Source organism: Rathayibacter sp. AY1A5, assembly GCF_002930875.1.
In the GTDB taxonomy this organism is placed as follows: domain Bacteria; phylum Actinomycetota; class Actinomycetes; order Actinomycetales; family Microbacteriaceae; genus Rathayibacter.
The window spans coordinates 1-46,655 of sequence record NZ_PSTM01000024.1 but is presented as its reverse complement, the minus strand read 5'-3'; the positions used below and the strand labels follow the sequence as shown (position 1 = coordinate 46,655).

Below are 46,655 nucleotides of genomic sequence, written 5' to 3'. Positions count from 1 at the left end.
TTGTCGATCTCGGTGCCGCGGAGCTTCTCGGCCTGGCCGGCGAAGTTCTCCAGCGCGTGCTGGTGGCGGCCGAAGGCCTTCAGGACGCGGATGCCGTGTCCGCTCCCGCCCTCCCGTCTCCCGGCGCCCCCGCGCAGAAGCGCCCGAGCACGCTGCAGACCCTGCTGCGCCTCGTCCCCTTCGTCGGCGACTCCCTGCCCCGGCTGGTCGGCGGCATCGCGGTCGCGCTCGTGGCGAGCCTGGTGTCGCTGGTCATCCCGATCGTCCTGCAGCAGCTCGTCGACGGGCCGCTGGGGGACGGAGCGGCCTCCGCCGGCTCCGGCGACCTCGGGCCGCTGATCGGCCCGGTCGCCGTCATCCTCGTGCTCGGCGTCGTCGAGGCCGGTGCCATCGCGCTGCGCCGCCGGATGGTCCTCACCCCCAGCACGCGGATCGAGGCGCGCATGCGCTCGGCGCTCTACAGCCGCCTGCAGGACCTCCCCGTCTCGTTCCACGACCGCTGGCAGAGCGGGCAGCTCCTGTCGCGGGCGATGAGCGACCTCAGCCTCATCCGCCGCTGGATCGCCTTCGGCTTCGTCCTGCTCGTGGTCAACGCGCTGACGATCGTCGTCGGCTTCGGCGTCCTCGTCTACTGGAACCCGATCCTCGGCGTGCTCTTCGTCGTGTGCTCGATCCCGGTCTGGATCTACGGGTTCGCGTTCGAGAAGCGCTACTCGAGCATCGCGCGCCGCAGCCAGGACCAGGCGGGCGACCTCGCCACGACCGTCGAGCAGTCGGTGCACGGCATCCGCGTCCTGAAGGCCTTCGGCCGCCACCAGCACGCGCTGGAGAACTTCGCCGGCCAGGCCGAGAAGCTCCGCGGCACCGAGATCGACAAAGCCCGTGCCATCGCCGGGATCTGGCTCGTCCTCCTGCTGGTGCCGGACATCGCGTTCGCGCTCTGCCTGCTCGGCGGGGTCTGGCTCGCCGCGGCCGGTCAGCTGAGCGTCGGCGAGCTGTTCGCCTTCTTCGCCACCGCGACCGTGCTGCGCTGGCCGGTCGAGTCGATCGGCTTCCTCCTCTCGATGACCTTCGACACCCGCACGGCGGTCGACCGCTACTTCGAGGTGATGGACAGCCGGAACACCATCACCGACCCGGAGGACCCCGAGACGATCCTCGAGCCGCGCGGCCGGGTGCGCTTCCGCGACGTCCACTTCCGGTACCAGGACGCCCCCGAGCGCTACCGCGACCTCCTCGACGGCGTCGACCTCGAGGTCGAGCCGGGCGAGACGATGGCGCTGGTCGGCATCACCGGCTCCGGGAAGACGACGCTCACCGCGCTGCTCCCGCGCCTCTACGACGTGACCGGCGGAGCCATCGAGCTCGACGGCGTCGACATCCGCCGGCTCCGCCGCGACGAGCTGCGCATGCACATCGGCATGGCGTTCGAGGACGCGACGCTCTTCTCCACCAGCGTGCGCGAGAACGTCCTCCTCGGCCGACCCGACGCGACCGAGGAGGAGCTGCTCGAGGCCCTCGAGATCGCGCAGGCCGACTTCGTCCACCGCCTTCCCGAGGGCCTGGACACCAAGGTGGGCGAGGAGGGGATGAGCCTCTCCGGCGGCCAGCGCCAGCGCCTGGCCCTCGCCCGCGCGGTGGCCGCTCGTCCGGCGGTGCTTGTCCTCGACGACCCGCTCTCGGCGCTCGACGTCGACACGGAGGCGCGCGTCGAGGCAGGGCTGCGCCGCGTGCTCGGCGACACCACGGCGATCATCGTCGCCCACCGCCCCTCGACGGTGGCGCTCGCCGATCGCGTGGCACTGATGGAGGAGGGCCGCATCACCGCGGTCGGCACCCACAGCGAGCTGCTCGCGAGCAGCCCGCACTACCGCTTCGTCATCTCGAGCCTCGAGGAGGACGAGCTGACCCGGCCCGCCGGAACCGAGCGCATCGGCTCCCGCCCCACGACGACCCACCAGGAGACGCGATCATGAGCACGCTCGGATCCTCCGAGGAGCGCGACGACCTCAGCAGAGCGGAGTCGGCGGCCCTGCGCCGGCGCTCGCTGCGGCTGCTCGGCTCCCTGCTGCGGCCGCTCCGGCTGCGGCTGGTGCTCACCGCGGTCGTGGTCGTCGTCGCGACCGCTGCCCAGGTCGCGGGACCGGCGCTGATCGCGGCGGGCATCGACAACGGTCTGCCCGCGGTCCTCGCGGGGAACGCGGTCCCGCTGGCGGTCACGGTCGGCGCCTACATCCTCACCGGACTCGTCGGCGCGCTCCTGGTCGCCTGGTACACCGTGCTCTCCGCGAGGGTGAGCCAGGCGATCCTGATCGACCTGCGCAAGCGGGTCTTCCTGCACACCCAGAAGCTGAGCCTGGAGTTCCACGAGAACTACACCTCCGGCCGGATCATCTCGCGCCAGACCAGCGACCTCGACTCCATCCGCGAGCTGCTCGACTCCGGCATCAACCAGCTGGTGCAGGGTGCGCTCTACATGGGCTTCGTCGCGATCGCCCTCGTCTCCCTGGACGGCGTGAGCGGCGTCGTGCTCGCCTGCGCCCTGGTGCCGCTCGCGCTGCTCACCCGCTGGTTCCAGAAGCGGTCGCAGGCGCTGTTCCGCGGCACCCGCGTCGCCTCGTCGCGACTGATCGTGCAGTTCGTGGAGTCGATGACCGGCATCCGCGCCGTGCAGACCTTCCGCACGCAGAAGCGCAACGAGTCCGTGTTCGGCGGGGTCGTCGAGCAGTACCGGCTCGCCTACAAGCGCGTCTTCGGGGTGTTCGGCACCTTCGACCCCGGGCTCGTGCTGATCGGCAACGTCACCGTCGCCGTGGTGCTGTTCATCGGCGGCGTCCGCGTGCTCGACGGCGGGCTCGAGATCGGCGCGCTGCTGGCGGTCCTGCTCTACACCCGGCGCTTCTTCGACCCGGTGCAGGAGATGGCGATGTTCTACAACTCCTACCAGTCGGCGGCCGCCGCGCTCGAGAAGATCTCGGGCGTGCTGGCCGAGGAGCCGAGCGTCCCGGATCCGGCCCGCCCGGTCGACCTGCGCCAGGCGCGGGGCCGCCTCGGCTTCGAGGGCGTCCGCTTCGCCTACACCGCCGACCGCGAGGTGCTGCCGCGCTTCGACCTCGACATCCCCGCAGGGCAGACCATCGCCCTCGTCGGGTCCACGGGCGCCGGCAAGACGACGCTCGCCAAGCTGATCTCGCGCTTCTACGACCCGAGCGACGGCGTGGTGACCCTCGACGGCGTGGACCTGCGGCAGCTGCACCCGAAGGACCTGCGGCGCGCGATCGTGATGGTCACCCAGGAGGCGTACCTCTTCTCCGGATCCGTCGCCGACAACATCGCGATCGGGCGGCCGACCGCGTCCTACGACGAGATCGTCCGGGCCGCGCAGGCGGTCGGCGCGCACGAGTTCATCCAGGCGCTGCCGGACGGCTACGACACCGACGTGAACAAGCGCGGCGGCCGCGTCTCGGCCGGTCAGCGCCAGCTGATCTCGTTCGCCCGCGCGTTCCTGGCCGACCCGGCGGTGCTGATCCTGGACGAGGCGACCTCCTCCCTCGACATCCCGAGCGAGCGCCTGGTGCAGCAGGGCCTGCAGACGCTCCTGGCGGACCGCACGGCGGTCATCATCGCGCACCGCCTCTCGACGGTCGCGATCGCCGACCGGGTGCTGGTGATGGAGCACGGCCGCATCGTCGAGGACGGCACCCCGGAGGCGCTCATCGCCGGCGAGGGCCGCTTCGCCACCCTGCACGCGGCCTGGCGGGGCTCGCTCGTCTGATCGGCTGCTGCTCGCGACTCACGTCCCGGAGCCGCTCCCGGCTCAGGGGCGCCAGCGGGCGCTTCGCACGTCGACGCGCCAGCCGCCCGGCGTGACGACGAGGGGCGTGCCCTCGCGCTCGTACTCCCGGCGGGCGCGCTCCTCGTGGCCGACCGGGGGCGCTCCTCCCGCGCGGACGACGCGCCACCAGGCGGTGTCGGAGCCGTAGCGGGCCATCACCGTGCCGACCGCGCGTGCCGCACGCGTGCCGAGGACCGCGGCGATCTCGCCGTAGGCCATCACGCGGCCGGGCGGGATCGAGGCGACCACCTCGAGGACGGCGGAGACGAAGTCGGCCGGCTCCGCTGCCTCCGGCGCCGCGCTCAGAGCGTCAGCGCCCCGATGTTCTCGCCGTACTGCGTCTCGCCGACGACCTCGAAGCCGATCCAGCGGAAGAACTGCTCCGGGCCGTCCTCGCCGGACTCCCAGATCACCGTGAGGGTGTCGAAGCCGCGGGCGCGCGCTTCGTCGGCGGTGGCGCGGACGGCGAAGGTGCCCACGCCGCGGCCCTGCTTCGCCGCGTCGATGTTGATGCGCCAGATGCAGCTGCGGAACTCCTCCGCCGCCTCCGGGTCGAAGTGCGCGTGGATGAAGCCGACCAGCTCGTCGCCGTCCATCACGGCCCGCTGCCAGGAGGCGCCCGGGTCGATCACCGCGGCGGCGGCGGAGTAGGAGACCGGCGCGATGAACTGCTCCTGGCCGGGTTTGAGGCTCAGACCGTTCACGGCGGAGATGTTCGAGGCGGACAGCTCTTCCAGGCGGAGGTCACTCATGCCGTCACTGTACCGGCGGCGCAGGACGGCGGGCATCCTCCTGTCGGGCGACGTGCGCCGGCCCCGGCGCGGACGATCGAGAACTGTCTCGACATCGAGACAGTTCGGGCCTCGGGTAGGCTGGCGGAGGCCATCCGGAGCGGTGCAGAGCCGCCCGTCCCGCACAGGTGCGGGGTCATCGACACCATGGGAGAGCAATGTCCAAGATCAAGGTTGAGGGAACGGTCGTCGAGCTCGACGGCGACGAGATGACGCGCATCATCTGGCAGAAGATCAAGGACACCCTCATCCACCCGTACCTCGACGTGAACCTCGAGTACTACGACCTCGGCATCGAGTACCGCGACGAGACGGACGACCAGGTCACGATCGACGCGGCGCACGCCATCCAGAAGCACGGCGTCGGCGTGAAGTGCGCGACCATCACCCCCGACGAGGCCCGCGTCGAGGAGTTCGGCCTCAAGAAGATGTGGAAGTCGCCCAACGGCACGATCCGCAACATCCTCGGCGGCGTGATCTTCCGCGAGCCGATCATCATCTCGAACATCCCGCGCCTGGTCCCCGGCTGGAACAAGCCGATCATCATCGGCCGCCACGCGTTCGGCGACCAGTACCGCGCCACCGACTTCGTCTTCAAGGGCAAGGGCACGCTGACCGTCGAGTTCACGCCCGAGGACGGCTCCGAGCCGATGAGGTTCGAGGTCTACAAGGCCCCCGACGACGGCATCGCGCAGGTCCAGTACAACCAGGACGCGTCGATCCGCGACTTCGCCCGCTCGTCGCTGAACTACGGCCTCTCGCGCAACTACCCGGTCTACCTCTCCACCAAGAACACGATCCTCAAGGCCTACGACGGCCGCTTCAAGGACATCTTCGAGGAGATCTTCGAGACCGAGTTCAAGGAGCGCTTCGACGCCGCGGGCCTCACCTACGAGCACCGCCTCATCGACGACATGGTCGCCTCGGCCATGAAGTGGGAGGGCGGCTACGTCTGGGCCTGCAAGAACTACGACGGCGACGTCCAGTCCGACACCGTCGCGCAGGGCTTCGGCTCGCTGGGCCTGATGACCTCCGTGCTCTCCACGCCCGACGGCAGCGTCGTCGAGGCGGAGGCGGCGCACGGCACCGTCACGCGCCACTACCGCCAGCACCAGGCCGGCAAGCCCACCTCGACGAACCCGATCGCCTCGATCTACGCCTGGACGCGCGGCCTCGCGCACCGCGGCAAGCTCGACGGCAACCAGGAGCTCATCGACTTCTCGCTCACCCTGGAGGACGTGGTCATCAAGACGGTCGAGTCCGGGAAGATGACGAAGGACCTCGCCCTGCTCGTCGGCCCCGAGCAGGGCTGGCAGACGACCGAGGAGTTCCTCGCGACCCTCGACGAGAACCTGAAGGCCCGCATGTCGGCCTGATCTCCGGCTTCGGCAGACGCGTCCGGCCCGCACGATCCTCGGATCCTGCGGGCCGGACGCGTCTCCGGGCCCGGTGGGACGCGCCCGGGCCGAGCGCCTCAGAGCGCCCGGGCGAGGTCCTCCATCGCGTGGAGCGGATCGGGCCCCGACGGCATCAGCACGACGCTCGACGCACCGGCCTCGTGCAGCAGGCCGATGCGGCGACGAGCGTCCTCGGGAGTGCCCACGACGGCCAGCTGGTCGACCCAGGCGTCGGGCAGGTCGCGGACGAAGGCGGCGCGGTCGGCGCTCTCGGCCCGAAGGCGGGCGAAGTCCTCGGCGAAGGGGAGCGGCTCGATGTGCGGCGCCCAGTCCGGCTCGCCGATCCACTCGAGTCCCGGCCGGACCGCGTCGCGCGCGGCGGCCGCGTCGTCGTCCACGGCGGCCACGTTGTAGGCGACGATCCGTCCGGTGCCGCCCAGGTGGCCGCGGGCCGCCGCGAGGTACTCCGGAGTGACGGGCTCGGCCAGGACGACCCCGTCGGCGATCCGGCCCGCGAGCGCCAACGACTTCGGTCCGCGGACGCCGGCCAGCAGCGGCGGCACGACGGCGGGCGGCGACTCCAGGACGAGGCCGTCCACGTGCACGTAGCGGCCGGAGCGGTCGGTGCGCTCGCCGGAGAGCAGCGAGCGGATCGCGTCGAACTGCTCCTCGAGCAGGGTGAGCGGGCTGCGCGGCCAGACGCCGAGGCCGCGCATCCAGTGCGGCATCCCGTGCCCGATGCCGGCGTGGACACGGCCGGGGAACAGTTCGCCGAGAGTGCCGAGCTCCATCGCGGTGAAGGCCGCCGTGCGCACGGCGGCGGGCAGGATGCCGATGCCGACGACGATCCGCTCGGTGGCGGCGAGCACCGCGCCGGCCTGGGCGATGCCGCCGCGGAAGCCGAGGTCCTCGACCACCCAGAGCTCGTCGAAGCCGAGCTCCTCGGCGCGGCGGGCGTAGACGAGCACCTCGGAGGCGGGGAGATCGCGGGGGAGCAGGACGCCGACAGCGGTGTCGGAGGAGGAGGCGCGCATCCGGCCAGCGTAGGGCGTGCGGACACGCGGAGGGCCCGCCCGCACGATCGCGGACGGGCCCTCGCTCGTCGTCCTACTCGGCGGCCGCCTCGCCGATCCGCACCTGCTCGGGGCGGGCGGTCGAGACGACCTCGATGCGGCGGGGGCGCGCCTTCTCGCTGACCGGGAGGGTCACCGAGAGCACGCCGTTGTCGTAGGACGCGGCGATGCGCTCGGTGTCGACGCCCTGGCCGAGGCTCAGCTGGCGGACGAAGGTCGCCGACTGGCGCTCCCGGGTGATCCAGGTGACGTCGTCGCCGCCCGCGACGGTGCGCTGGGCGCGGATGGTGAGGAGCTGCCCGTCCACGTCGACGTCGACCGACCCGGGGTCGATGCCGGGGAGGTCGGCGGTGAGGACGTAGTGGTCGCCGTCCCGGTACAGGTCGATCGGCATCCGGCGGGGCCCCTGGCCGGAGCCGAGGAGGGCGGTGGCGAGGCGGTCCAGCTCGCGGACGGGGTCGTAGGTGACAGCCATGAGATCACTCCATTCAGTCGTGCAACGAAGAGTTCCAAGAGTTGAGCCGATCCGGCTCAACGCGATTAAATTAGCACTCGGGGAGGGGGAGTGCCAACGGATCGGCCCCCTTCAGCGTCGACTTCGTTACCTGTTCGTAACAAAGCTGGGCAATCGAGTTCGTAGGGTCGTTTCTGTGTGGAAACCGATCCGGTTCCCAGCGAATGTGAGTAAGGACATCGATTGCCGATCCACCTGTCCCACCGACCACCCGTCCGCCGCGCTGAGAGGCGCATCCTCGCGGGCCTCGCCGTCCTCGGAGTCGCCGCGACCGCGGCCTTCGCCACCACCGGCGCCAGTGCCGCCCCTCTCGCCGGCAGTGCCTCGCTCGTCGGCGGGCTCTCCGTCGGCCAGAGCTTCGACGACGGCGACTACGTCGTCACCCTCGTCGAGCCCTCCGCGGCCACCTACCAGGGCAGCGATGCCCGTTTCGCCCGCACCGCGCCCGTCGACGGTGCGCAGCTGCAGGCCGCCTCTGCTCCGGTGGAGGACTACTCCGCCCACCTCGAGCAGCGCCAGGAGGACGTCGCCTCCGCGGTCGACGCCGCCATCGGCTACCACTACACCGTCGCCCTCAACGGCTTCTCCGCGACCCTCTCGGGCGAGCAGGCGGGCGAGCTCGCGAGCCGCCGCGACGTCGCCCAGGTCCGCAAGGTCGAGAACCTGAAGGTCGACCGCGCCGCGCAGGCCTCGCCGCTCGCCGCGGCCGCCGCCGGTACCCCCGTGCCCGACACCGGACAGCAGCGCTCCACCGACTTCCTCGGCCTCGAGGGCGAGGCCGGCGTCTGGCAGAAGCTGGGCGGCATCGACAAGGCGGGCGAGGGCGTCGTCGTCGGCGTCATCGACTCCGGCATCGCGCCCGAGAACCCCTCCTTCGCAAGCGCGCCCCTGGCGACCTCGCCCGGAGCGGCCCCCTACACGGACGGCACCACCACCTCCTTCGTGAAGTCGGACGGCGGCACCTTCGTCGGCTCCTGCTCGCCGGGGCTCCCCGCTTCCGAGCAGTGGGACGGCGACGAGTGCAACCAGAAGCTCATCGGCGCACGCTGGTTCCTCGCGGACGAGGAGGTCGGCTCGACGGACAACCCCGAGTACCGCTCCCCGCGCGACGCCGACGGACACGGCTCGCACACCGCGAGCACGGCAGCCGGCAACAACGGCGTCGAGGCGAGCGTCGACGGCTACGACTACGGGAAGATCTCCGGAGTCGCCCCGGCCGCCAAGGTCGCCGCGTACAAGGTCTGCTGGAACGGACCCGACGAGGGCACCGACGACGACGACTTCTGCTCCGGAGCGGGCATCCTCGCGGCCATCGACGCCGCGACCAAGGACGGCGTCGACGTCATCAACTTCTCGATCGGCGGCGGCTCGGCCACCTCGACCCTGACCGCGATCGACGAGGCGTTCCTCAACGCCGCCGCCGCCGGCGTCTTCGTCGCGGCCTCGGCCGGCAACTCGGGTGCGGGCGCCTCCACGCTCGACCACGCGTCGCCCTGGTACACCACGGTCGCCGCGTCCTCCATCCCGACCTACACCGCGACCGCCGCTCTCGGCGACGGCCAGAAGTTCGTCGGAGGATCCATCTCGGTCCACGAGGACGTCACCGGACCGCTGGTGAACAGCGCCGACGTCGTCCGCTCGGGCGCCGAGAACCCCGCCATCTGCGAGACCGGCACCCTCGACCCCGACAAGGTGAAGGGCACGATCGTCGCCTGCACCGCGGGCGTCACCGCGCGCGTCTCCAAGTCGGCCGAGGTCGAGCGGGCCGGCGGCATCGGCATGCTGCTGCTCAACCCGACCCCGAACGCCCTGCACGTCGACGACCACTCGGTCCCGAGCATCCAGATCGACTCGCAGGCCTACCAGGCGATCACGACCTACGCCGGCACCGCCGGTGCGACCGTGACCCTCTCCGAGGGCAACTCGTCCGGAGCCTCCATCCCCGTCCCGCAGGTCGCCGGCTTCTCGTCGCGCGGACCCGCTGAGGCGGACGGCGCCGACGTGCTGAAGCCCGACCTCACGGCGCCCGGCGTCGCGATCCTCGCCGACAGCTTCAACGCCGAGGGCGACGACCCCGCCTTCGCGTTCGAGTCCGGCACCTCGATGTCGTCGCCGCACGTGGCGGGCCTCGGCGCGCTGATCCTCGGCGCGACCCCGAAGGCCTCGCCGTCCGCGGTGAAGTCGGCCATGATGACCTCCGCCTACGACAGCGTCGACCAGTCGGGCGCCGCGTCCGAGGACGTCTTCGCCCAGGGCGCCGGACACGTCGACCCGGCCGCGTTCCTCGACCCCGGACTGCTCTACCAGAGCGGCACGGAGGACTGGATCGCGTTCCTCAAGGGTGCGGGCTACGTCTTCACCTCGAACCCGGTGATCGACCCGATCGCCGCGATCGACCCGTCCGACCTCAACCAGGCCTCGATCGCGATCGGCGCCCTCGCGGGCACGCAGACCGTGACCCGCACGGTCACCTCGACCGGCGCGGGCACCTACACCGCTTCGGTCGACGGCCTCGCCGGGATCGACACCGTCGTCTCGCCCTCGACCCTCTCCTTCACGGGTGCGGGCCAGACGGCGGAGTACACGGTCTCCTTCACCACCGGCTCGGCGGCGCTCAACCAGTTCGCCACCGGCTACCTGACCTGGGCGAGCGCGGAGCACGACGTCCGCAGCCCGATCGCGGTGCGACCCGTCCTGCTGGACGCGCCCTACGAGGTCTCCGGCACCGGCTCGACCGGCACCGGCACGGTGACGGTCACGCCCGGCATCACCGGCGCGCTGCCGCTCACCGCGAGCGGTCTCGCCGAGGGTGTCCTCGCCGAGGACGCCACCGCCGCTGACGGCCACTCGGCGACGCTCCCCACGGGGAAGTCGCTGACGACCACCGTCGTGGTGCCGGAGGGCGCCGAGTTCGCCCGCTTCGACCTCGACTCGCTCGACGACGCGGCCGACCTCGACCTCACCGTCACCAGCGAGAGCACCGACAAGGTCTTCACCTCGGCGACCGGCTCGGCCGACGAGCGCGTCGACATCGCCGACCCCGCTCCGGGCGAGTACACGGTCCAGGCCGATGTCTACTCGACCGCTCCGGGATCCTCGACCGTCACGTTCGACTTCCGCAGCTTCGTCATCACTCCGGAGAACGGTCTCGGCTCGCTGAGCACCGACCCCGCCGTGGTCGACGCCGTGCAGGGCGAGCCGATCGCGTACGCGGTCTCCTGGTCGAACCTGGCGGGCCCGGCCCGCTACCTCGGCCGTGTCGCCTACACCGACTCGGGACTCGCGACGCTCGTGAGCGTCGACGTCACCGAGGCGGTCACCCCCACCCCGACGCCGACCGCGACTCCGGAGCCCACGGGCACCCCGGAGCCGACCGCGACGCCGACGGCCGGCCCCACCGCCGGACCGGGGGAGCCCACCTCCACGCCGACCGCCGGACCGGGCGCGCCCGGCCACGGCGCCGGCGGCCTCCCGTCGACGGGCTTCGACGGCGGTCTCCTCGGAGCCGCCGCCCTCGCCCTCCTCGGTGCAGGTGCTGTGATCACCGGCCTCCGACGCCGCGCCCTGGCGCAGCGTGAGGCGGGCGCCGCGGAGTAGTCCTCCGCGACCGCCGCGAACGGCCGTCCCCCTGCTCCTCCCGGAGCGGCGGGGGCGGCCGTTCGCCGTTCTCGGGCGGGGGAGGCGGAGACGGGGCGGCTCGTGGTGCGGGCCGGGAGCAGGACCAGCCGGGCTGCGTGGGGGAACGGCTCGAGAGCGGAGGCGGGAGCGGGTCGGGGAGAGATCGACGATCAGGCGGGGCGGAGCACCTCCGACTGGGGGCCCGGCGGCGCGATCGGCCCGGGGTCCCGCTGCGGTCGCGCATCCCCGGAGGTGCATCGACGGGAGAACGCGGTGGCGACCTGCCGCTGCGAGCCGGGACGACGCGTTCGGTTCCGGTCCGAGGCGGCGGCGAGCGCACGGGGACCGCGGTGCACCCTCGGGGACAGCGGTGGACGGCTCCGAGCGAGCGCCCCCCTCGGCCTGAGCGGCCGCCGTCAGGATCAGAGGGAGCGGCGTCCCGCGATGACGCCGGAGACGACGGCGAGGACGCCGAAGACGATCGCGACGACCGGCTGGCCGAGGTCCAGCCACGCCAGCGCGGCGGCGCCCATCACGAGCAGCTCGATCAGCGAGCGGCCGTAGACGTCGATCGCGAGGACCGCGCGCGGCGAGAGGAAGAGCGCCCAGATCAGCGCGGCGACCACCGGAGCGCCGATGCCGAGGACGATGTTCCACGGGAGGTCCCACGACGCGAAGCCCCAGAGGGCGAAGGTCGCCAGCGCGACGAGCTCCAGGAGGAACCGGAGGATCGCGTTCGGGCCGATCCTGATGTCGGTGCCCGCGGTGTCCGCTCCTGCTCGATTCACGCCGACCATGCTAGCCGCCGGAGGTCAGCGGAAGATGATGGTGCGGGCCCCGTCGAGGAGCACCCGGTCCTCCGCGAACCACTTGACCGCCTGCGTGAGCGTACGGCTCTCCTCGTCCTGCCCGATCGCCACGAGCTGGGCGACCGAGTGCGAGTGGTCCACGCGCACCACGTTCTGCTCGATGATCGGCCCCTCGTCGAGGTCGCTGGTGACGAAGTGCGCGGTCGCCCCGATCAGCTTGACGCCGCGGGCGTGCGCCTGCTTGTAGGGGTTCGCGCCCTTGAAGCCCGGCAGGAACGAGTGGTGGATGTTGATAGCGCGGCCGGCCAGTCGCGCGCAGAGCTCGGGGGAGAGGATCTGCATGTAGCGCGCCAGGACCACGAGCTCGACGTCGTGCTCCTCGACGACCTCCAGCACGCGCTCCTCGAACCCGCGCTTCGACTCCGGCGAGACCACGGGTCGCGACTCGAAGGGCACGCCGTAGAACTCGGCGAGGTCGCGAAGGCTGCCGTGGTTGGACAGGATCATCGGGATGTCCACCGCGAGCTGCCCGGCGCGCTGGCGGAAGAGCAGGTCGTTGACGCAGTGCGCGGCGGTGGAGGCGAGGACGAGGGTGCGCAGCGGCCGGCCGACGACGTCGAGGCGCCAGGTCATCCCGTAGTGCTCCGTGATCGGCAGCAGGGCGGCGGCGAACTCCTCGCGGCTGATCGGCGACTCCACCTGCAGGCGCATGAAGAAGCGGCCGGTGTCGGCGCTCGAGAACTGCTGGCTCTCGGTGATGTTGCCGCGGGCCTGGACGACGGCACCGGACACGGCGTGCACGATGCCCGGCTGGTCGGGGCAGGCGAAGGTCAGGGTCCAGTGGTTTCCCGCGGGCCGGGCGCCGGACCACGCGGCGTCGCTGCCCGTCGGACGGGTGCTCGCGGGGGCGGGCCGGGGAGTCGCGGACGCGGCGGGTTCGGGCTGCATCCGCCCAGGATAACGGTGGGGCACGGGGCGGTCCGCGCGCCTCAGCCCGCGTCGACGGACACGACGGCGACGGGTCCCGTCCGCCCGTCCGGGGAGGAGTAGCGGACGCCGATCGTGTGCCTCCCGGGACCGACCTCCAGGGTCGCGGCGAGGACGGGGGCTCCGGGAGCGAGGGACCGCACCTGCCCGCCGTCGACCAGGAGGTCGAGGCCGTCCGCGTCGGGATCGGCGAGCACGAGCACGCCGACCGCGCCCCCGCTCGACGCGGCCCGGGCGAGGAGCACCGGAGCGCGCAGGTCGACCGTCTCGGGGGCGCTGACTCCTGCAGCGGTGCGCGCCAGCACCGTGGTCGTGCCCGCGGGGAGGGGGAGCGCCGGCGCGGTCCAGGAGCCGTCGGCGTCGGCGGTGGCGGAGCCCACGCGGCGTCCGTCGGAGGCGTCCTCGAGGAGCACCTCGGCGCCGGGCGCGGCGGTGCCCCGGGCATCGGGCAGCAGCCGGGCGTCGGTGTCGAGCGCGAGGGTCGGTGCGGCCGGAGCGGGGGGTGTGGCCGGAGCGGGGGTCGTGACCGGTGCGGGAGTCGAGACCGGAGCGGAGGTGCTCGGCGCCTCTGTCGGGACCGGCGCCGGAGTGCTCGGTACGTGCGTCGCTGCCGGAGCCGGAGTGTCCCGTGGGGGAGTCACGATCGGAACAGGAACCGGGACCGGAGTGCTCGGTGCGGGGGTCGGGACCGGGACGGAGGGCAGGGCCGGGCCGCTGCCGATCGGGCCCGGCGCGGAGCCCCCGGTCGTGGCCCCCGGCGGCCCGGAGGGGGCCGGAGCCTCGGGGACGGCGGGCTTGGGCGCCGGTGCCGCGCTGCCGGTCACGGCAGGGCGGGACGGGGCGGGCTCGGCGGCAGGAGTCGGGGAGGCGGTCGCCTCGATCCCTCTCGACGCCGGTGCGCCGACGGGATCGTGGGACGGCTCCCGCTGCGGCGGGCGTCCCGTCCTCCCGGGGGTCGCGCGCGTCGCTCCGGCATCGTCCGACGCAGCCCGTCCGGCCACGGCCGGCACCGTGCTCCTCGGAGCGGCGCCGGAACCGCTGGACCGCCCCGCCGGATCGCCGTCCGCTGCACTCGTCCGGTCCGCGGCCTCCGGGTCCGTCTCCGGCCGGTCGGCGCTCGCCGCCGCTCCTCCGCTCGATGTGGGCGCAGCCGCCTCGGCCGTTGCACGCTCGTCCACCCGCGCGGAGGCGTCCTCCGCCGCCACGAGCGCGCCGCCCCCGTTCCCGGACAGCAGAACCGCCGCCCCGACGACTCCCGCGATCGCGAGTGCCGCCGCAGCGGACGCGGCGACGACTACTCCTGTTCCGCTGCCCGCTCTCGACGCTCGGACCGCTCTCGACGCTCGAACCGCGCTCGACGCCCGGACCGCGCTCGGCAGCGGACCGGAAGCCGCGCCGGAGCCCCCGCCCGCCGCCCAGGCTGCCGCACCGCTCACGCCGGCCGAGAGCGGCAGCAGCACCGACGCGAGGCGGCGCGCAGTGCTCTCGGCCTCCGCCAGCGCCTCCCGGCAGGAGAGGCACCCGTCCAGGTGCCGGTCGATGCGGTGCCTGTCCCGGACGGGGGCTCGTCCTCGCGCGTACGTCCCCGCCCGCTCGAGCACCCACTCGCACTCGCCCGTCGCCGAGGCGTCCGCCACGTGCTCCCGGATCCACGCGGAGCGCAGCCCCTCCCGCGCCCGCACCCCGAGCGCTGCGACCGCGTTGGGCCGCAGGCCCATCAGCGGTGCGGCGGCGGCGGGGGACAGGCCCTCCACCTCCGTGTACCAGAGCACCTCCTGCCAGCGCGGCGGCAGCGCCCGGAACGCGCGCGCGCCCAGGTCGCGCTCGAGGGCGGCGAGGGCGTGCGCCTCGGGATCGGGGCCGGCAGAGGGGAGGGCGCGGTCGGCCTCGTCGAACGGCCGCTCGTGCCGGTCCCGCCGGGCCCAGGATCCCGCGACGTTGCGGACGGTGGTGAAGAAGTAGGGGCGGAAGGCGCCCTCGGGTCCGCCGCCGCGCTCGATCGCCCGCAGGACGCGGAGGAACGCCTCCGAGACCAGGTCGTCGGGGTCGGAGCTGCTCGCCCACGCCCGGGCCACGGTGCGCCCGGCCGAGGAGTGGCGGCGCCAGAGCTCGGAGACTGCGTCGGTGCGGCCCTCCCGGACCAGCGCGACGAGCTCCTCGTCGCTGCGGCCGTCGATGCGCTCGGAGCGGCGTCGAGGACTCACGGCGACGCCCTCCCTCCCGGTCCCGCGCCGGGACCGCCCGAGGGATCGTCGCACGATCGCGCGTGCTCGCCCCCGACTGGCGCGACTCCCGCGCCACCCGGCCCGCTTGCTAGAGTGAGCCCGCCGCGACTGGCGTTCGGATGGGTGACCATCAGGGAGCGGCACCTCCTCCGGGGCAGCGCCCCGGACACTTTTCCCGCCGCACGCCTGGGCTGGAACGGATACCGTAGATCGGGTCGCCCGAACGAGCCGTGTCGCGCCGCAGCGACCTGCCGGGCCCCTTCCGTTTCCCAGCCAAGGAGCGTCCGTGTCCTCTTCCCCCGCCAGCCCCGGCGTCGCCGCCTCGTTCGACCAGCCCGTGTCGGTGGTCGACCCCGAGATCGCCGCCGTGCTCCAGCAGGAGCTCGACCGCCAGCGCGGCTACCTCGAGATGATCGCGAGCGAGAACTTCGTGCCGCGCGCGATCCTCGAGTCGCAGGGCTCCGTCCTGACCAACAAGTACGCCGAGGGCTACCCCGGACGCCGCTACTACGGCGGCTGCGAGTACGTCGACATCGCCGAGCAGCTCGCGATCGACCGCGCCAAGGCCCTCTTCGGCGCCGAGTTCGCCAACGTCCAGCCGCACTCCGGAGCCTCCGCCAACGCCGCGGCGCTCGCCGCGCTCGTGCAGCCCGGAGACACCATCCTCGGCCTCGAGCTCGCGCACGGCGGCCACCTGACCCACGGCATGAAGCTGAACTTCTCGGGCAAGCTCTACAACGCGACCGCGTACGGCGTCGACCCGCAGACCTTCCGCATCGACATGGACGCGGTCCGCGAGAAGGCCCTCGAGGTCCGTCCGCAGGTGCTCATCGCCGGCTGGTCCGCCTACCCCCGTCAGCTCGACTTCGAGGCTTTCCGCGCCATAGCCGACGAGGTCGGCGCGAAGCTCTGGGTCGACATGGCCCACTTCGCAGGCCTCGTGGCGGCGGGGCTGCACCCGTCGCCGGTGCCCTACGCCGACGTCGTGACGACCACCGTCCACAAGACGCTGGCCGGCCCGCGCTCGGGGCTCATCCTCGCGAAGCAGGAGTACGCCAAGAAGCTGAACTCGGCTGTCTTCCCCGGCCAGCAGGGCGGCCCGCTCATGCACGTGATCGCCGCGAAGGCGACCGCGTTCAAGCTCGCCGGCGAGCCCGAGTTCGCCGATCGCCAGGCACGCACCATCCGCGGCGCGCAGATCCTCGCCGAGCGCCTCACGGCGGCCGACTCGAAGGCCGAGGGCATCGACGTCCTGACCGGCGGCACGGACGTCCACCTCGTCCTCGCCGACCTGCGCGACTCGCCGCTGGACGGCAAGCAGGCCGAGGACCGCCTCCACGAGGTCGGCATCACGGTCAACCGCAACGCCGTGCCGTTCGACCCCCGCCCGCCGATGGTCACCTCGGGCCTGCGCATCGGCACGCCGGCGCTCGCGACCCGCGGCTTCGGCGACACGGAGTTCACCGAGGTCGCCGACGTCATCGCCGAGGCGCTCAAGCCCTCGGCCGACCTCGAGGCGCTGCGCGGCCGTGTCGCCCGCCTCACCGACGACTTCCCGCTCTACCCCGGGCTGTAGTCGATCCGCTGCACCACCCGCGCGGCGGAGGCCGGGGCACCGTCCCCCTCCGCCGCGCCACGACCGAGGAGCCCGAGATGACGGCACAGGTACTCGACGGCGTCGCGACGGCGACGGCGGTCAAGACGGAGATCGCGGAGCGGGTCGCCGCTCTGCGCGAGCGGGGCGTCGTGCCCGGGCTCGGCACGCTGCTGGTGGGGGACGATCCCGCCTCCCGCTCGTACGTCGCGGGCAAGCACCGCGACTGCGCGGAGGTCGGGATCGAGTCGATCCGCGTGGACCTCCCCGAGACCGCGTCGGCGGACGACATCCGCGCCGCCATCCGGCAGCTCAACGACTCGGAGGCCGTGACCGGGTACATCATCCAGCTCCCGCTGCCGAAGGGCATCGACGAGAACGCGATGCTCGAGCTCATGGATCCGGACAAGGACGCCGACGGCCTGCACCCCACCAACCTCGGCCGCCTGGTTCTCGGCGTCGAGGGAGAGCTGGACAGCCCGCTGCCCTGCACGCCGAACGGGATCGTCGAGATGCTGCAGCGCCACGGCATCCCGACCTCGGGCAGGCACGTCGTCGTCGTGGGCCGCGGGCTCACCGTCGGCCGACCGCTCGGGCTCCTGCTCACGCGGAAGGGCCTCGACGCCACCGTGACCCTCACCCACTCCCGCACGGCCGATCTCGCCGCGGAGGTGCGCCGCGCCGATATCGTGGTGGCCGCGGTGGGCGTGCCCGGGCTCATCCGCGCCGACTGGGTGAAGCCCGGCGCCGCCGTGCTCGACGTGGGCATCACGCGGGTCGAGAACCCGGAGACGGGCCGCGCGAAGCTGACCGGCGACGTCGCACCGGAGGCGGCGGAGGTCGCGGGCTGGCTCTCGCCCGTGCCCGGCGGCGTCGGCCCGATGACGCGCGCGATGCTCATCCACAACGTGGTGACGGCGGCCGAGCGCGCCCTGCGCTGACCGGTCCCGCGCCACGGGACCCGCGCCGGACCGCGCTCGGGGGCGACGTCCAGTCGCCTGCCGGTAGCGTGGCCCGGCGCTCTCGCGTCCCCCACCCCGTCGGACACGTCCTCGGAGCGCGCCCCGCCCCACGAGGAGAACCCATGCTCACCGTCACCGCCTACGCCGCCCCCTCCGCGACCGAGCCGCTCGTCCCCACCACCATCGAGCGCCGCGACGTCGGACCGCACGACGTGCTCATCGAGATCGCCTACTCCGGCATCTGCCACTCCGACATCCACACCGTCCGCGGCGACTGGGGACCGGTGGCGTACCCGCTGACCGTCGGCCACGAGATCGTCGGCGTCGTCGCCGAGGTCGGCTCCGAGGTCACCAAGCACTCCGTCGGCGACCGCGTCGGCGTCGGCTGCATGGTGAACTCCTGCCGCGAGTGCGAGAACTGCCTCGCGGGCGAGGAGCAGTACTGCCTGAAGGGCAACACCGGCACCTACGCCTCCGTCGACCGCGACGGCACCATCACCCAGGGCGGCTACTCCACGCACGTCGTCGTCGTCGAGGACTTCGTGCTCCGCGTGCCGGAGTCGATCCCCTACGAGGCCGCCGCTCCGCTGCTGTGCGCGGGCATCACGACCTACTCGCCGCTCTCGCACTGGGAGGCGGGCCCCGGCAAGCGGGTGGCCGTCGTCGGCCTCGGCGGGCTCGGCCACATGGCCGTCAAGTTCGCGCACGCGATGGGCGCCGAGGTCACCGTGCTCTCGCAGACCCTCAGCAAGAAGGAGGACGGCCTCCGTCTGGGCGCCGACCACTACTACGCGACGCGCGACGAGGCGACCTTCACCGATCTCGCGAACACCTTCGACCTGATCGTCAACACGGTCAGCGCGCCCCTCGACCTCGACGCCTACCTGGGGCTCCTGCGCCGCAACGGCACGATGGTGAACGTGGGCGCTCCGGCCGAGGCGCTGCCGCTGCACGTTTTCACGCTCTTCGGCGCCCGTCGCTCCTTCGCGGGCTCGGGCATCGGCGGCATCCGCGAGACCCAGGAGATGCTCGACTTCTGCGCCGAGAAGGGCATCGCGAGCGAGGTCGAGGTCGTCTCGGCCTCGCAGATCAACGAGGCCTACGAGCGCGTCCTCACCTCGGACGTCCGCTACCGCTTCGTGATCGACGCCTCCACGTTCGAGAAGTGAGCGCGGCCGGGGCGCTAGCCTCGGCGGCATGAGCGAACGGAGCCACCCGGCCGTCGACCGCGTCCTCGACGACCTCGACCGGGACGGCGTGCACCCGACCGTGCGCTGGCTCGATTCGGCCGCGTCGACGGCCGCACTGGCGGCCGAGGCGCTGGGCGTCGACGTCGGTCAGATCGCCAACTCGCTCGTGTTCCTGCTCGACGGTGCGCCGCTGCTGGTCCTGACCAGCGGCGGCCACCGCGTCGACACCGCCTGGCTGGGCGTGCAGCTGGGTGGATCGATCACCCGGGCGCCGGCCGCGGAGGTGAAGTCCGCGACGGGCCAGACGATCGGCGGGATCGCGCCGGTGGGCCATCCCGCGCCGCTGCGCACCGTGGTCGACACGGCCCTCGCCGCCTACGACGTGGTCTGGGCTGCGGCCGGGCACGCGCACACCGTCTACCCGACGAGCTTCGCCGAGCTGGTCCGGGTCACCGGGGGAGAAGCGCGCGCCGTCGTTCCGCCGGATCCGGCGCCGTAGCGGCTGGACGAGGGACGCCCCCTGCGACGCGAGGTCGCAGGGGGCGTCGACGGGAGCAGAGGTCAGAGCACGCGGCCCGCGCCGTCGGCGGCCGTGACCAGGAAGAGCTCCGGAGTCGTGAAGCCCTTCTCGGCGAAGGCGGCGAGGACCGCGGCGCGGACCTCGTCCTCCTTCTCCACCGGGGTGAGGGCGATCGCGGAGCCGCCGAAGCCGCCGCCGGTCATCCGGGCGCCGATCGCTCCGGCGCCGCGCGCCGCCTCGACGGCGGTGTCGAGCTCGGGCACCGAGATCTCGAAGTCGTCGCGGAGTGAGACGTGGCCGGCGTCGAGCAGATCGCCGATCGCCCGGGGACCGTGCTCACGCAGGGTGCGGACGGTCTCGAGCACGCGGGCGTCCTCGGTCACGACGTGCTTCACGCGCCGGTAGGTGACGTCGTCGAGGAGCTCCTGGGCGCGCGGCAGGTCGTCGACCGTCAGCTCGCGGAGCGACGGCACGCCGAGGGTCGCGGCGCCGAGCTCGCAGGAGGCGCGCCGCTCGGCGTAGCCGCCGGTGGCGTGCGCGTGCTCGACGCGCGTGTCGACGACGAGCAGGACGAGGCCGGCCTCCTCGAAGCCGAGGGGGACGACCTCGGTGTCGAGGCTGCGGCAGTCCAGGAACACCGCGGCGTCGCGCTTCCCGAAGAGGGAGGCGGACTCGTCCATGATCCCGGTGGGGGCGCCGACCGCGACGTTCTCGGCGCGACGGCCGACGCGGGCCATCGTCGCGCGGTCGAAGCCGAGGTCCCAGAGCTCGTCGAGGGCGACGGCCATCGCGCACATCAGCGCCGCCGAGCTCGAGAGCCCCGCGCCGACCGGCACGTCGGAGTCGACGTACGCGTCGAAGCCCGAGCGGGAGCCCAGGTCGACGCCGTACTCGGTGAGCGCCCAGACCACGCCGAGCGGGTAGGCCGACCAGCCGGTCACGGCGCCGGGGCCGAGCTCGTCGAGAGCGACCTCGACCACCTCGGGGGAGAAGGCGCTGCTGATCCGGATCAGGCGGTCCTCCCTCGGAGCGACGGCCATCGCCGTGGCGCGGTCGATCGCGAAGGGGAAGACGAAGCCGTCGTTGTAGTCGGTGTGCTCGCCGATCAGGTTCACGCGGCCGGGGCCGGCCCAGACGCCCGCGGCGGGGCGGCCGAAGGTGCGCTCGAAGGCGGCGGCCGCGCTCTCGGCGACGGCGGTCAGGGATGCGGGAGCGGCGGTCATCGGTTCTCCTCGGCGATGTCGGCGGCGGTGGTGGCGGGAGTGGCGGCGCCGCCGGGAAGCGAGTCGTCGCTGTGCGCGGCGACCGGCAGCGCCGCGTCGGGGCGCTGTGCGATCCCGGCCTCGAGCACGGCCGCTTCGGCCCGCTCGATCGCCGCGCGCAGGGCCGCGGCGCTCGTCTCGGGGGCGATGTCGCCGATCCAGGCGCCCATCGCGGCCTCGCTCCCCGCGAGGTACTTGAGCTTCGTCTCGGCGCGGCGGGGCGAGGTGATCTGGAGCATCAGGCGCACCTCGTCGCGGCGCTCGTGCACCGGGGCCTGGTGCCAGGCGGCGATGTAGGGCGTCGGGGTGTCGTAGAGGGCGTCGATGCCGCGGAGCAGGCGCTGGTACATCACAGCCAGCTCGTCGCGCTCCTCCGGGGTCGTCGCCGCCAGGTCCGGGACGTGGCGGTGCGGCAGGAGGTGCACCTCGACGGGCCAGCGCGCGGCGAACGGCACGAACGCGGTGAAGTGCTCGCCGCGGAGGAGGACGCGCTCGCCGGCCTGCTCGAAGGCGAGGACGTCGGCGAACATCGACGGCCCGTAGCTGTCGAGCGAGGCGAGCAGGCGGGTCGTGCGCGGCGTGACGTAGGGGTAGGAGTAGATCTGCCCGTGGGGATGGTGCAGCGTGACGCCGATCGCCTCGCCGCGGTTCTCGAACGGGAAGACCTGCTGCACGCCGGGAAGGGCCGAGAGGGCGCCCACGCGGTCGGCCCAGGCCTCGACCACGGTCCGGGCTCGGGAGGCGCTGAGCGTGGCGAACGAGCCCTCGTGCTCGGGGCTGAAGCAGACGACCTCGCAGCGGCCGACGCTGGTCAGCGTCCGGCCGAGCCCGAGAGTGCGCAGGTCCTCCAGGGAGGCGGGCGCGTCCGCGTCCTCGAGGAGCGGGCCGAAGGAGGGGGAGCGGTTCTCGAAGACGGCGACGTCGTAGCGGCTGGGCACCTCCGACGGGTTCGTCGGCGACGCCGGGGCGAGCGGATCGAGCTCGGCCGGCGGCAGGAACACGCGGTTCTGGCGCGACGCGGCGATGGAGACCCACTCGCCGGTCAGCACGTCCTGGCGCATCCGCGCGGTGGCAGGGCGGGGGTCGAGGTGGCGGGCGTCGGCGGCGCGCTCCGGGGGGAGGGTCGTGTCGGCGTCGTCGAAGTAGAGGAGCTCGCGGCCGTCGGCCAGCGTGTGCGGGCGCTTGACGACGCCGGCGGAGAGTGTGATCGCTTCGTTCATGGCAGGAGTCAGACTAGGGCCGCACCTTCGAAAAGGAAAGCTCGTTTTCCCTTTGACAAGTCCACCGGCCCGCGGGCACGATGGGCGGATGAGGACGGACGGCGAGCAGGAGTCCACGTCGGCGATCGAGCGCCGGCTGCGGCTGCGTCTGGCCGCCGAGAGCTCGGGCTTCGTCGGGGTCGCCCCGATGGCCGACATGCTCGGGGTCTCGGTCGTCACGGTCCGCTCCGATCTCGCCCTGCTCGCGAGCGAGGGCGTCCTCCAGCGGGTGCGCGGAGGGGCGATCCCGGCGCCGAGGCCCACCGGTGAGCGCTCGCTCGAGGAGGGCCTGAGCGCCGCCTCCGACGAGAAGGCCGCGATCGGCGAGGAGGCCGCCGCCTCCGTCTCCTCCGGGCAGAGCATCGTGCTCGACGTGGGCACCACCCCGCTCGCCATCGCGCACGCGCTCGTGGCGCGGGAGGAGCTGCGCGACGTCACGGTGATCACGAACGGCCTCTCCACGGCGCTGGCGCTCGAGCCGGCCATCCCGCGCTTCACGGTCGTCGTCACCGGGGGCACTCTGCGGCCGCTGCAGCACTCGCTGGTCGAGCCGCTCGCGTCCGAGCTGCTCGAGCGGATCCGCGCCGACATCGCCTTCATCGGCTGCACCGGCGTGCACCCCGAGGCCGGCGTCACCAACGTCAACCTCCCGGAGGCGACCCTGAAGCGCCGGATGCTGCAGGCGGCGACCCGCCGGGTCGTGGTCGCGGACTCCTCGAAGCTCGGAGTGGTCGACCTCGGCCGGGTCGCCGCTCCCGACGAGTTCGACCGTCTGCTCACGGGGGCGGGGGCCGCCGACGGAGTCGTCGCCGCTCTGGAGGAGGCGGGGCTCGCGGTCACCCGCTGCCGGACGCTCGGCGAGCGCGTCAGTCCGTAGGATCAAGGAATGGCCGACTTCACCCCCGCCCCCGCCACCGGGCGCCAGTTCTCGCTCGACCTCACCGCCGAGGGACGCACCCTGCACGCCGTCGTGACGGAGGTGGCCGCAGCGCTGCGCCACCTCTCGGTCGACGGAGTGGAGATCACCGCCTCCTACCCGGAGAGCACCGTCCCGCCGTTCGGCTCGGGCATCGTCCTGATGCCCTGGCCCAACCGCGTCAAGGACGGGCGCTGGCACCACCGCGGCGAGACGCTCCAGCTCGCGATCACCGAGCCGAAGTACCACAACGCCATCCACGGCCTCCTGGTGAGCACCCCGTACCGCCTCGTCGACCAGGGCCTGTCCTTCGTCGAGCTGGCCGCGCCGGTCGTGCCGCAGGCGGGCTACCCGTTCCACCTCGAGACCTCGGTCCGCTACGAGCTGCAGGCCGACGGGCTGAAGGTCGTCCACCGCGTCGTCAACGTCGGAGCCGACGAGGCGCCCGTCGCCATCGGCACGCACCCCTTCCTCGCCATCGGCGACGTCCCGACCGACGAGCTCGAGATCACCGTCGACGCGGCGGTGCACATCGAGGTCGACGAGCGCCTCAACCCCACCGTGCAGAACCCGGTCGAGGGCACCGAGTGGGACCTCCGCTCCGGCCGCCGCATCGGCGACCTCGAGCTCGACGACGCCTGGGCCGACGTCCGGATGGTCGACGGCGAGAGCGTGCACGGCCTCCGCGCCGCGGACGGCCGCCGCGTGCTCCTCTGGGCCGACGCCTCGCACAACTTCATCCAGGTCTTCATCACCCGGATCTTCCCCGACGGCGACGACGTGAAGACCGCGATCGCCGTGGAGCCGATGACCGCTCCCGCCGAGGCGTTCAACAGCGGGCAGGGCCTGCGCTGGCTCGAGCCGGGCGAGGAGTGGACCGTCGCGTGGGGCATCCGCCACGAGGGGTTCCCCACCGCGTCATGACCACCCTCGCGGCGGTCGGGCGCGACGACGAGGCCAAGCGCGTCGCTCTCGTCCGGATGAAGCGGCTCGCCACGGGCCTGCTCGTGGTGATGGCCGTCGTCTTCGCCGTGTCGTTCGCCCTGCAGGAGCGCTACCCGTGGCTGCAGTGGGTCCGGGCCGCGAGCGAGGGCGGGATGGTCGGCGCGCTCGCCGACTGGTTCGCCGTGACCGCGCTGTTCCGGCGGCCGCTGGGCCTGCCGATCCCGCACACCGCGATCATCCCGACCAAGAAGGACGAGATCGGCGCGAGCCTCGCGCAGTTCGTCGAGGAGAACTTCCTCCGCGGCGCCATCGTGCGCGAGAAGCTCGACTCCTTCGGGATCGCCCGGCGGGCGGGGCTGTGGCTCGCCGAGCCGGAGAACGCGCACCGGGTCGGCGGCGAGAGCGCCGCGGCCGTCCGCTCGGCGATCGCCCTGCTGGACGACTCCGACGTGCAGCGCGTGATCGAGGCGCTGGCACGGCGCCACCTCCTCGACCCGCAGTGGGGCCCGCCGCTGGGCTCGCTGGTGGGAAGCGTGGTCGAGGCCGGCCACCACCGGCGCCTCGTGGACACGCTGGTGGAGCAGGCGGAGGCGTGGCTGACCGCGAACCCGCAGAGCTTCACCCGCATGGTCAGCGGCCGCCTGCCGAGCTGGCTGCCCTCCGCGGTCAGCCGAGCGGTGGACGAGCGGTTGTACCGCGAGGCTCTCGTCTTCGTCGCCGCGGTGCGCGAGGACCAGGTGCACCCGTTCCGGATCGCGATCGACGGCTACCTCGCCACGCTCGCGCAGGATCTGGGCACCGACCCCGACCTGATCGCCCGGGTCGAGGAGATCAAGAACCGCGCCTTCGACAGCCCGCGCGTCCGCGAGCTCGCCGGGGACGCCTGGGAGGCGACGAAGGCCTCCCTCCTCGGCGCGATGGACGACCCGTCGAGCCCCCTCCGCGGCAGCATCGAGTCGATCGTGGTCGATCTGGGCCGCCGGCTCTCGACCGACGCCGGTCTCGCGGCGACCGTCGACTCCTGGATCGGATCGGTCGCGGCCAACCTGGTCGACCGCTACCGCACCGACATCGCCAGCATCATCGGCGACACCATCCACCGCTGGGACCCGCGCGAGACGTCCGAGAAGCTCGAGCTGCAGGTCGGGAAGGACCTCCAGTTCATCCGGATCAACGGCACCGTCGTGGGCTCCCTGGCCGGGCTGGTCATCTTCACCGTCGCGCACGCGCTGCTCGGCTCGTGAAGCGGGGCGCCCGGGCCCGCTCCGCAAGCCCTCGTCGGCGTCGGTGGTCGGGCGTACGGTCGCACCATGAGCGATGACAACACGACCGATCCCGATGTCAAGACCGAGGGCGACGTCCTCGGCGCCCGTGCCGACGACGGCAGCGACACCAGCGCCAGCAAGGACCCGTCCGACTGGGTCACCGGCGACGAGCCGATGACCGGCCCGCAGCGCAGCTACCTCGACACCCTCGCGCGCGAGGCGGGCGAGACCCTGCCCGCCGACCTCACCAAGGCCCAGGCCTCCGAGCACATCGACCGCCTGCAGTCCTCCACGGGCCGTGGCGACGGCAGCAACGGGCACGACTGATCCCGCCGGGGCGCCCCGGGGCTGAGCATCAGTCCCCGTCGGCGCCCCCGTCCGGGGCGCGCACACCGCGCCCCGGCGTCCTTAGGGTTCCGTCATGGCGATCTCCCGCACCACGCGCAACGCCCTCGACCTCATCGACGCGATCCGGATCCCCGGCCGCATCGATCCCCGTCTGGCCCGGCAGGTGACCCTGTCCCTCCGCCAGCTCCTCGAATCCGGAGCCTTCGGCCCGAGCGAGCGGCTCCTCCGCCGCCGCGCGAGGAGGCTCCGCTCCCGCACCCGCGAAGCGGCCGCGTTCCGGCAGACGCGCTCGGCCGGCTGCACCGTCCAGCCCTGAGTCCGCTGAACGGAGCCGCTCCGCTGTGACCGGCGACGGGACAGACACCGTTCGCGCGGTCGTCTAGAGTTCCTGGCATCCGGTCCGCCGGATGCCCGCCGCAGTCTCCCGGCCGGTCGACAACGGAGTCGTCCCGGTGCGGGTCATCCCCCCGTTCGCGCGTCGAACGCCCCGCTGGTTCCAGCACCCCGCTCCCTCCTCGAGAAGGGACTCCCGCGATGACGACTCGCGTCTCGCACACCGCGACGACCGTCCGCCTCGTCCGCTGGTACCGGATCGACTCCGACTGGCTCTCGGAGGTCGTCACCGGCCGCCTGCTCGAGCACCAGGACGGCCGCTGGCGCCTGCTCGTCGGCGAGAAGGTCCGCGACTACCCGGACGAGGTGTGGTCGCTCTGCCACGAGTGACGCCGTCGCGGAGCACCGCGGCCCGGACGAGCCGTCAGAGGTAGAGGTAGTACGTCTTCGCGCAGTCCGTCGAGCAGAACGGGTCACGGCGGCGGGCCGGCCGGACTCGGCACGCCTCGCACAGCCGAGGCCGGCGCAGGAGGACGCGGAGGACGGTCAGCACCTCTGCACGGTAGTGCGGCGACCTGGCTGCGCCCTGGCACTGTCCGGAAAGCGCGACCAGGCGGTCGTGTGGTGGGCCCCGTCGGGCTCGAACCGACGACCCGCGGATTAAAAGTCCGCTGCTCTGCCAACTGAGCTAGAGGCCCGCGCGCTCCAGGGTAGCGGGCCGTCGACGCCCCCGGAGCAGGTGCGGCCCGGAGCAGGTGCGGCCCGTAGCGCGGACGATCCCGGAGCGGACCGCGTCCTCCGCGCGGGCATACCCGCCCAGCCGCGGGCGTTACCCTCCTCGAACCCCCTACGGAGCGCGAGCGCGAGAGCGTCCGCGCGCACGACCGCGGAAGGCGGCCCCATGACAGACGGCTTCCACAAGCCGACCAAGTTCCCCTCCCACGTCTTCGAGGCGTTCCAGGGAGGAGAGGACCCGGCGCAGATCAGCCGCGTCGCCCACGAGACCGCGATCGCGCTGCTGAGCCGTGTCCGGAACGACCCCGACCCGGTGGTCATCGACCGCCTGGTCGAGTACACCGACCACAACGGCATCGACGCGCTCGCCGAGCTCTGGGCGCGCTCCAGCGCGGCGAGCCTGCCGGGCGCCCTCTGGCGGATCTACCTGCTGCGGCTGGTCATCCGGCAGGACCCGGAGAGCACGAGCTTCCTCTACCAGCGCGGAGTCGAGCTGTCCGCCACGATCGACCCGGTGGTCGCCGGAGCCAGCACTCCCACGGGGCCGGCCGAGATCACCGAGCTGGCCGACCGGATCCTCCGCGGCGTCTTCGACGGCGACTTCGCGGTGGCACTGGACCGCGCCGCGGCGTTCTGCCGCGTGAGCGCCTCCGGAGCCGTCTCGGTCGCCGACGACGTGGAGCCGGTGAACCCCGCCCGGGCGAGCGAGCTGACCACCCGCGCCCTGCGCCTCTCGACCACCGCGGCCGAGCTCGTGAGCTGCGCGCGGCTGTGGCGGAGCGACTCCCTGGAGTGACGCGCAACCCGCGTTCACCCATTGCGAACGCCGCTCGCCGCCACCGCGGAGGCCTTTGGTAGACTGGCGGAAGCCGGATCGCAGTAACCCCGGGCTCCACTTATAGCCGCTTCGAGCGGCCTCGCGCCGAGAGGCGTTCCTGCGGTCCGGCCCCTTCTCTGCTCGCATCGAGGCCACGGTGCGCGAGGCGAGGGCCCAGGAGGAGTCGATCCTCGCCCGAGTCCCCACAGACAGGCGCCAGCGGAATGAAGAACAGCAGAGCTCTCCGGATCGGCGCGCGCGTCTGGGCGGGGACGGGGCTGCTGGTCGTCGCCGCCCTCTACCTCCTCGCCGCGCCGAGCGTCGACGACGCGGAGGGCGCCCAGTTCGCCGCGGGGGTCTCGCTCTCGCAGGGCACGGTGATGCGCGTCCTCGCGGTCCTCGACGTGCTCGCCGGGCTCTGGGTCCTCATCCGCCCGCGCAGCTATCCGGGCATCACCGCTGCGGCGGTGGCCGTGATCTCGCTCTGGCTGGCCCCCCGGCTGGGCGACCCGGCGCTCGTGCCGATCGGCACGTTGGCGCTGGATGTCCGATTCGTGACGCACCCGATCGAGGTGTCGGTCGTCGTTGCAGGCCTGGCCGTGACAGCCTTCTGGATGACGCGGAATCTTTCAGCCCGGGCGCGGGCGAGGCGGGGCTGATGACGGACGACACCACAGCGGAGGCGGCTGTCCTCCTCGAGCGCATCGCCGGGGGAGAGCAGGCCGCGTTCGCCGCGCTCTACGACCAGATGGCCGGCCGGGTCCTCGGCCTGATCATCCGCGTCCTCGTCGACCGCTCCCAGTCCGAGGAGGTGGCCCAGGAGGTCTTCCTCGAGATCTGGCAAACCGCTGGGCGTTTCGCTCCGAATAAAGGAAGCGCGACGACCTGGATCCTCACGATGGCACACCGCAGGGCCATCGACAGGGTCCGCGCGGCTCAAGCCGGCCGTGATCGGGACATGCGCATCGGAATCCGAGACCTCGGACGCGACTACGACCAGGTCTCCGAGCAGGCGGAGGTGTCCCTCGAGCACGAGAAGGTCGCGGCCGCCATGGGCCGCCTGACGGAACTGCAGCGGCAGGCGCTGCAGCTCGCTTACTACGGCGGATACTCGCACAGCGAGATCGCGGGGATCCTGCAGTGCCCCGTGGGAACCGTCAAGACACGCCTGCGTGACGGAATGATCAGACTTCGAGAAGAGATGGGGGTGGCCCTGTGAACGATGTGCGACTCCCCGACGGGATGGACGACCCGCGCGATCTCGCGGCGGGTCACGCACTGGGCATCCTGACGCCCGAGGAGCAGGAGCGCTACGAGCGCTTCCTCTCCGAGCACCCGGAGGCGCGCGGCGAGGCCGACGCGTTCGCCGAGGTGGCGGAGGCGCTGGTCGCCGACGCACCCGCCGTGGAGCCCTCGCCGGGCTTCAAGGCCGACCTGATGGCGCTCATCGCCACCACTCCGCAGCTGCCGCTGGAGGAGCCCGACGAGGACCACGAGGCGCCCGCCGCGCCCCGTCTGGTCCCCGTCGCCTCCGAGGGCGAGCGGAGCGGTCCGACGGCTCGCCGGGACGGTGGCGGCAGCGCCGCGAACCGCGCACGGAGCCGCTGGTTCGCCCGCCCCGCGGTCTACCTCTCGGCGGCCGCGGCCGCCGCGGTGATCGTGGTCGGCGGAGTGACCCTTCCGCCGCTGCTCTCGTCCGGCCCCGGCCAGACGCAGCAGCAGACGGCTCTGGAGCAGATCCGCAGCGCCCCCGACGCGCAGGAGACGACCGGCACGGTCGCCACCGGCGAGCAGGCGACGCTGGTCTGGTCGAGCTCGCTCGGCCGCTCCGCCCTCGTGGTGGACGACCTGGCGCCGCTGCCGGAGGACAAGACCTACGAGCTCTGGTACATCGGCTCATCCGGTCCGGTCGCCGCAGGGACGTTCGACGGGGGAGAGGGCAGCACCGTGGCCCCGCTTGAGGGGAGCCTGACCGAGGGCGGAGTCGTCGCCGTGACGGTCGAGGACGCCGGCGGCTCGCCGACTCCGACCACCGATCCGATACTGGCGATCGACATCGCCTGACGGCCCGAGCACGAGAAGAGCCGCACTCCCATGACGGAGTGCGGCTCTTCTCGTTCCCGGAGGGAACGCGGTGGAACGAGAGCGAGCCGCGACCCCGGAGGGACGCGGCTCGCTCTCGTCTGCGGCGGATCAGCCGAAGCGGCCCGAGACGTAGTCCTCGGTCGCCTGGACGGACGGCCGCGAGAACATCGTCGCGGTGTCGTCGTACTCGATGAGCTTGCCCGGCTTGCCGGTGCCCGCGATGTTGAAGAACGCGGTGCGGTCCGAGACGCGCGAGGCCTGCTGCATGTTGTGGGTCACGATGACGATCGTGTAGTCGTTCTTGAGCTCCTCGATGAGGTCCTCGATCGCGAGGGTCGAGATCGGGTCGAGGGCGGAGCAGGGCTCGTCCATCAGGAGGACGTCGGGGGAGACGGCGATCGCGCGGGCGATGCACAGACGCTGCTGCTGGCCGCCGGAGAGACCGGAGCCCGGCTTGTCGAGGCGGTCCTTCACCTCGTTCCAGAGGTTCGCGCCCTGGAGCGAGCGCTCGACGAGCGCGTCCGCGTCCGACTTCGAGATGCGGCGGTTGTTGAGCTTCACGCCGGCCAGCACGTTGTCCCGGATGGACATCGTCGGGAACGGGTTGGGGCGCTGGAAGACCATGCCCACCTGCCGGCGGACCTGCACCGGGTCGACGCCCGGGCCGTACAGGTTGTTGCCGTCGATCAGGACCTCGCCCTCGACGTGCGCGCCGGGGATGACCTCGTGCATGCGGTTGAGCGTGCGGAGGAAGGTCGACTTGCCGCAGCCGGACGGGCCGATGAAGGCGGTGACCGTGCGGGGCTCGATGGCGAGCGAGACGCCCTCCACCGCGAGGAACTGGCTGTAGTAGACGTTGAGGTCGTTGACCTCGATGCGCTTGGACATTGCTTCCTTCGGGGATTCCGGCCGGAGCCGAGTGGTGGGTGTCAGCGGCCGAGCTTGGGGGCGAAGATCTTCGCGATCAGGCGGGCGACCAGGTTCAGCGCCATGACGATCAGGATGAGGGCCAGCGCGCCGGTCCAGGCCCTGTTGAGGAACGCCTCGGCGTCGGGGCCCTGGTTCGCGTACTGCGTGTAGACGAAGACCGGGAGGGTCATCATCCGCTCGCTGAAGAGGTCGTAGTTCATCGACGCGGTGAAGCCGGCGACGATGAGCAGCGGGGCGGTCTCGCCGATGACGCGGGCGATCGCGAGGGTGATGCCCGTCGTGATGCCGGCGATGGAGGTCGGCAGCACGATCTTGACGATGGTCAGCCACTTCGGCACGCCGAGGGCGTAGGACGCCTCGCGCAGCTCGTTCGGGACCAGCTTCAGCATCTCCTCCGACGAGCGGACGACCACGGGGATCATCAGCACGGCGAGGGCGATCGAGCCGGCGAAGCCCATCCGGACGCCGGGGCCGAGGAGCAGCGCGAAGAGCGCGTAGGCGAACAGGCCCGCGACGATGGAGGGGATGCCCGTCATCACGTCGACGAAGAAGGTGATCGCCCGGGCGAGGTGGCCGCGGCCGTACTCGACGAGGTAGATCGAGGTGAGCAGGCCGATCGGCACCGAGATCAGCGCGGCCATGGCCGTGATCTCGAGCGTGCCGATGATCGCGTGGAGGGCGCCGCCGCCCGCGTCGATGACGTTGCGCATCGACGAGGAGAAGAAGAGCGGATCGAACCGCGCGACTCCGTTGGAGACGACCGTGTAGAGCAGGGAGATCAGCGGGAGCAGCGCGATGATGAACGCGGTCGCGACCAGCGAGGTCACGAGGCGGTCGACAGCCTTGCGGCCGCCCTCGACCAGGCGCGAGACCACGTAGATGGCGACGTCGAAGAGGACAGTGCCCCAGAAGATCGCGCCGACGAGGCTGAAGTCGTTCATCATGCCGGCCGCCTGGAGGATCAGGAAGACGGCGGCGAACACGACCCAGCTGCCGACGAGCAGCATCCAGGGGGTGCCCTTGGGCAGCTTGCCCGCCTGCAGCGAGAAGGGCATCGACGAGGTGGCGGCGGACATCAGTTGGCTCCCGAGAAGGCCTTGCGGCGGTTGACGATGAACCGCGCGACCGAGTTCACGAGGAGGGTGATGACGAAGAGGATGAGGCCCGAGGCGACGAGGACGTTGACGCCGACTCCGCTCGCCTCCGGGAACTGCAGCGCGATGTTCGCGGCGATGGTGTTCGAGTTCTGCGGGGTGAGCAGGAGGAAGGAGACGACCGTCGCGGGCGAGAGCACCATCGCGACGGCGAGCGTCTCGCCGAGGGCCCGGCCGAGGCCGAGCATGGCGGCCGAGACGATGCCCGGGGCGCCGAAGGGCAGGACGGCCATGCGGATCATCTCCCAGCGGGTCGCGCCGAGCGCGAGCGCCGCCTCCTCGTGCAGGCGCGGGGCCTGGAGGAAGATCTCGCGGCAGACCGCGGTGATGATCGGGATGACCATGACGGCCAGCACCACCGAGGCGGTGAGGATCGTCTTGCCGGTGCCCGACGCCTGGCCGCCGAAGAGCGGGAACCAGCCGATGTTCACGTTGAGGAAGAGGTAGAAGGGCTGCACCATCGGCGCCAGCACGGTCGCGCCCCAGAGGCCGAAGACCACCGAGGGGACGGCGGCGAGGAGGTCGACCACGTAGCCGAGGGCCATCGCGATGCGGCGCGGCGCGTAGTGCGAGATGAAGAGGGCGATCGCGATCGAGAGCGGCAGGGCGATCACCAGGGCGATCACCGCCGACCAGACCGTGCCGAACACCAGGGGGCCGACGTAGGCCCAGAAGCTCGTCGCGTCGCCGGGAAGGCTGCCGGCCGGCGCGGTGAACGCGGGGATCGACTGCGCGATGAGGAAGATCGCGACGGCGGCGAGGACGAGGAGGATGAGGGAGCCGGCGGCGACGGTCGAGATCGAGAAGACCCGATCTCCGACACGCACCTTCGCCTTCGGGCGGACGACGGTCTCAGTTGCCATTCCAGGGGACTCTCTTCAGACGAGGGGGTTCGGCGGGGCGCACAGGGAGATGCTAGGGCTCGGAGGGGCGTCCGGTGGGTCGAGCCCGGCACAGGCGGGGCCCGTCCCGCGGATCGTGCTGCGAGACGGGCCCTGCCGATGGGACTACTTGATCGACTCGATCGCGGTGGCGACGGTCGAGGCGAGCTCGGAGCTCAGGGGAGCGGAGCCGGCCTGAGCGGCGGCGGCCTCCTGGCCCTCCTCGCTCGCGATGTAGGAGGCGAAGGACTTGACGACCTCGCCCTTGTCGGCGTCCGCGTACTCCTGGCACACGATGAGGTAGCTGACCAGGACCATCGGCCAGGCGTCCGCCTCGGTGCCGGTGCGGTCGATCTTGATCGCGAGGTCGTTGTCCTCGCGGCCGTCGGCGATGGGCGAGGCGGCGACGACCGCCGCGGCTCCGTCGGCCGAGATGGTCGAGAACGCGTCGCCGACCTTCAGCTGGGCCATGTCCATGCCCTGGGCGCCGGACTCGTCGGCGTAGCCGATCGTGTTGGTGCCGTTCTTGACCGCGTCGACGACACCCGAGGTGCCCTTGGCGCCGTCACCGCTCTGGTACGGGAAGGTCTGCGCGGCGGGAGCGTCCCAGACGTCGCTCGCGGTGGCCGCGAGGTAGTCGGTGAAGTTCTGCGTGGTGCCCGAGTCGTCCGAGCGGTGCACGGAGGTGATGTTCGCCGACGGGAGGGTCGCGTCGGGGTTCAGGGCCTTGATCTCCGGGGCGTCCCAGGAGGTGATGGTGCCCTTGAAGATGCCAGCGATGGTGGCCGCGTCGAGCTTGAGCTCGTCGACGCCCTCCACGTTGAAGATGACCGCGATCGGCGAGATGTAGACCGGGAGGTCGATCGCCTTGGTGTCGGGGGCGCAGGCGGCGAAGGTGCCCGCGAGCTCCTCGTCCTTGAGCGCGGAGTCGGAGCCGGCGTAGTCGGCGGCGCCGTCGATGAAGTTGGTGCGGCCGGCGCCGGAGCCCTGCGGGTCGTAGTTGACCGTGACCTCGGGGTTCGCGGTCTGGAACGCGGCGGCCCAGGTGGTCTGCGCGGTGCCCTGAGCGGACGAGCCGATCCCGGTGATGGTGCCGGAGAGCGTGGAGGTGGTGGCGGAGCCGGAGCTGCCGCCTGCGGCCGGTGCCTCGTTGGCAGCGCAGGAGGTCAGCGTGATCGCTGCGACGGCGGCGACGACGGCCGCCTGGCCGAGACGCGAGAATCTCACAAGTATCCCTTTCGGGTAGGAAAGCGTGGAAAACAGAACAGGGCCTGGTGCAGCCCGCGAGCGAGAGTACGGAGGGGTCGTGTCCTGGCACCGACCGCTCGGTGAACGCGCGGTGAACGGGTCCGCCTCGGGGATTGCGGAGCAACGGGGCGGCGGGGAAGGCGCGGTGCGTCGGGCGCGTCCCGGCGGCGCGACCGGCCCGGTGCGGACGGACCCGTCGAGCCGGTCACGCAGCGCGCCCGGGCGGTCAGGCCAGCGGCGTGTGCGTCTCGATCGCGACGATGCCGGATCCGGGGTGGCCTGTGGAGAGGTGCACCACGGCGAAGCCCCCGGTCGGGAGCGCTGCCGCCTCGTCGAGGTAGGCGCCGAGAGGGGTCGCCGTGGCGAGGGCGATCTCGCGCAGGATCTCGGGGATCACCGGCCGGTGGCTGCAGAGGACGGCGGTGCGGCGGGCGCGGACCCGCTTGCCGACCAGGGCGCGGACGTCGGCGGTGCCCTGCTCGTGCGCCTCCTGGCTGAGGTCGTCGCGCAGCTTGACCGGCTTCCTGACCAGACCGGACAGCGGGGCGATGGTCGACCGGCAGCGCTTGGCGGTGCTCGAGACGAGGCGGCGCGGGCGCCAGGCGGCCACGGCCTGAGCGGCGGCAGCGGCCTCGACCCGGCCGCGCCCGGTGAGGCGGCGGGTGGAGTCGCGGCCGTCCCAAGAGGAGGCGGGCACCGCCTTCGCGTGCCGCAGGACCACGATCGCGAAGGTCTCGAGCGCACCGCGTGCGGCTATCCGGGCGAACTCGTCGACGATCGTCACGTCGTGCGGATAGGTCAGGTAGCTCCGGGCCCGCTTGAGCGTCACCCACTCGAGCGCCTCGACCTCGTCGTTCGGGAGGAAGTCGGACGCCAGGACGGCCTTCTCGGTCACCTGCGCCGCCCAGTAGTAGACGGCCTTCGGGCGCCCGCTCGGCAGCGTGTACTCGGTGCACCCCAGCGGCACCCCGAGCGCCACCGAGAGCCCGGTCTCCTCGCGGATCTCGCGGACCGCGGTCTCCGGGAGGGACTCGCCCGCGTCGACCTTGCCCTTGGGCAGGCTGACGTCCCGGCGGTGCGGCCGGTGGATCACGAGGATGTGCGGGCGGCCCTCGATGATCCGCCAGCACACCGCTCCTGCTGCGTAGACGGTGCCCGTCACGGGAGTCAGCGGCTGGAGGCCCGGTTGGCGGACCGTGTCGCCGCGCGCTTGCGATGGGTGATGTGCTGCATCAGCTGGTTCTGCAGGTCGGCGAGCGGAGCGCCCTCCTCATCGAGGTGGTGCCGCGTCCAGTCGCCGTCCGGGCCGAGCCACCAGGAGGCGGTCCGCTCGTCCATCGCCCGCTCGAACATGTCGTCGATCTCGCTGAGGTGCGCCGGCTCGACGATCCGCACCAGAGCCTCGACGCGGCGGTCGAGGTTGCGGTGCATCATGTCGGCGCTGCCGATGAAGACGTCCGGCTCGCCGCCGTTGACGAAGCTGAAGATGCGGGAGTGCTCGAGGTAGCGGCCGAGGATCGAGCGCACGCGGATGGTCTCGGAGAGCCCCTCCTGGCCGGGCTTCAGCCCGCAGATGCCGCGCACCCACACGTCGACCGGCACGCCGGCCTGGCTGGCGCGGTAGAGCGCGTCGATCACGGACTCGTCGACGATCGAGTTGACCTTGATCCGGATGCCCGAGGGGCGCCCCGCGCGGGCGTTCTCGGTCTCGGCGGCGATCCGCTTGAGCAGGCCCTTCCGCAGGTGGCGCGGCGCGACCAGCAGGCGCTTGAACTTCTTCTCGATCGCGTAGCCCGAGAGCTCGTTGAACAGACGCGTGAGGTCCTTGCCGACCTCGGGGTCGGCCGTCAGGAGTCCGAGGTCCTCGTAGATGCGCGAGGTCTTCGGGTTGTAGTTGCCGGTGCCGATGTGGGAGTAGTGGCGGAGCACTCCGCCCTTCTCCTGGCGGATGACGAGCGCGAGCTTGCAGTGGGTCTTCAGCCCGACGAGCCCGTAGACCACGTGCACGCCCGCCTTCTCGAGCTTGCGCGCCCACGAGATGTTCGCCTGCTCGTCGAAGCGCGCCTTGATCTCGACCAGGGCGAGCACCTGCTTGCCCGACTCGGCCGCGTCGATGAGCGCCTCGACGATGGGGGAGTCGCCCGAGGTGCGGTAGAGCGTCTGCTTGATCGCGAGCACGTCCGGATCGGCCGCCGCCTGCTCGAGGAACGACTGCACGCTCGTCGCGAAGGACTCGTAGGGGTGGTGAAGGAGCACGTCGCCGCGGGAGACGGCCTTGAAGACGTCCTGCCGCTGGTTGGGCTCGCTGGGCGAGAGCTGCACCGCCGTCGTCGGGACGTGATTGGGGTACTTCAGGTCCGGGCGGTCGATCTTCTGCAGGCTGAAGAGCCCGCTGAGGTCGAGCGGGGCCGGGAGCTTGTAGACCTCCTGCGTCGTGATGTCGAGCTCGCGGACCAGCAGGCCCAGCGTCTCGTCGTCCATGTCGTCGGTGACCTCGAGGCGGATGGGCGGGCCGAACCGGCGGCGCAGCAGCTCCTTCTCGAGGGCCTTGATCAGGTTCTCGGTCTCGTCCTCGTCGACCTCGACGTCCTCGTTGCGCGTCACCCGGAACACGTGGTGGTCGAGGATCTCCATGCCGGGGAACAGGTCGTCCAGCTGGTTGGCGATCAGGTCCTCGAGCGAGATGAACCGCATCGGCTCGCCCGGCGCCGCGACTCCGGCGATCCGCACGAAGCGGGGGAGCATCTGCGGCACCTTGAGGCGCGCGAACTCGACCTTCTGCGTCTTCGGGTTCCGCACCCGCACCGAGAGGTTGAGCGAGAGGCCGGAGATGTAGGGGAACGGGTGCGCCGGGTCGACCGCGAGCGGCATCAGCACCGGGAACACCTGGGCCGAGAAGTAGTCGTCCAGCACGGTGCGCTCGGCGTCGCTCAGCTCGTCCCAGCGGACGAGGTCGATGCCGCCGTCGCGCAGGGCGGGCTCGACGAGCTCCTTGAACGCTCGGGAGTGGCGCTGCTGCAGCAGGTGCGCCTTCTCCGAGATGTCGGTCAGCACGTCGACCGGCACGCGGCCGATGTTCGTCGGCAGGGCGAGCCCCGTGAGGATGCGGCGCTTGAGGCCGGCGACCCGGACCATGAAGAACTCGTCGAGGTTGGACGAGAAGATCGCCAGGAAGTTCGCCCGCTCGAGCGCCGGAACCAGCGGATCCTCCGCGAGCTCGAGCACGCGCTGGTTGAACGCGAGCCAGCTCAGCTCCCGGTCGAGGTAGCGGTTGTCGGGGAGGAGTGGGTCCGAGTGCTCCTCCTCGTCGTCGAAGTCGTCGTCGAGGTCATCGCTGAGACCGTCTTCGAGAAGCAGGTTGTCGCCGTCCATGCGACCATCCTGGCACCGCGCCCGTCCGCTCCGCGCCGCCGCTCGTGAATGCCGGATGAACGGGGCCGGGGGAGGCCCTGTGGAGGAGTGCCGGCTCAGCGCAGCGGCGCGGCGCGCTGCAGGTACTGCACGTCGACGGAGGCGTCCGTGAACCCGAGCGAGCGGTAGAGCGCCACCGCCGACCGGTTCTCGGCCTCGACGTAGAGGTCGGCCGTGGTGCAGCCGCGCTCGAGCATCCGCGCGAGCCCGGCGTTCAGCAGGGTGCGGCCGAGTCCCCGTCCGGCCGCCTCGGGGGCGACCCCGAGGACGTAGATCTCGCCGGTCGTCGATCCCGGCTCGATCTTGAGCCAGTCGTAGCCGAGGAGCGTGCCGTCGGCGTCGCGGAGCAGGAGGAAGTCGCCCTCGTCGAACCACGGCTCGGCGCGGCGGGCCGCCAGGTCCTCCTCCGTCATCCGCCCCTGCTCGGGGTGCGCGGCGAAGACCCGCGCGTTCAGGGCGATCCACTCGGCCGGAGCGAGGTCGCGGGCGTCCGAGAGGACGACGCCCTCGGGGACGCGGACCTCGGGGGCGGCGAGCGGCTCGAGCTCGAGGTGCAGGAGGGTGCGCACCGGGGCGAAGCCGTGGGAGGCCGCGAGGGCCCGGGCGGCGGGGTGGTCGCCGTGCGCCCAGGCGAGCAGGCCCGTCCGGCCGCTCGCGAGGACCTGCTCCAGGGTCGCGGTGCCGAAGCCGACCCCGCGCCACTCCGGATCGACGACGAACTCCAGCTCGCCCTGCCCGAGGATCGCCGCCGCCACGACCACGTCCGCGCGCAGCCCCACGAGGAGGGTGCGCGAGCCGGCCCGGGCGTCGACGAGCGTCTGGTCGCTGAAGGGGGGCTGGTGGTCGAACCAGGCGGCGCGCCCGATCAGGTGCTCGAGGCCGGCCGCCACCGCGGGATCGGCCAGGTCCTCAACGGACAGGTTGAGCGACTCGCTCATTGTCCTCTTCGTACACGTTGAAGCGGTATCCGACGTTGCGGACCGTGCCGATCAGCGACTCCAGGTCGCCGAGCTTCGCGCGGAGGCGCCGCACGTGCACGTCGACCGTGCGGGTGCCGCCGAAGTAGTCGTAGCCCCAGACCTCGCTCAGCAGCTGCTCGCGGGTGAAGACGCGCGAGGGGTGCGTGGCGAAGAAGCGGAGGAGCTCGAACTCCTTGAAGGTGAGGTCGAGCGGGCGCCCGTGCACCTTGGCGGAGTAGCTTGCCTCGTCGATCACGACGCCCGAGGCCTGGATGCGCGAGGTCGACTGCTCCTGCGCCAGCCGGCCGATCACCAGGCGGATGCGGGCGTCGACCTCGGCGGGGCCGGCCGAGTCGAGGATGACGTCGTTGACGCCCCAGTCGGCCGAGACGGCCGTGAGCCCGCCCTCCGTGAGGATCAGGATGAGGGGGACGTTGATGCCCGTGGTCGTGAGGATCTTGCAGAGCGACTTGGCGCTGGCGAGGTCCTGCCGCGCGTCGACCAGGATCAGATCGCAGCTCGGGGCGTTCACGAGCTGGGCGGGCTCCGCGGGGATCTGCCGGGTCCGGTGGCTGAGGAGCCCCAGTGCGGGGAGCACCTCGGCGCCTCCCGCCGAGGTCAGTATCAACAACTGCGCCACGGATCCTCCAGAACTGGTCTGCCCGCAATACTAGCGGCGGGCCGGGAGGGGCGTCCGCCTGGGGCACAATTGTCGGATGGGCAGGGATCGGGTGGGCATCGGAGTCGTCTGGGCGCTCGCACTCGCGGGCTCCGTGCTGACGCTGGCGATCGCCGCTCCGGAGTCCCGGCAGCTCTGGCTCGCGCTGACGTTCGGCGGCTGCGTGCTCGCGACCTTCGCGGTGCAGCTCGCCGTGGCCCGCGCCGAGGGGTACCTCCTCCGCGCGATGACGAGCATCGTCGGAGCGATGGCCGTGGTCGCGGTCGCGAGCGGGATCGCCCTCCTCCTCCCCGCCTGAGCGGTCGCGCCCTCCCGTCCCGAGCGCCCGGATCCGCACCGCCTGAGCGGCCGCGTCCGCCCCGCCCCTGCGTCGGAGGCGGCGGGTAGGATGAGCGCATGCTTCTCGCCCTGGAACTCTTCTACCTCGGTCTGCTCGGGCTCGCCTCCCTCGCCATCGCGTGGGTCTCCGGCGTGGTCGTCTACAAGCTCTACCGCGGCCAGCGCTAGCCGCCGCCGGAGCCCGAGTGATCTCGCTTCCGTCGGGCCTGCCGCCCGAGCTCGTCCCCCTGTCCTGGCTTCTCGGCGTCTGGGAGGGCTCGGGCGTCATCGACTACACGATCGGCGACGACTCCGTCCAGGCCGAGTTCGGCCATCGCATCAGCTTCAGCTACGACGGCCTCCCGTACCTCAACTACAACTCCTACACGTGGCTGATCGAGGAGGGCGCCGAGGAGGCGCCCCGGCCGCTGGTCACCGAGACGGGCTACTGGCGCCTCAGCCGCGCTCTGACCGACTCCGACGCCGGCCCGGGAATGCTGCCCGGCCGCGGCGCACCCGCCTTCCCCGACGCGGAGTCCGTCGAGACGCTGCGCAACGCCGCCGGCGGGTTCGACATCGAGGTCTCGCTCGTGCACCCGGACGGGGTCAGCGAGCTCTACCTCGGTCAGGTCAAGGGGCCGCGGATCGACCTCGCGACCGACGCGGTGATGCGCACCGCCGCGGCGAAGGACTACGCCGCCGCCACGCGCCTCTACGGCCTGGTCGACGACCACCTGCTCTGGGCGTGGGACATCGCCGCGCTCGGCCAGGGCCTGCGGACCCACTCCTCCGGACGGCTCGCCCGTGTCGACTGACGCGCTCTCCCCGCTCCTGGCCGCCCCGGGCGCGGTCGCGACGACGAGCGCCGCCGAGCCCGGCGTCGCCGCCCACTACGGCGAGCCCTTCCGCGAGCAGCGCGCTCTCGCCGCGGGCACCGCGCTCGTCGACCTCTCCGGCCGCGGCGTCGTGACCGTCACGGGGCCGGACCGTCTCACCTGGATCGACTCGCTCACCAGCCAGGCCGTCTCGCGCCTCGCTCCCGGCGCGTCCGCCGAGACGCTCCTGCTCGACCCGACCGGCCGGATCGAGCACGTCATCCGCCTCGTCGACGACGGCGAGACCGCCTGGCTCCTGCTCGACCGCGACGAGACGGCCGGCCTGGCCGCCTGGCTCGACCGGATGCGCTTCATGCTCCGCGTCGAGGTCGCCGACCGCACCGACGACTTCGCGACCCTCGCCGCCCTCGGCGACGGGCCGGCCCTGACGCTCGCTCTGTCCCTGGCCGAGGAGCCCGTCGTCTGGAGCGACCCGTGGTCGCAGGTCCAGCCGGGCGGCTGGCAGTACGCGCTGACCACAGAGCACCCCGGGGCCTCCTGGGAGCTCCGCGAGGTCCTGGTCCCGCGAGCGGCCCTCGAGGCCCTCGCGGAGACGGCCGTCGGGGTGGGAGTGGCCCTCGCCGGGGTCGACGCCCTCGAGGCGCTGCGCATCGCCGCCTGGCGCCCGCGCCACGCGACCGAGGTCGACGAGCGGTCCATCCCGCACGAGCTCGACCTCCTCCGCTCGAGCGTGCACCTCGCCAAGGGCTGCTACCGGGGCCAGGAGACGGTGGCGAAGGTGCACAACCTCGGCCACCCGCCGCGGCGCCTGGTCCTGCTGCAGCTCGACGGCTCCGACTCGGTCCTCCCCGCCCACGGCGACGTCGTCACGGCGCTCAAGGGCGGCGAGCCGGTCGAGGTCGGCACGGTCACCTCCAGCGCCTGGCACTACGAGGACGGACCGGTCGCCCTCGCGGTCGTCAAGCGGAGCGTCCCGGTGGACCTCGAGCTGACCGTGCTGGCCGGCGACTCGCGCGTGGCCGCGGCCCAGGAGGTCGTGGTCCCGCCCGGAGCCGGAGCGGAGGCGGGAGTGCCCCGCCTGCCCCGCCTCGGGGCGACGACCAGGTAGGCCACGCCGTGGTGGCCGCACGTCCCGCCGAGCGGGGCCGGGCGGCCGAGCGGCTGCGCGGTCTCGTCCGGACCCCCGAGCTGAGTCCCGCGCGCGCCCTCGCCCGCGCGGGGGCGTCGCTCCCCGCCGTGCTGCAGATCGTGCTCGCGGCGACCCTCGCCTACTCCGTCGCGCACTTCCTCCTCGGGCACCCCGCGCCGGTGCTGGCGCTGACGGCCACGATCTCGAGCCTCGGCATCGCGCGCGACACCCGCCCCAAGCAGGTGGCCGAGACAGCGACGGGGATGCTCATCGGCATCACGGCCAGCGAGGTCCTGCTCCTGCTGTGGGGGAGCGGCGTCTGGCAGCTCGCCGTCGTCCTCGCGATCGTCTTCACGCTCGGCCGGGCCCTCTCGCCCTCGCCGGGGTTCGCCGTGGCCGCCGGGACCCAGGCGATGCTGGTGATGGTCCTCCCTGCGCCGGACGGAGGCGTCTTCACCCGGAGCGTCGACGGCCTGATCGGCGGGCTCGCGGCGCTGCTCTGCACGGCGATCGTGCCCCGCCCGCCGCTGCGCACGGCGCGGGCCGAGGCGCATCGGCTCCTCACCGCGCTCAGCCGGACCGTGGAGGAGCTGGCCGAGGCGCTCCGCCGGGGCGACTCCTCGGCGTCCACCGCAGCCCTCGAGCGGATCCGCGGGACGCAGCCGGTCATCGACGGCTGGACCGCGGCGCTCGACTCCGCGACCGGCGTCGCCCGGATCTCGCCGTTCGTCCGTCGGCACCGCGGCGAGCTCTCCCGCCAGGCCGTGATGCTGTCCGCGCTGGACCTCGCGACCCGGAATCTGCGCATCGTCGCGCGCCGCACCGACTTCCTCGTCGGGGACGGCGCCCCGCGGCCGGCGCTCGCCGGAGCGGTCGCCGCCCTCGGCCCGGGCATCGCGCTGCTCGGCCGCGCGGTCGCCGATCCGTCGGTGCTCGCCCTGGCGCGTCAGGACCTCGTGCTGCTCGCGACCACGCTCGACCCCCAGCGGCTGGTCCCGGAGGCGCGCCTCGCCGAGAAGACGGTGCTCGTCCTGCTCCGCCCGCTCGTCGTCGACCTGCTCACGGCGACAGGCGCCGCTCCCGCCGAGGCGCGGGCCGCCCTGCCCCCGCTCGCCTAGGGCTCAGGAGGTCCGGTGCTCAGGCCCGGCGCTCAGGAGGAGGGGGCGACCGCCTCCCACGCGACCGTCACCTCGCCCAGGCGCCAGCGCCGCGGCCCGCCGAGGACCGGCCACTCCGGCCGGAGGTCCCGGACCGTCGCGATCCACCGCTGACCCGGACCGTAGACGGCGAGAGGGGCGTTCAGCGTCCACGCCCGCTCGAGGGCGGAGAGGAAGGCGTGCACGCCCTCGCCGGGCACGTTGCGGTGGATGAGGGCCTTCGGCAGGCGCTCGGCCGCCGTCATCGGCGAGGGGATCGTCGCGAGCCGGAGCGAGAGGGTCAGCGAGCGCGGGCCCTCCCGGCCGACCTCGATCCAGGTGCAGATGCGGCCGATCTCGTCGCAGGTGCCCTCGACCAGGACGCCGTCGGGCTGCAGGCGGTCCGTCATCGTCGCCCAGGCTGACTGCACCGCGTCCTCGTCGTACTGGCGGAGCACGTTGAAGGCGCGGATGACGTCCGCCCGCCGCCCCGCGGGCAGGGGCACCTCGAAGCCGCCGCGCTCGAAGCGCACGCGCGCGTCCGCGGGGAACGGCGTGCCGCCCTCCCTCACCCGGGCGAGCTGGCGTCGAGCGGTGTCGACCCGGGCGGGCTCGATCTCGAGGCCGAGCACCTCGACGTCGGGCGCGGCCCGGACGAGCCGGCGGTGCAGCTCGAGCGTGGTGACCGCGCTCGCCCCGAAGCCGAGATCGACGACGAGCGGGGAGGCGGTGCTGCGCAGGACGGGCAGCTCGGCGAGCCGGCGGTCGACCCGGCGGAGGCGGTTCGTGCCCGTCGTTCCGCGGGTGACGGCTCCGATGGTCATGCTCTCCAGCGTATCCGCGGGCGAGGGGGCCGCCTCTAAGCTGGACGCATGTCCGAGACCTACACCCTCATCCTCGTGCGCCACGGCAACAGCGAGTGGAACCAGAAGAACCTCTTCACCGGCTGGGTCGACGTGCGCCTGACCGAGCAGGGAGTCGCGGAGGCCACCCGCGCCGGCGAGCTGCTGACCGAGGCGGGCCTGCACCCCGACATCGTCTACACGTCGCGCCAGACCCGTGCGATCCAGACCGCCAACATCGCCCTCGAGGTCGCCGACCGCCTGTGGATCGACGTCAAGCGCTCCTGGCGCCTCAACGAGCGCCACTACGGCGCCCTGCAGGGCAAGGACAAGGCGCAGACCCTCGCCGAGTACGGCCCCGAGCAGTTCCAGACCTGGCGCCGCTCCTTCGACGTGCCGCCGCCCCCACTCGACGACGACGACCAGTACTCGCAGGCGCACGACGAGCGCTACGCCGACCTCGGCGACGCCCTGCCCCGCACCGAGTCGCTGAAGCTCGTGATCGAGCGGATGCTGCCCTACTGGGAGTCCGACATCAAGCCGGACCTCGCCTCGGGCAAGACCGTCATGATCACCGCGCACGGCAACTCCCTCCGCGCGCTGGTGAAGACGCTCGACGGCATCTCGGACTCGGACATCGCGGAGCTCAACATCCCGACCGGGATCCCGCTCGTCTACGAGCTGAACGAGGACTTCGAGCCCAGCGGGGAGGCGCGCTACCTCGACCCCGAGGCCGCGGCCGCCGGTGCCGCCGCCGTCGCCGCCCAGGGCGCCAAGAAGTAGCACCGCCCCGCACGCGCGAACGGCCCGCCCGAGTCCTCGACTCCGGCGGGCCGTTCCCGTCCGCAGCTCCGACGGGGACGGCACGGACACGTCCGGCCCGCAGGAGACGATCGTTCCTGCGGGCCGGACGGTGAGACGGGCCGGAGCCCGAGGTGTCGACTAGGAGTAGTCGCCCGAGATCAGGTACTGGACCTTCTTGGCGATCGACACGGCGTGGTCGGCGAAGCGCTCGTGGTAGCGGCTGGCGAGGGTCGCGTCGACGGTGTCCGCTGCCTGGCCCTTCCACGCCTCGCTGAGCACCTTGTCGAAGACGCTGACGTGCAGCTCGTCGATCTTGTCGTCCTCGTCGCGGATCTCCTCGGCGATGCGCGGATCCTGCGAGCGGAGCAGGTCGGTCAGCTTGTGCGCGACGACCACGTCGAGGCGGCCCATCTCGACGAACGTCGGACGCAGGCTCTTGGGGACCACCTTGTCGGGGAAGCGGTAGCGCGAGAGCTGGGCGATGTGCTCGGCGATGTCGCCCATCCGCTCGAGCGATGCGCTGATGCGCAGCGCCGAGACGACGATCCGCAGGTCGCGGGCGACCGGGTTCTGCCGGGCGAGGATGTCGATCGCGAGCTCGTCGAGGCTGATGGCCAGCTCGTCGATGCGCGCGTCGCTCGCGATGACCTCCTCCGCGAGGGTGACGTCGGAGTGGTTGAACGCCTGGGTCGCCTTCTCGATGGCGATCTCGACGAGTCCGGAGATCTCGACGAGTCGTTCCTGGACCTCGGCCAGCTCCTGCTGGAAAACTTCGCGCATCTGTGTTCGACCCTCTCTACGGCGCGCGCGGACGACGGCGCCGGATCTGCGGCGAGCACCTCGCACGCCGCTGCGACTGCACTCCGTGGGCGCAGGCGCAGTCATGATGACCACGGCAGGTTAACGAACGGTGCCGGGCGTTTGAACAGTACTCGACCCCCGGAGGATCGACGGGCGTCCGGTAGGGGGACGCCCGGTGGATGGTTAGCCTGGGTCCGTGGATTCGGGCTTGATCGTGGTTCTGTCGCTCGTTCTCGGTGTCGCGATCGGGATCCTTCTGACGACCGTGCTCACGCTCGCCGCCCGCCAGGGCCGCATCGCGCAGGACGTGATCTCGGTCGGGCTCCCCGAGGGGATCGAGGCGATCATCGACGCCGTCGGCTCGCCCGCCTTCGTGACCGACCCGTCGCACAACGTGCTGAAGGCGTCCACCCGCGCCGTCGCGCTCGGCCTGGTCTCGCAGGACACGCTGCTCCACCCCGACCTCGCCGCCATCGTCGACCGCGTCCGCCGCTTCGGCGACGACATCGTCCAGGACCTCGAGCTCGCGACCAGCCCGCTCTCCGACGCCGCCGTGACGCTCGTCGTCCACGCGACCCGCCTCGGCTCCCGCTACGTCCTCGTCATCGCCGAGGACCACACCGAGGCGCGCCGGCTCGAGGCCGTCCGCAGGGACTTCGTCGCCAACATCTCCCACGAGCTGAAGACCCCGATCGGCGCAGTCGGCCTGCTCGCCGAGGCCCTCGACTCCGCCGCCGACGACCCCCAGCAGGTGCGCCGCTTCGCGCACCGGCTGACCCAGGAGTCGCACCGCCTCGCGAAGATCACCCGCGAGATCATCGAGCTCTCCCGCCTCCAGGCCGCCGACGTCGCCGGCTCCGCCGAGATCATCCGCGTCGACGACGTCGTCACGGCGGCGCTCGAGACCACCCACGTCATGGCGGAGTCGCACGACGTCACCCTGGTCAAGGGCGGGATGAAGAAGGCCTACGTCGTGGGGCAGGAGAAGATGCTCGTCTCGGCGCTGCACAATCTCCTCGCCAACGCCATCCAGTACTCGCCCGCCGGCTCCCGCGTGGGCATCGGCGTCCGCTCCACCGGCGGCGTCGTCGAGATCGCCGTCACCGACCAGGGCATCGGCATCCCGGAGGAGGACCTCGACCGGGTGTTCGAGCGCTTCTACCGCGTCGACCAGGCCCGCTCCCGCCACACCGGCGGCACCGGCCTCGGCCTCAGCATCGTCAAGCACGCCGTGCAGAACCACGGCGGCGACGTCCGCGTCTGGTCCAAGCCCGGCCGCGGCTCCACCTTCACCATCCGGCTCCCCGAAGCCGACCCCGCCCGGACGCCCTTCGCGGCGACCGCCCCGATAGGAGAACACGCGTGACCAGCATCCTGCTCGTCGAGGACGAGAGCGCCCTCAGCGAGCCCCTCAGCTACCTGCTCGAACGCGAGGGCTACGACGTCACCGTCGCCGAGGACGGCAACCGCGCCGTCGCCGCCTTCGACGAGGGCGACTACGACCTGATCCTCCTCGACCTCATGCTGCCCGGCATGCCCGGCACCGAGGTCTGCCGCGAGATCCGCACCCGCTCCTCCGTCCCGATCATCATGGTCACCGCCAAGGACTCCGAAGTGGACATCGTCGTCGGCCTGGAGCTCGGCGCCGACGACTACGTCACCAAGCCCTACTCCACCCGCGAACTGCTCGCCCGCATCCGCGCCGTCCTCCGACGCCGCACCGAGGAGCCCGGCGAGGAGCGGATCGTCGTCGCCGGCCCCGTCCGCATGGACATCGAACGCCACACGGTCGAAGTCGACGGCGTCGAGACCCCGATGCCCCTCAAGGAGTTCGAGCTCCTCGAGATGCTCCTCCGCAACGCGGGCCGCGTCCTCACCCGCGGCCAGCTCATCGACCGCGTCTGGGGGAGCGACTACTTCGGCGACACGAAGACCCTCGACGTCCACGTCAAGCGCATCCGCTCCAAGATCGAGAAGACGCCGAAGGAGCCGGTGCTCCTGGTTACTGTCCGCGGCCTCGGCTACCGCTTCGACGCTTGATCGCGGG

General features: G+C 72.4%; 44 protein-coding genes and 1 tRNA gene. 25 read left to right on the top strand and 20 right to left on the bottom strand.

Features of this window, described 5'->3' with window-relative positions; all coding sequences use genetic code 11:
* Positions 1-95 precede the first annotated feature (95 nt).
* Together C5B98_RS14530 and C5B98_RS14525 are read left to right on the top strand one after the other, a co-directional pair.
* Positions 96-1,976, top strand: a complete 1,881-nt coding sequence (locus tag C5B98_RS14530) for an ABC transporter ATP-binding protein (RefSeq protein ID WP_104327981.1) — start codon at positions 96-98, stop codon at positions 1,974-1,976.
* On the top strand, positions 1,973-3,775 hold the full coding sequence (locus tag C5B98_RS14525; RefSeq protein WP_104327980.1) for an ABC transporter ATP-binding protein: 1,803 nt from the start codon (positions 1,973-1,975) through the stop codon (positions 3,773-3,775). The genes C5B98_RS14530 and C5B98_RS14525 overlap by 4 nt, the downstream gene beginning before the upstream one ends.
* Positions 3,776-3,817: 42 nt before the next feature.
* Here the strand turns inward: C5B98_RS14525 and C5B98_RS14520 are convergent, their stop codons facing one another.
* Together C5B98_RS14520 and C5B98_RS14515 are read right to left on the bottom strand one after the other, a co-directional pair.
* Positions 3,818-4,141 carry an MGMT family protein gene (locus C5B98_RS14520; RefSeq protein WP_104238475.1) on the bottom strand — a complete coding sequence of 108 codons (324 nt, stop codon included), beginning with the start codon at positions 4,139-4,141 and terminating at the stop codon, positions 3,818-3,820.
* Positions 4,138-4,587, bottom strand: a complete 450-nt coding sequence (locus tag C5B98_RS14515; RefSeq protein ID WP_104224946.1) for a GNAT family N-acetyltransferase — start codon at positions 4,585-4,587, stop codon at positions 4,138-4,140. The genes C5B98_RS14520 and C5B98_RS14515 overlap by 4 nt, the downstream gene beginning before the upstream one ends.
* A 197-nt stretch (positions 4,588-4,784) precedes the next feature.
* Between C5B98_RS14515 and C5B98_RS14510 the strand changes: the two genes are divergently transcribed.
* Positions 4,785-6,002 (top strand): NADP-dependent isocitrate dehydrogenase, encoded by a 1,218-nt coding sequence (locus C5B98_RS14510; RefSeq protein ID WP_104224939.1) that lies wholly within the window; start codon positions 4,785-4,787, stop codon positions 6,000-6,002.
* Between the two features lie 98 nt (positions 6,003-6,100).
* Here C5B98_RS14510 and C5B98_RS14505 read toward each other — a convergent pair whose 3' ends face one another.
* Both C5B98_RS14505 and C5B98_RS14500 read right to left on the bottom strand, forming a co-directional pair.
* Positions 6,101-7,057, bottom strand: a complete 957-nt coding sequence (locus C5B98_RS14505) for an LLM class flavin-dependent oxidoreductase (protein WP_104227285.1) — start codon at positions 7,055-7,057, stop codon at positions 6,101-6,103.
* Between the two features lie 73 nt (positions 7,058-7,130).
* Positions 7,131-7,571 (bottom strand): Hsp20/alpha crystallin family protein, encoded by a 441-nt coding sequence (locus tag C5B98_RS14500; RefSeq protein ID WP_104327979.1) that lies wholly within the window; start codon positions 7,569-7,571, stop codon positions 7,131-7,133.
* Positions 7,572-7,793: 222 nt separating this feature from the next.
* Here C5B98_RS14500 and C5B98_RS14495 point away from each other — a divergent pair, with 222 nt between their 5' ends.
* Positions 7,794-11,207 carry a S8 family serine peptidase gene (locus C5B98_RS14495; RefSeq protein ID WP_104327978.1) on the top strand — a complete coding sequence of 1,138 codons (3,414 nt, stop codon included), beginning with the start codon at positions 7,794-7,796 and terminating at the stop codon, positions 11,205-11,207.
* Positions 11,208-11,650: 443 nt separating this feature from the next.
* Here the strand turns inward: C5B98_RS14495 and C5B98_RS14490 are convergent, their stop codons facing one another.
* Genes C5B98_RS14490 through C5B98_RS14480 form a run of 3 tightly spaced genes read right to left on the bottom strand, consistent with a single transcriptional unit; the run spans position 11,651 to position 15,228 of the window.
* Positions 11,651-12,016, bottom strand: coding sequence for a YrdB family protein (locus C5B98_RS14490; RefSeq protein ID WP_104276971.1), 366 nt, complete (start codon positions 12,014-12,016; stop codon positions 11,651-11,653).
* A 24-nt stretch (positions 12,017-12,040) separates the two neighbouring features.
* Complete coding sequence (gene purU, locus C5B98_RS14485) at positions 12,041-12,985, bottom strand: formyltetrahydrofolate deformylase (protein WP_104224944.1); 945 nt, start codon at positions 12,983-12,985, stop codon at positions 12,041-12,043.
* 41 nt (positions 12,986-13,026) lie between these two features.
* On the bottom strand, positions 13,027-15,228 hold the full coding sequence (locus C5B98_RS14480; protein WP_146076978.1) for a sigma-70 family RNA polymerase sigma factor: 2,202 nt from the start codon (positions 15,226-15,228) through the stop codon (positions 13,027-13,029).
* Positions 15,229-15,535: 307 nt separating this feature from the next.
* On the opposite strand from C5B98_RS14480, the gene glyA reads away from it, so the two are divergent.
* From glyA to C5B98_RS14460, 4 genes are all read left to right on the top strand, one after another.
* The gene (gene glyA / locus C5B98_RS14475; RefSeq protein ID WP_104224723.1) at positions 15,536-16,825 is read left to right on the top strand and encodes a serine hydroxymethyltransferase; all 1,290 of its coding nucleotides are present in this window, start codon (positions 15,536-15,538) and stop codon (positions 16,823-16,825) included.
* A gap of 77 nt (positions 16,826-16,902) precedes the next feature.
* Positions 16,903-17,784 carry a bifunctional methylenetetrahydrofolate dehydrogenase/methenyltetrahydrofolate cyclohydrolase gene (locus tag C5B98_RS14470; RefSeq protein WP_104327976.1) on the top strand — a complete coding sequence of 294 codons (882 nt, stop codon included), beginning with the start codon at positions 16,903-16,905 and terminating at the stop codon, positions 17,782-17,784.
* Positions 17,785-17,927: 143 nt separating this feature from the next.
* Complete coding sequence (locus C5B98_RS14465; RefSeq protein ID WP_104327975.1) at positions 17,928-18,974, top strand: NAD(P)-dependent alcohol dehydrogenase; 1,047 nt, start codon at positions 17,928-17,930, stop codon at positions 18,972-18,974.
* A gap of 28 nt (positions 18,975-19,002) precedes the next feature.
* Complete coding sequence (locus C5B98_RS14460; protein ID WP_104327974.1) at positions 19,003-19,494, top strand: YbaK/EbsC family protein; 492 nt, start codon at positions 19,003-19,005, stop codon at positions 19,492-19,494.
* A gap of 62 nt (positions 19,495-19,556) precedes the next feature.
* Here C5B98_RS14460 and galK read toward each other — a convergent pair whose 3' ends face one another.
* Complete coding sequence (galK, locus tag C5B98_RS14455; RefSeq protein WP_104327973.1) at positions 19,557-20,738, bottom strand: galactokinase; 1,182 nt, start codon at positions 20,736-20,738, stop codon at positions 19,557-19,559.
* The gene (gene galT / locus C5B98_RS14450) at positions 20,735-21,997 is read right to left on the bottom strand and encodes a galactose-1-phosphate uridylyltransferase (RefSeq protein ID WP_104263068.1); all 1,263 of its coding nucleotides are present in this window, start codon (positions 21,995-21,997) and stop codon (positions 20,735-20,737) included. Before galT ends, galK begins: the two co-directional genes overlap by 4 nt.
* 88 nt (positions 21,998-22,085) lie before the next feature.
* Between galT and C5B98_RS14445 the strand changes: the two genes are divergently transcribed.
* From C5B98_RS14445 to C5B98_RS14420, 6 genes are all read left to right on the top strand, one after another.
* Positions 22,086-22,913, top strand: coding sequence for a DeoR/GlpR family DNA-binding transcription regulator (locus C5B98_RS14445; RefSeq protein WP_104224717.1), 828 nt, complete (start codon positions 22,086-22,088; stop codon positions 22,911-22,913).
* A 9-nt stretch (positions 22,914-22,922) separates the two neighbouring features.
* Positions 22,923-23,876, top strand: a complete 954-nt coding sequence (locus tag C5B98_RS14440; RefSeq protein WP_104327972.1) for an aldose 1-epimerase family protein — start codon at positions 22,923-22,925, stop codon at positions 23,874-23,876.
* Positions 23,873-25,141, top strand: coding sequence for a DUF445 domain-containing protein (locus C5B98_RS14435; RefSeq protein WP_104224715.1), 1,269 nt, complete (start codon positions 23,873-23,875; stop codon positions 25,139-25,141). Before C5B98_RS14440 ends, C5B98_RS14435 begins: the two co-directional genes overlap by 4 nt.
* 66 nt (positions 25,142-25,207) lie before the next feature.
* Positions 25,208-25,489 carry a DUF3072 domain-containing protein gene (locus C5B98_RS14430; RefSeq protein ID WP_104224714.1) on the top strand — a complete coding sequence of 94 codons (282 nt, stop codon included), beginning with the start codon at positions 25,208-25,210 and terminating at the stop codon, positions 25,487-25,489.
* Positions 25,490-25,583: 94 nt separating this feature from the next.
* The gene (locus C5B98_RS14425; protein ID WP_104224713.1) at positions 25,584-25,826 is read left to right on the top strand and encodes a hypothetical protein; all 243 of its coding nucleotides are present in this window, start codon (positions 25,584-25,586) and stop codon (positions 25,824-25,826) included.
* 218 nt (positions 25,827-26,044) lie between these two features.
* Positions 26,045-26,233 (top strand): hypothetical protein, encoded by a 189-nt coding sequence (locus C5B98_RS14420; RefSeq protein ID WP_104224712.1) that lies wholly within the window; start codon positions 26,045-26,047, stop codon positions 26,231-26,233.
* A 232-nt stretch (positions 26,234-26,465) separates the two neighbouring features.
* Here C5B98_RS14420 and C5B98_RS14415 read toward each other — a convergent pair.
* A tRNA-Lys gene (locus tag C5B98_RS14415) sits at positions 26,466-26,541 on the bottom strand.
* Positions 26,542-26,744: 203 nt separating this feature from the next.
* On the opposite strand from C5B98_RS14415, the gene C5B98_RS14410 reads away from it, so the two are divergent.
* The 4 genes from C5B98_RS14410 to C5B98_RS14395 all read left to right on the top strand — a co-directional run bounded on the left by C5B98_RS14410 (position 26,745) and on the right by C5B98_RS14395 (position 29,459).
* Positions 26,745-27,374 carry a DNA-directed RNA polymerase subunit beta gene (locus tag C5B98_RS14410; RefSeq protein WP_104227273.1) on the top strand — a complete coding sequence of 210 codons (630 nt, stop codon included), beginning with the start codon at positions 26,745-26,747 and terminating at the stop codon, positions 27,372-27,374.
* A gap of 245 nt (positions 27,375-27,619) precedes the next feature.
* Entirely contained in the window at positions 27,620-28,054 is a 435-nt protein-coding gene (locus tag C5B98_RS14405; RefSeq protein WP_104227272.1) for a hypothetical protein, read from the top strand.
* Entirely contained in the window at positions 28,054-28,614 is a 561-nt protein-coding gene (sigK, locus tag C5B98_RS14400; protein ID WP_104224709.1) for an ECF RNA polymerase sigma factor SigK, read from the top strand. Before C5B98_RS14405 ends, sigK begins: the two co-directional genes overlap by 1 nt.
* Complete coding sequence (locus tag C5B98_RS14395; protein WP_146076502.1) at positions 28,611-29,459, top strand: anti-sigma factor domain-containing protein; 849 nt, start codon at positions 28,611-28,613, stop codon at positions 29,457-29,459. The genes sigK and C5B98_RS14395 overlap by 4 nt, the downstream gene beginning before the upstream one ends.
* 129 nt (positions 29,460-29,588) lie before the next feature.
* Here the strand turns inward: C5B98_RS14395 and pstB are convergent, their stop codons facing one another.
* From pstB to C5B98_RS14355, 8 genes are all read right to left on the bottom strand, one after another.
* Positions 29,589-30,368: a phosphate ABC transporter ATP-binding protein PstB gene (gene pstB, locus C5B98_RS14390; RefSeq protein WP_104224707.1), complete on the bottom strand. Its 780-nt coding sequence runs from the start codon at positions 30,366-30,368 to the stop codon at positions 29,589-29,591.
* A gap of 41 nt (positions 30,369-30,409) precedes the next feature.
* On the bottom strand, positions 30,410-31,486 hold the full coding sequence (gene pstA, locus C5B98_RS14385) for a phosphate ABC transporter permease PstA (RefSeq protein WP_104224706.1): 1,077 nt from the start codon (positions 31,484-31,486) through the stop codon (positions 30,410-30,412).
* Entirely contained in the window at positions 31,486-32,427 is a 942-nt protein-coding gene (gene pstC / locus C5B98_RS14380; RefSeq protein WP_104327971.1) for a phosphate ABC transporter permease subunit PstC, read from the bottom strand. The genes pstA and pstC overlap by 1 nt, the downstream gene beginning before the upstream one ends.
* Before the next feature lie 144 nt (positions 32,428-32,571).
* Complete coding sequence (pstS, locus tag C5B98_RS14375) at positions 32,572-33,672, bottom strand: phosphate ABC transporter substrate-binding protein PstS (RefSeq protein ID WP_104327970.1); 1,101 nt, start codon at positions 33,670-33,672, stop codon at positions 32,572-32,574.
* A gap of 247 nt (positions 33,673-33,919) precedes the next feature.
* Positions 33,920-34,855, bottom strand: coding sequence for an NUDIX domain-containing protein (locus tag C5B98_RS14370; RefSeq protein ID WP_104224703.1), 936 nt, complete (start codon positions 34,853-34,855; stop codon positions 33,920-33,922).
* A gap of 5 nt (positions 34,856-34,860) precedes the next feature.
* Entirely contained in the window at positions 34,861-37,065 is a 2,205-nt protein-coding gene (locus tag C5B98_RS14365) for an RNA degradosome polyphosphate kinase (RefSeq protein ID WP_104224702.1), read from the bottom strand.
* A 95-nt stretch (positions 37,066-37,160) separates the two neighbouring features.
* Complete coding sequence (gene mshD / locus C5B98_RS14360) at positions 37,161-38,042, bottom strand: mycothiol synthase (RefSeq protein WP_104227268.1); 882 nt, start codon at positions 38,040-38,042, stop codon at positions 37,161-37,163.
* Positions 38,014-38,703, bottom strand: a complete 690-nt coding sequence (locus C5B98_RS14355) for a winged helix-turn-helix domain-containing protein (RefSeq protein ID WP_104224700.1) — start codon at positions 38,701-38,703, stop codon at positions 38,014-38,016. Before C5B98_RS14355 ends, mshD begins: the two co-directional genes overlap by 29 nt.
* A gap of 76 nt (positions 38,704-38,779) precedes the next feature.
* Between C5B98_RS14355 and C5B98_RS14350 the strand changes: the two genes are divergently transcribed.
* From C5B98_RS14350 to C5B98_RS14335, 4 genes are all read left to right on the top strand, one after another.
* Positions 38,780-39,040: a hypothetical protein gene (locus C5B98_RS14350; RefSeq protein WP_146076503.1), complete on the top strand. Its 261-nt coding sequence runs from the start codon at positions 38,780-38,782 to the stop codon at positions 39,038-39,040.
* 226 nt (positions 39,041-39,266) lie between these two features.
* Positions 39,267-39,875, top strand: a complete 609-nt coding sequence (locus C5B98_RS14345; protein WP_104224698.1) for an FABP family protein — start codon at positions 39,267-39,269, stop codon at positions 39,873-39,875.
* Positions 39,865-41,004, top strand: a complete 1,140-nt coding sequence (locus C5B98_RS14340; protein ID WP_104324497.1) for a folate-binding protein YgfZ — start codon at positions 39,865-39,867, stop codon at positions 41,002-41,004. Before C5B98_RS14345 ends, C5B98_RS14340 begins: the two co-directional genes overlap by 11 nt.
* A gap of 8 nt (positions 41,005-41,012) precedes the next feature.
* Entirely contained in the window at positions 41,013-42,143 is a 1,131-nt protein-coding gene (locus C5B98_RS14335; RefSeq protein ID WP_104327969.1) for an aromatic acid exporter family protein, read from the top strand.
* 32 nt (positions 42,144-42,175) lie between these two features.
* Here the strand turns inward: C5B98_RS14335 and C5B98_RS14330 are convergent, their stop codons facing one another.
* A complete protein-coding gene (locus C5B98_RS14330; RefSeq protein WP_104327968.1) occupies positions 42,176-42,985 on the bottom strand; it encodes a class I SAM-dependent methyltransferase in 810 nt (269 codons plus the stop codon).
* 48 nt (positions 42,986-43,033) lie between these two features.
* Here C5B98_RS14330 and C5B98_RS14325 point away from each other — a divergent pair, with 48 nt between their 5' ends.
* Positions 43,034-43,786: a phosphoglyceromutase gene (locus C5B98_RS14325; protein WP_104327967.1), complete on the top strand. Its 753-nt coding sequence runs from the start codon at positions 43,034-43,036 to the stop codon at positions 43,784-43,786.
* 159 nt (positions 43,787-43,945) lie between these two features.
* On the opposite strand, the gene phoU is transcribed toward C5B98_RS14325, so the two are convergent.
* Positions 43,946-44,587 (bottom strand): phosphate signaling complex protein PhoU, encoded by a 642-nt coding sequence (gene phoU / locus C5B98_RS14320; RefSeq protein ID WP_104224693.1) that lies wholly within the window; start codon positions 44,585-44,587, stop codon positions 43,946-43,948.
* A gap of 217 nt (positions 44,588-44,804) precedes the next feature.
* Between phoU and C5B98_RS14315 the strand changes: the two genes are divergently transcribed.
* Positions 44,805-45,974 (top strand): cell wall metabolism sensor histidine kinase WalK, encoded by a 1,170-nt coding sequence (locus C5B98_RS14315; protein ID WP_104224692.1) that lies wholly within the window; start codon positions 44,805-44,807, stop codon positions 45,972-45,974.
* Positions 45,971-46,648, top strand: coding sequence for a response regulator transcription factor (locus C5B98_RS14310; RefSeq protein ID WP_104227263.1), 678 nt, complete (start codon positions 45,971-45,973; stop codon positions 46,646-46,648). The genes C5B98_RS14315 and C5B98_RS14310 overlap by 4 nt, the downstream gene beginning before the upstream one ends.
* Positions 46,649-46,655: the final 7 nt, after the last annotated feature.

Excerpts from the sequence above, each read along its gene's own strand:
- C5B98_RS14525 (WP_104327980.1), top strand. The coding sequence starts at position 1,973 with ATGAGCACGCTCGGATCCTCCGAGGAGCGCGACGACCTCAGCAGAGCG.
- C5B98_RS14515 (WP_104224946.1), bottom strand. The coding sequence starts at position 4,587 with ATGAGTGACCTCCGCCTGGAAGAGCTGTCCGCCTCGAACATCTCCGCC.
- C5B98_RS14510 (WP_104224939.1), top strand. The coding sequence starts at position 4,785 with ATGTCCAAGATCAAGGTTGAGGGAACGGTCGTCGAGCTCGACGGCGAC.
- C5B98_RS14505 (WP_104227285.1), bottom strand. The coding sequence starts at position 7,057 with ATGCGCGCCTCCTCCTCCGACACCGCTGTCGGCGTCCTGCTCCCCCGC.
- C5B98_RS14500 (WP_104327979.1), bottom strand. The coding sequence starts at position 7,571 with ATGGCTGTCACCTACGACCCCGTCCGCGAGCTGGACCGCCTCGCCACC.
- purU (WP_104224944.1), bottom strand. The coding sequence starts at position 12,985 with ATGCAGCCCGAACCCGCCGCGTCCGCGACTCCCCGGCCCGCCCCCGCG.
- C5B98_RS14470 (WP_104327976.1), top strand. The coding sequence starts at position 16,903 with ATGACGGCACAGGTACTCGACGGCGTCGCGACGGCGACGGCGGTCAAG.
- C5B98_RS14465 (WP_104327975.1), top strand. The coding sequence starts at position 17,928 with ATGCTCACCGTCACCGCCTACGCCGCCCCCTCCGCGACCGAGCCGCTC.
- C5B98_RS14460 (WP_104327974.1), top strand. The coding sequence starts at position 19,003 with ATGAGCGAACGGAGCCACCCGGCCGTCGACCGCGTCCTCGACGACCTC.
- galK (WP_104327973.1), bottom strand. The coding sequence starts at position 20,738 with ATGACCGCCGCTCCCGCATCCCTGACCGCCGTCGCCGAGAGCGCGGCC.
- galT (WP_104263068.1), bottom strand. The coding sequence starts at position 21,997 with ATGAACGAAGCGATCACACTCTCCGCCGGCGTCGTCAAGCGCCCGCAC.
- C5B98_RS14445 (WP_104224717.1), top strand. The coding sequence starts at position 22,086 with ATGAGGACGGACGGCGAGCAGGAGTCCACGTCGGCGATCGAGCGCCGG.
- C5B98_RS14440 (WP_104327972.1), top strand. The coding sequence starts at position 22,923 with ATGGCCGACTTCACCCCCGCCCCCGCCACCGGGCGCCAGTTCTCGCTC.
- C5B98_RS14435 (WP_104224715.1), top strand. The coding sequence starts at position 23,873 with ATGACCACCCTCGCGGCGGTCGGGCGCGACGACGAGGCCAAGCGCGTC.
- C5B98_RS14430 (WP_104224714.1), top strand. The coding sequence starts at position 25,208 with ATGAGCGATGACAACACGACCGATCCCGATGTCAAGACCGAGGGCGAC.
- C5B98_RS14425 (WP_104224713.1), top strand. The coding sequence starts at position 25,584 with ATGGCGATCTCCCGCACCACGCGCAACGCCCTCGACCTCATCGACGCG.
- C5B98_RS14420 (WP_104224712.1), top strand. The coding sequence starts at position 26,045 with ATGACGACTCGCGTCTCGCACACCGCGACGACCGTCCGCCTCGTCCGC.
- C5B98_RS14410 (WP_104227273.1), top strand. The coding sequence starts at position 26,745 with ATGACAGACGGCTTCCACAAGCCGACCAAGTTCCCCTCCCACGTCTTC.
- C5B98_RS14405 (WP_104227272.1), top strand. The coding sequence starts at position 27,620 with ATGAAGAACAGCAGAGCTCTCCGGATCGGCGCGCGCGTCTGGGCGGGG.
- sigK (WP_104224709.1), top strand. The coding sequence starts at position 28,054 with ATGACGGACGACACCACAGCGGAGGCGGCTGTCCTCCTCGAGCGCATC.
- pstB (WP_104224707.1), bottom strand. The coding sequence starts at position 30,368 with ATGTCCAAGCGCATCGAGGTCAACGACCTCAACGTCTACTACAGCCAG.
- pstA (WP_104224706.1), bottom strand. The coding sequence starts at position 31,486 with ATGTCCGCCGCCACCTCGTCGATGCCCTTCTCGCTGCAGGCGGGCAAG.
- pstC (WP_104327971.1), bottom strand. The coding sequence starts at position 32,427 with ATGGCAACTGAGACCGTCGTCCGCCCGAAGGCGAAGGTGCGTGTCGGA.
- C5B98_RS14365 (WP_104224702.1), bottom strand. The coding sequence starts at position 37,065 with ATGGACGGCGACAACCTGCTTCTCGAAGACGGTCTCAGCGATGACCTC.
- mshD (WP_104227268.1), bottom strand. The coding sequence starts at position 38,042 with ATGAGCGAGTCGCTCAACCTGTCCGTTGAGGACCTGGCCGATCCCGCG.
- C5B98_RS14350 (WP_146076503.1), top strand. The coding sequence starts at position 38,780 with ATGGGCAGGGATCGGGTGGGCATCGGAGTCGTCTGGGCGCTCGCACTC.
- C5B98_RS14330 (WP_104327968.1), bottom strand. The coding sequence starts at position 42,985 with ATGACCATCGGAGCCGTCACCCGCGGAACGACGGGCACGAACCGCCTC.
- C5B98_RS14325 (WP_104327967.1), top strand. The coding sequence starts at position 43,034 with ATGTCCGAGACCTACACCCTCATCCTCGTGCGCCACGGCAACAGCGAG.
- phoU (WP_104224693.1), bottom strand. The coding sequence starts at position 44,587 with ATGCGCGAAGTTTTCCAGCAGGAGCTGGCCGAGGTCCAGGAACGACTC.